The organism is Caulobacter segnis, assembly GCF_029543125.1.
Classification (GTDB): Bacteria; Pseudomonadota; Alphaproteobacteria; order Caulobacterales; family Caulobacteraceae; genus Caulobacter; species Caulobacter segnis_D.
Genome location: NZ_JARQWW010000004.1, coordinates 252501 through 307033, shown reverse-complemented (window position 1 = coordinate 307033; position 54533 = coordinate 252501). Strand labels below are relative to the sequence as shown.

The following is a 54533-nucleotide window of genomic DNA, read 5'->3' as shown; positions in this document are numbered from 1 at the left end:
TGGCTGTCGGGCCTGACCTGCACCGAGGACAACTTCACCACCAAGGCCGGCGCCTACGCCTTCGCGGCCAAGCATGGCCTGGCCATCGTCGCGCCGGACACCAGCCCCCGGGGCGAGGGCGTGGCCGACGATCCGGCCTATGACCTGGGCCAGGGGGCGGGGTTCTATGTGGACGCCACCCAGGCCCCATGGACGCCGCACTTCAGCATGTATTCCTACGTGACGAAGGACCTGCTGGCCGCCGTGGACGGCGCGTTCCCGCTGGACCCATCGCGGCGGGGCGTATTCGGGCATTCCATGGGCGGGCACGGCGCCCTGACCATCGCCTTGAAGAACCCGGACCTGTTCAAGTCCGTCTCGGCCTTCTCGCCAATCGTCTCGCCGCTGAACTGCCCCTGGGGCGACAAGGCGCTGACCGCCTATCTTGGCGCTGACCGCGCCGCCTGGCGGGCCCATGACGCCACCGCCCTGATCGAGGACGCGGGCTCGCCGTTCGACGACATCCTGGTGGACCAGGGTCTGGCTGACACCTTCCTGGAAAGCCAGCTGAAGCCCGAACTGCTGGAAGCGGCCGCGGCCAGGGCCGGGGCGAAGGTCACCGTCCGCCGCCAGGACGGTTACGACCACAGCTACTTTTTCATCTCGACCTTCGTGGGTGACCATGTTGCCTGGCACGCCGAACGCCTGCTTGGTTGACTCTCCACCGCCCCTCCGTCATACACCCCGCTTTCCCGCCGCCGGCCCGCCGGACGGCGTCGAGATGTTTATGACGGACTGATGCGAAGCCGCCGTTGCGATCGCGCCTTCAATAGTGAAGAGCGCCGGCCCGCGTCGAGTAGAAGAGACGACCATGTCCAAGCGCCATAGCGCCAAGTACAAAATCGACCGCCGTATGGGCGAAAACATCTGGGGCCGTCCGAAGTCCCCGGTGAACCAGCGCCAGTACGGCCCCGGCCAGCACGGCCAGCGTCGTAAGTCCAAGATCTCCGATTTCGGCCTGCAGCTGCGCGCCAAGCAAAAGCTGAAGGGCTACTACGGCAACCTGACTGAAAAGCAGTTCGCCCGCACCTACGAGGAAGCCGCCCGCCGCAAGGGCAATACCTCGGAAAACCTGATCGGCCTGCTGGAATCGCGCCTGGACGCCATCGTCTACCGCGCCAAGTTCGTGCCGACCGTGTTCGCCGCCCGTCAGTTCGTGAACCATGGCCACGTGCTGGTGAACGGCAAGCGTGTCAACATTGCCTCCTACCGCGTGAAGGCGGGCGACGTGATCTCGGTGCGTGAGCGTTCGCGCAACATGGCGCTGGTGCTGGAAGCTCTGCAATCGTCGGAGCGCGACACCCCGGACTACATCACGCTGGACGCCAAGGCGATGTCCGCCACGTTCGTCCGCGCCCCGGAACTGGCCGAAGTGCCGTATCCGGTGAAGATGGAGCCGAACCTCGTGGTCGAATTCTACGCTTCGTAAGAAGCCGACCTCGAACTTCGAATACGGCAAGGGGCTCCGGGCGACCGGGGCCCCTTTTCCATTTCGGGTTCACACACATTGCCGGTTGTTCATTGGACACAGCGGGCTTTGCGAACGACTCTCGCTACAGTCTCAGGGGATGGGCTGTTCGATGAACAAGAAACTCGCCGCCATGGCCGCCGTCCTGGCCGTCGCTCCGCTGGCCGCCGGCTGCGTGATGATCGACGCCAAGGACACCCCCCACGTCCGCGTCTCGGTGGACGCCTCGGACGGCGAGATGGAGCGCCTGATGGCCTTCGTCGTGACCAGGGACTCGGTGATGGCCCGCGTCAACTCCAACGGCTGCACCAAGAAGGAAGACTTCGCCACGGTGGTCAGCAAGAATGGCGGCCGCGCCACCGTCGGGTTCGCGCGCAAGAGCGAGGACCGCTGCCGCAACGTGGTGGCCTCCACCGCCGACCTGACCTGGACCTTCGCCGAGCTGGGCCTGGAGCCGGGCGGCGAGGTGCGGGTGATCAACCCCTTCGCGGGCCGCTAAGCCGGCTAGTTGAAGCCTTGGGGTTTGGCGCTGTACTCCCACCACCAGGGGAAGGTCTTCAGCTTCAGCATCTTCTCCGACAGCAGGGGATAGTGGATCGCCGCCTCGTTGGTGTTCCCGAAGCCAAGGAAGCAGCGCTTGGCCTTCTCGTCGCAGATCAGCATGTTGTCAGTGCCGTCGTCGTGGCCGCCCTTGAAGAAGACGCGCCCCTTGGGTCCGTCATAGACCACCACGCCCAGACCCGCCGCCAGGGCCAGGCCAGAGGTGCCCGCGGGCGCCGTCTCGTCCGACAGGGTCGGAAACTGGCTGCGTGAGGTGATGGCGATCTGGGGCTTCAGGATCTCCGCCCGGGCGTGGGGCGACAGGCCCTCGCCACGCATGAAGCCGGCCACGAAGCGCGCATAGTCGTTGGGCGTGGTGTCCATGGAACCCGCCGCCCGGGTCGAACCACGCTTGCGATGGGGGATCATCGTGCCGTCTCGGGTGTAGCCCTGGGCCAGGTTGTCGGCGAAATCGGCGCGCCAGGTCATGCTGGTGCGGGTCATGCCGAAGCGGTCGAAGACGCGCGTCTGCATCTCCTTGCCCACGTCCAGGCCCACGCCTTCCTCCAGCACGAACTGGGCGAGGTTGATCCCCTCTCCGGAGTAGCCGTAGCGGCTCCCGGGCTCCCAGTGGAAGCGCAGCTTCTCATCCGGCTCCACGAAGCGGAAGTTGGCGAAGCCCGTGGTGTGGCTGAGCAGGATGCGCAGGGTCAGCTTGCGCCAGCGCTCGTCGCCCTTCAGATCGGCGTACTTCTCATAGTCGGGCAGGGGCTTCTTCAGATACCGGTCGATCGGCCAGTCCAGCTGGACGACGTTCTCATCCACCAGCTGCATGACCGTGTAGGCGAAGGCGAACTTGGTCAGGGACGCGCCGTACACGACCGTGTCGGCGGTCAGGGGCAGGCTCTTCTCCTCATCCCGCTTCCCGGCGACCCGCATCCGCGTCTTGTCCTCGCGGACTTCGGCGATCGCCATGCCGCCCTTGACGGTCTGGGCTTGAGCGGTGGTGGAGGCGGCGGCCATCAGGCCGAGCGTGAAAAGAATCGTGCGCATGGCGCGAGGATGCTGGCGACCTCGCGGCCGGGCAAATTAAACTCCCGTAGGCAGGGAGGGCGTCCATGGACCGCCGCAGTCTGATCCTTCTGGGCGCCTTGGCCCTGGCCGGCTGCGCCACGACGCGGCGAAGGGCGCCGCGCGCCAAGATCAGCCCCACGGACATCATCTTCCAGGCCCTGGAGCCGCTGGCGGCGGCCAGCGGCGGGCCGGAGGGCCTGACGATCCGAATGGCGGCCGGCGCTTGCTCGTCGAAGACAGGCATCGTCTTCCAGGTGGAGATGATCAACGGTGCGGCCTACGTCGCCTTCGCCCGGCGCAGGGTGGGCGGCTGCCTGGGCGAGACGCCCGGCGTGGAAATTGTTTTCAGTCGTCAGGAGCTGGGCGTGCCGCCGCAAGCGACTCTTTTCCTGCTGAACCCGATCGACGGCGGCTGAAAGACGCGGCGCTAGAGCGTGAACCGTTCGACCATCCAGTCAGGCACACGTGCCGGCCGGCGGGTCTCGATGTTGACCAGGGCCCAGTCGGTGCGGCTCTGGGCGCACATCTCGCCGTCAGGGCCGTTGATGCGGACATAGCGCTCGAAGCGCGGACCCTTCAACTCACCGACCCACGTGAGGACCGTGGCGGTCTCGCCGGGCAGCAGCTCGCGGCGGTAGTCGATCTCGTGCCGGCGGGCCACCCAGGTCCAGGGCGCGCGCTCCTCGGCAGAGGTGTTGGCTTCCCAATGGGCGATGGCGATGTCCTGCGCCCAGCGCAGATAGACCACGTTGTTCACGTGGCCGTTGGCGTCGATGTCGTCATCGGCCGCCGTGATGGTGAGGGGAAAGGCGCCCGCGGGCGCCTCGAACGCCCGGCTCACGCCGCCAGAACGCCCTGTTCCGCCAGGAAGGGACGCAGTTCGCCCGTCTGGAACATCTCGCGGACGATGTCGGCGCCGCCGACGAACTCGCCCTTCACATAGAGCTGCGGAATGGTCGGCCAGTCGGTGAAGGTCTTGATGCCGTCGCGCAGCTCGTCGCTCTGCAGGACATCCACGCCGACGAAGTCGACGCCCAGGTGATCGAGGATCTGCACCACGACCGACGAGAAGCCGCAGCGCGGCTGTTCCGGAACGCCCTTCATGAACAGCACCACCTGGTTGTCAGCCACGGTCTTGGCGATGAAGGCGTGAACGGCGTTGTCGGCGACGTCGGTCATCGAAAAATATCCTTGAATTCCAAGCCCCTCAGCTAGGCGCCAAGGGGCTCCGGGTCAAGACGCTGCGGCGCTATTGCGCCGGCGCCGAGGTTTCCAGCGCCAGGGCGTGCAGCTCGCCGCCCAGCACATCGGCCAGCGCCTTGTTGACCAGCTGATGCTGCCGTACGCGAGGCAGGCCCTTGAACTGCTCCGAGACGATCTTGGCCTTGTAGTGGTCGCCGTCGCCGGCCAGGTCCGTGATCACGATCTCGGCGTCTGGAAAAGCGGCGCGCAGGCGGCCTTCAAGAACGTCGGCGGGCATGGGCATGAAAAGTCTCCTTAGTCCGCGATGGCGTCGTAGCCGGCGCCGGTGAACTGCAGCAGGCAAAAGCCGTGGCCGAACGGGTCGGCGAACAGGGCCAGCCGGCCGTAGGGGGTGTCTTCCGCCGCCTGCTCCACCTTGGCCCCCGCCGCCACGGCGCGGGCGCTGGCGGCGTCCACGTCCTCGACGATGAAGTCCAGGTGGACCGGCGACCAGTGGCGCTCATAGCGCCGACGCTCGTCCGCTGCGCCGACGCTGCCGGCGGCCTTCTTGAGCAGGTAGATGGGCGACGAGCCGCCGGTCATCTCCACCGCCATCTTCCCGAACCGCCGCGCGACCGTAAGGCCGAGCCCGTCGCGGTAGAAGGCCGTGGCGGCCTCCAGATCGGGGACGTCGATGTTGACCAGCAGCTGCAACCGTCAGGCGCCCATGTACCTGGGCATCCAGCCTTCGTGGGTGTCGCGCAGTTTCGGCAGCGGGATCGAGAACAGGCCTTCCGACGCGAAGTCGTAGCCGCCCGCCTTGCCGACGATGCTGGCGTGCAGGCCGGCGGCCTCGGCGCGGGCCAGGATGTCCTGCGGATCGGGCGTGGCGACCAGGTAGCGGGCCTGGTCCTCGCCGAACAGGAACGGGTGGGCATGGGCGGCCGAGGTGGCCTTCAGGGTCACGCCGACGTCGGAGGCCAGGGCCATCTCCGCCGCGCCGACGGCCAGGCCGCCGTCCGACAGGTCGTGGACGCAGGTGATCGCGCCTTCCTGGATCAGGCCGCGCACGAAGTCGCCCGTGCGGCGCTCCAGCGCCAGGTCGACCGGCGGCGGGGAGCCTTCCTCGCGGCCCAGGATTTCGCGCAGATACAGGCTGGCGCCCAGGTGGCCATGATTCTGGCCGATGACGATCAGGCTGTCGCCGTCGCCCAGGGCGGCGAAACCGGCGGCCAGGTCGTAGTTGGCCAGAAGGCCCACCGCGCCCACCGTCGGGGTCGGCGGAATGGCGACGCCGTTGGTCTCGTTATAGAGGCTGACATTGCCGCTCACGACCGGAAACTCCAGTTCGCGGCAGGCCTCGGCCATGCCTTCGATGGCGCGGACGATCTGGCCCATGATCTCGGGCCGTTCCGGGTTGCCGAAGTTCAGGTTGTCGGTGATGGCGATGGGGTCCGCCCCGACCGCGGTCAGGTTGCGCCAGGCTTCCGCCACCGCCTGCTTGCCGCCCTCGAACGGGTCGGCCTGCACATAGCGCGGCGTGCAGTCGGAGGTGACCGCCAAGCCCTTGTCGGTGCCGTGAACGCGCACGACGCCGGAGTCAGCGCCCGTGGCGCTGTCCTCGACCGTGTCGGCCATGACGTGGCGGTCGTATTGCTCCCAGAGCCAGCGCTTGGAGGCCACGTCCGGGCAGGACATGATCTTCAGAACCGCATCTTCCCAGTTGGTGGGCGCAGGGACGGTGGCCGGATCGATGTGTTCGCCGATCGCGGGCTGGACCCACGGGCGGTCATAGAGCGGCGCGTCGTCGAACAGCGGGGCCAGCGGCAGGTCGCACACCACCTCGCCGTGATGCCTCAGGATCATGCGGCCGGTGTCGGTGGTCACGCCGATGACGGCGGCGTCCAGGCCCCATTTCTCGAAGATGGCGTAGCCGTCGGCCTCACGGCCTGGCTTCAGGACCGCCAGCATGCGCTCCTGGCTTTCCGACAGCATCATCTCGTAGGCGCTCATGCCCTCTTCGCGCTGGGGCACGGCGTCCATGTTCAGCTCGATGCCCACGCCGCCCTTGCCGGCCATCTCGACCGACGAGGAGGTCAGGCCCGCGGCGCCCATGTCCTGAATGGCGGCGACCGCGCCGCTGGCCATCAGCTCAAGCGTGGCCTCGATCAGCAGCTTTTCGGCGAAGGGATCGCCGACCTGGACGGTCGGGCGCTTCTCTTCCGAATCCTCGGTGAACTCGGCCGAGGACATGGTCGCGCCGTGGATGCCGTCGCGGCCGGTCTTGGAGCCGAAATAGACCACCGGCAGGCCCGCCGCCGGGGCGGCCGAGTAGAAGATCTTGTCGGCGTCGGCCAGGCCCACGCACATGGCGTTGACCAGGATGTTGCCGTTGTAGCCGGGGTGGAAGTTGGTCTCGCCCGCCACGGTGGGCACGCCGACGCAGTTGCCATAGCCGCCGATGCCGGCGACCACGCCCTGCACCAGGCGCTTGGTCTTGGGATGCTCCGGGTCGCCGAAACGCAGTGCGTTCAGCAGGGCGATCGGACGCGCGCCCATGGTGAACACGTCGCGCATGATGCCGCCCACGCCCGTGGCCGCGCCCTGATAGGGTTCGATGTAGGACGGGTGGTTGTGGCTCTCCATCTTGAAGATCACAGCCTGACCATCGCCGATGTCCACGACGCCGGCGTTCTCGCCCGGGCCGCAGATCACCTTGGGCCCGGTGGTCGGGAACTTGCCCAGGTGCTTGCGCGAGGATTTGTAGGAGCAGTGCTCGCTCCACATCACCGAGAAGACGCCCAGCTCCACAAGGTTGGGCTCCCGGCCCAGACGCTTGAGGACGAGCTCGTACTCCTCGCGCTTGAGGCCGAATTCGAGGGCCGTATCGGCCATGGACTTTTGGGCGGTCGCGGTCATGGGCGCCTTCTATCGCGGGTCGGCGGTTTGCGCCATTCCGTAAGAAAGCCAGCTGCGCATTAGGAACAGGCCAGAGTCGGGTCCGTTAGCCTTATGCGCCCGTCGAGAGGGCGCTCATCAAAGGGAGACCCAAGATGCAGAACAACAACGAACAGAATCGTCGCCCCGACCAGCAGCAGAACGATCCGCAGCGGTCCAATCCCGGCCAGCAGAACCAGCAGGGCCGGGAGCGCGAGCGGCAGCAGGGGCAGCAGCCCGGACAGGGCCTGAACCAAGGCCTTGATACAGGCGCGATCCAGCCCGGCAAGACCAGCCAAGGCGACGACGCCAACCGCTGATGCGGTCTGAGATGTTCCAAAAGGAAAGGGCCGGAGCGGATGCTCCGGCCCTTTTCTTTGGATCGCGCTGATCCGCGATCAGACGCTGTTCATCACGCTTTGGAAGAGCAGCGCGCCATCCGCCGAGCCCAGCTCCGGCTCGAAGGCCCGGTCCGGGTGGGGCATGATGCCCAGCACATTGCCCTTGGGGTTCATGATAGCCGCGATGTCGCGGGCCGAACCATTGGGGTTGTCCTGGTACTTGAAGACCACCAGGCCCTCGCCCTCCAGGCGGTCCAGGGTCTCCTCGTCGGCGAAGTAGTTTCCTTCACCGTTGCCGATGGTCATGGTCGCATCGCGCTGGCCCTGGAAGGCGGCGGTGAAGCGCGTCTGGGCGTTGACGATGTCCAGGCCCACCGGCTTGCAGATGTACTTCAGCTTCTCATTGCGCAGCAGGGCGCCAGGCAGGAGGCCCGCCTCGGTCAGCATTTGGAAGCCGTTGCAGATGCCAACGACAGCCACGCCGCGGTCGGCGGCGGCGATCACTTCGCGCATCACCGGGCTCTGCACGGCCATGGCCCCGCAACGCAGATAATCCCCGTAGGAGAACCCGCCGGGCAGGACGATCAGGTCCAGATCGTCCGGCAGGGACGTATCCTTGTGCCAGACCATGTCCACCTGCGCGCCGGTGGAGCGTTCGACGGCGACCTTGCAGTCGCGATCACAGTTGGATCCGGGGAAGACGACAACGGCGGCTTTCATGGCGCGGGCGTTTAGCACCGTTCTTCGCGCCTGTCAGGACATCTAGACCGCTTTCAGTCCCCGCACCTCCGCCAGCACGGCGTCCACGTCCGCTGGCGTGTTCATGATGCTGGGCGTCAGGCGCACGTGCTGCACGGCGTAAGGGGCCGCCGAGGCGATCACGCGGCGCTGGCGCAGGGCGTGGACGGTCTCGTTCGCCGATTGCCCCGCGACGTCGAAAGACACGATGCCGGCCGACAATCCGGGCTGACGGGGCGTGATCAGGCGCACATGCGGCATGGCCGCCAGGCCCTCCTTCAGTTGGCTAGCCAGTTCGGTGGTCCGGTTGGCGACATTGGCCTTGCCGATCTTGTCGTGGAAATCGACGGCCGCGGGGATCGCCCAGATGTGTTCGAACGCCTTGAAGCCGCCGGGCGACATCAGGACGCCGTTGGTCTGGTCGGGCAGGGGGCCGTTGTTGATCCAGGCGCCCCAGGCGCTGCTGTCCACGAAGCTGGGGATGGTGGGACGCAGCGCCGCCCAACCCTTGTCGTTGGCGGCGATGACGCCGGTGCCGCGCGGACCGAACAGCCACTTGTGGCAGCCGGCCACGAAGATGTCGCAGCCCAGCGTGTTCATGTCGGCGTCCTGGTTGCCGAAGCCATGGACGCCATCGAGCACCAGGATGATCTGGTCAGGCTCCTGGCGGCCGGCGTTCACCGCCTTCAGGGCGTTGGAGATCGCCGCCACCGGGATTTTCAGACCGGTGCTGGAATGCACCCAGGTCAGGGCCAGGACCCGCGTGCGCGGGGTGATCGCCCCCATAAGCCGCCCGACCATCTGGGCTTCCGACACCGCGTTGATGTCGTCGTAGAGCGAGATGCGCTTGATCTGCGCCCCGTTGCGCACGGCGGCGTGGCGCAGGGACTCATGGGTGACGTAGTAGTCCTGGTGCGTGGTCAGAATCTCATCGCCGGGACGCAGCTTCAGGCCCGAATAGACAAGGGCCGCGCCCATGGTGGTGCTGTCGGTCAGGGCGATCTGCCTGCCTTCCACGCCCAGGTACCGGCCCGCCGCCGCGCGGCTGTAGCCCTGGAGGCGGCGGTTGTTGTCCTCAAGATAGGTGACCGGCCGCCAGTCCAGTTCACGGCGGAACTGATCGATCGCCGCACGCACCGGCTTGGGGTGCGTGGCGATCAGCATGGCGCTCATGTTGATCTGGTCGGGCGCGGTCTGGAACTGTCCGCGGACGGCCCCCCAGTCCGGCGTCGACGGGGCGGCCGCCGGAAGGGCTTGCGTGACCGCTTCCTGGGCCGCGGCCGCGCTCGCGGCCATGGCGACACCCGCCCCGAACAGAAAATCCCGACGCGCGACGCTCATCGCACCAGCCTCCCAAACGTCGGCCAGCCGCCGACGTGGCTGCAAACGCGCGTCAGCCGGCCGCGTTCACGGCCAAGCTTTCACGGTCGCGCGGTTGTGAGCGCTCAGGCGGCCCGTGGCTGGACAGCGCCGCGCGCCGCCCAGATGGCTCCCGTGACAAACGGAAGGATCAGCAGCACGAACAGCAGCGCGGTCGACAGAAGCCCTGGCACGGTGAGGTACTCGCCGAACTGGATGCTGTTGCTGGCGGGGTCGGTGATGGCGGTGCGCAGCCAGGGGCCGCCCAGGATGATCGCCAGCGCGCCGCAGACGGCCGAGACCACCCACAGCAGGGGACCGGAACGGCGGGTCACGGCGATATAGGCGGCGGCCACGCCGCCCAGCAGGACCGGGCCGGCCAGAAGGGTGACCGCCAACCCCTTTTCAGCGGTCAGATAGCCGAAGACGTAGCCCATGTAAGCGGGGTCGACGGCGCCCCGGAACGGCGCGGCGGAGTTCAGCGCCGCCGCCAGCAGGCAGGCGAAGGAGGCGATCAGGCCGACGGGCGACCAGCGGCGGCGAAACGCCAGAACCAGCCACCCGGCGAAGAGAGCCGCCGAGACGGCGAGCGCGAAAAGACCCCAGTTCATGTGGACCCCGTGACGTCATTGGATGAAGGGGTCAACTGCCGCGAAGAACGATGTTATGCAAATTAAGTTGCTGTAAGCGTTGTCGAAGCCGCCCGATACGTCAGGCGCAGCGATCAAGCACCGGCTCGACGCTGGTTTCCGCGTCCGGAGCGGGAAAAGGGCTCCAGAAGGTGAAGGCCTCGGCGGTCGGGCCCTTCTCGGCGATGAGCTCCAGCTTCGCCTTCGCTTCCTCGACGGTCGGGCGATGGCCGGCCGGGACCCACCACAAGGCCTGGAAGTTCTCCATGTGCTCGAACCATTCCGCCCGGCGGCGCATGATCTGCACGTGGCCGCTGCGATAGACGAACGCTCCCAGATGGGCGACGTCCTTCCAGACCGACATGTTGGGAATGATCAGGGGATCTTCGTAGGGGGACAGGTCAGTGGCGTTGTCGCCATAGCCCTTCAGCCGCCAGATGAAGCCGGGCGACGCCTCCGCCAGGGCGTTGATGCGGTCGAGGTTGTCGACGAAGTCCTTGATCAGCGGCGAGTCGAGCGGCGCCTTCAGGCGGCCGACATTGACCTGGGCCAGTTCGTACTTGGTCGTCATGGAATACCCCTCCGTCGTCGCCATCGAACATGGTGTGGCGAAACCGGGAAGGAAGAGCCGTTCGTCGCAAGCCCATATCGTTGAAAAGGGCGCGCGCAGGCGAGTGGGGCGGCCGCGAGGGCCGCCCAGGGCCCTTAGGCCAGTTCGATGCGGTAGCTTTCGATGACCGTGTTGGCGAGCAGCTTCTCGCACATGGACTTCACCTCGGCCTCGGCGTCGGCGCCGTCGGCCACGTCAAACTCGATGGTCTTGCCGACACGCACGTTCTTGACGTCCGCCCAGCCCAGGCCGTGCAGGGCGCCTTCGACGGCCTTGCCCTGAACGTCCAGGACGCCGGGCTTCAGGAAGACGTGGACCTTGGCTTTCATGAGTACGCTTTCGATCTTCGTTTAGTGGACGCCGCCCTGAATCACCGTGGGCATCTCTTTCATGATGCCGAGGCGACGGGCGACTTCGGTGTAGCTTTCGATGACATTGCCCAGATCGCGGCGGAAGCGATCCTTGTCCAGCTTTTCATTGGTGGCGGTGTCCCACAGGCGGCAGCTGTCGGGGCTGATCTCGTCGGCCAGGATCACCCGGCTGAAGTCGCCCTCATAGATGCGGCCGAACTCGATCTTGAAGTCCACGAGGGTGATGCCGACCGCGCCGAACATCCCCGACAGGTAGTCGTTCACCCGCAGGGCCATGGCCATCATGTCGTCGATCTCCTGGGTCGCGGCCCAGTTGAACGCCGTGATGTGCTCCTCGGCCACCATCGGATCGCCCAGCTTGTCGTCCTTCAGGTAGAATTCGATGATCGAGCGCGGCAGGGCGGTGCCTTCGGCCAGGCCCAGGCGCGTGGACAGGCTGCCGGCCGCCACGTTGCGGACCACCACCTCCAGCGGGATGATCTCGACTTCCTTGATCAGCTGCTCGCGCAGGTTCAGGCGGCGGATGAAGTGGTTTTGCACACCGATCGAGTTCAGGCGCGTCATCACATATTCGCTGATGCGGTTGTTGATGACGCCCTTGCCTTCGAGGATGGCCTTTTTCTGGGCGTTGAAGGCGGTGGCGTCGTCCTTGAAGTACTGGATCAGGGTGCCCGGCTCGGGACCCTCGTACAGAATCTTGGCCTTGCCTTCGTAGATCTTCTTGCGGCGGGTGGTCATTTTTTCCCCACGGGGGTTTTGCGGCGCTTTGAGGAAACAAAAAGCGCGCGCGGCGGGAATTGCTGCGCGCGCGGCTCCGACTCAAGGCCGCTCAGGTCGATTTTCGGCGCGGAAATTACCCGAATGACGCGTCCGGCGCAAACCGCGACGAAATGGGAGCAAGGGTTGCGATTGCTCCTCGCCCCGGCGCGGGCTATGGAGCCGCCTTAACAAGGCTTTACGGAATACCCATGACCACCTTTGACGACCGCGAGCAGGCTTTTGAGCGCAAGTTCGCCCTGGACGCCGAACAGGAGTTCAAGGCCAGTGCTCGCCGCAACCGCCTGCTGGGCGAGTGGGCCGCGGGTCTTATGGGCCTGGCCACCGTCGAGGAATACGCCAAGGCCGTGGTGAAGTCCGACTTCGAGCAGCCGGGCGACGAAGACGTCCTGCGCAAGGTTTTCGAGGACCTGAAGGGCGCGGGCCTGGCGGTTTCCGAAGGCGAGGTCCGCCAGAAGATGGACGAGCTGATGGCCGTGGCACGCGAGCAGATCCGCGGCGAGTAAAGCCCAGCGCACCCATGCGAATCGAAACGGCCGGCATCCAGCGCCGGCCGTTTTGCTGTCCGGTCCGTCTCGTTCAGGCCGACTTGAACGGCGGATCGTTGCGCAGCCAGCCCACGATCGAGTGGCGGGGCGCGCCGGCATAGGCCGCCACCGGCGCCACCGAATGGGCGCGCGGGACCTTGAAGATGCTGAGAACATTGAAGCCGGGCGTCAGGCCGCGCTCGATCTGGCCGTCCGCGTCGTGGAACAGCAACTGGCCGCCCCAGTCCGGCCGCCAGCGGCGCGTGAAGCCCAGGGTGTAGGCGGCGCGCCGCTCCCCCTGGCCCGTGTCGTCATGCAGGGAGAGGAAGTCGCCCTGGCGATAGAAGCTGGCCTGGGCGTCGGCCTTGGTGATGTCGCTGCGGCCGATGACGTTTTGGCCGAAATCGAGGAACTCGCGAGAATTCAGCCATTCGGTGACGTCATGGATGGGCAGGGTGGGCTCCTTGCCGTCCAGCAGCCCGCTGATCATCGGGTAGCACAGATAGACGTAGGCGAAGTTCTCGGTCGCCCGGCGCACCGTCTCCTGGACCTTGGCGGTCAGGGTCTCGCGCGGCATGCGGGCGAGGGTCGGCTGGTCCAGCACCTCCTCGGTCCCCTGAGCGTTGGACAGGGCCAGCCGCCAGGGCGTGCCCCGCTCCAGGATCTGCGCCACCGCCTCGGCGGTCTCCCGCGAGAGGATATCGGGAATCTGGACCACGCCCTCGCGGGCATAGGTCTCGGCGTAAGGCCGCCAGTCGATAGCCGGGTTGAGGCGAAAGGCGGCGGCCATGAGCCTATTGCTTCCCGAACACCCGGTCGAAGATCACGTCGACGTTCTTGGTGTGGTAGCCGTAGTCGAACAGCTCCTCGAGGACGCTGTCGGACAGGGCCTTCGAGACCACGGGATCGGCCTTGAGGAAGTCGATGAAGCGGCCTTCGCCGCGCCAGACCTTCATGGCGTTGCCCTGGACCGCCGCATAGGCGTCTTCGCGGCTGACGCCTTCCTGGGTCAGGGCCAGCATGACCCGCTGCGAGAAGACCAGGCCCCCGAGCTTGTCGAGGTTCCTGGCCATGTTGTCCGGATAGATGTTGAAGCGCTCGATCACCCCGGCCAGGCGGCGCAGGGCGAAGTCCAGGTGGATGGTGGCGTCCGGACCAATGCCGCGCTCGACGGACGAGTGGCTGATGTCGCGCTCATGCCAGAGGGCCACGTTCTCCATGGCCGGCGTTACCGCCGAGCGGACCAGGCGGGCCAGGCCCGTCAGGTTCTCGGTCAGGATCGGGTTGCGCTTGTGCGGCATGGCCGACGAGCCCTTCTGGCCCGGGTCGAACGGCTCTTCGGCCTCCAGCACCTCGGTGCGCTGCAGATGGCGGATTTCGGTGGCCAGGCGCTCGACCGACGAGGCGACCACGCCCAGGGCCGCGAAATAGGCGGCGTGGCGGTCACGGGGGATCACCTGGGTCGAGACCGGCTCGACGGCCAGGCCCATCTTGTCGGCCACGTGCTGCTCCACGCGCGGATCGACATTGGCGAAGGTGCCCACGGCGCCGGAGATCGCGCAGGTGGCGATCTCGAACTTGGCCATGGCCAGGCGTTCCTTGGCGCGCTGGAACTCGGCGTAGTAGCCGGCCAGCTTCAGGCCGAAGGTGATGGGCTCGGCGTGGATGCCGTGGCTGCGGCCCACGCAGACGGTCATCTTGTGCTCCATGGCCCGGCGCTTCAGCGCGGCCAGGACCAGGTCCACGTCTTCCAGCAGAAGGTCGGTGGCGCGCGAAAGCTGCACGGCGAAGCAGGTGTCCAGCACGTCCGAGCTGGTCATGCCCTGGTGCAGGAAGCGGGCTTCCGGACCGACCACTTCAGACACGTGGGTCAGGAAGGCGATCACGTCATGCTTGGTGGTGCGCTCGATCTCGTCGATGCGGTCGCTGTCCCACACGGCGTCCTTTCCGCCGGCCCAGATGGCCTCGGCGGCGGCCTTGGGGATGGTCCCCAGTTCGGCCATGGCGTCGGCCGCGTGGGCCTCGATTTCGAACCAGATCTGGTACTTCGTCTGGGGAGACCAGATGTCGGCGGCTTGCGGGCGGGAATAACGAGGGATCATGGCGTCCGCTTCGTCCGCGAGCGCCCGCGAGTCAACCCCGTCAGGCCGGGAAGTTCACCAGCGAGGGGTCATCCCGCAGCCAGCCGGTGACCGAGATGCGCGGCGCCTTGGCGTAGGGCGCCACATAGGCGACCGAGTGGGCCTTGGGCACCTTGAACAGCGTCAGCACGTTGAAGCCGGGCGCCAGGCCCCGCTCCACATCGCCAGCCGCGTCGTGGAACAGCAGCTGGCCGCCCCAGTCGGGCCGCCAGCGGCGGGTGAAGCCCAGGGTCATGGCCGCGCGGCGGGTGTCGTTGGTGTGGCTGTCGTCATGCACGGTCAGGAAGTCGCCGGGACCGTAGCGCGACGCCATGATCGAGCTGCTCTTCACCGTCGGCGCGCCGATCACCTTGCGGCCGAAATCCAGGAACTCCTCGCTGTTCATGAACTCGGTCAGGCGGGCGATGGGGTGGCCCGGGTCGCGCGGATACTCGTCCAGCAGCGAATAGGTCATGTGCAGGAAGGCGAAGCCCTCGGCTCCGCGCTGGGTCATCTGCCGCAGGTACTCGTTGATCTTCTGCTGGCCGACCTGCTCGTACTGCGCACGATCGATGATGTGGGTCTTGCCGTTCGGGTCGGTGACCATGATCGACCACTGGATCTTGGTCTCCAGGATCTGAGCGGCCTCCTCGGCCACGTCGGCGGGCAGGAAGTCGGCGATCTGGACATAACCGTCGCGCTCAAACGCTTCCGCATAGGGCGCGGGGTCGAGGTCTGCGCGCATGCGCGGCTTCAGATCGGCCATGGTGGGCTCCCCAAACTCAAGGGCGCCCACTTCAGCCGTGGGCGCCCCCGAGTCAAGTTCACGCCTCGCCGCGCGCGGCCTTCAGGTCCTTCGACAGGCCGATGGCGCCAAGTCCGTAGTGCAGCGCCGCCCAGGCGTAGAGCAGGACAGTGGTGACCTGGCCATGCTGGGTGCCCTTGGCGACAGAGGCCTTGCAGGCCGCGTCCAGGGCGGCTGCCGCACCCTCCGCCGCCTTGCCGCCGGGGCACAGGGTCTTGAAGTCGCCCAGGTTCAACGCGGCGAACTGCTGGGTGCTGAACAGGTCGATGATCCAGCCGGTGAACACCGGCCCGCCGCCCAGGGCGATCAGGTTCAGCACGAAGAACAGCAGGGCCGTGGCGGTCGCCCGCATGCGCGGCTCCACCAGGTTGTGCATCACGCCGAAGGTCGGTGCGAGGTAGGTGTAATGGAAGACGCCCGGCACGATCAGGATCATCGCCGCGGTGGTCCAAGCCGCCGCCGAATAGCCGGCCACATAGAGCGGGGTGGAGATCGCAAGCCCGATGGCGGGCACGAGCGCGTACCACATGCCGCTGCGCTTGCCCGCCCAGTCGGTCAGGAAGCCGCCCAGCAAGGTGCCGATCCCCGCCGACACGCCGCCGATGGCGCCGAAGATCAGGCCGGCCTGGGCGAAGCTGAGGCCGAAGTTGCGCAGGAAATAGGGGACCGCGAAGGCGCCCGCGCCATAGGCCGCGAAGGACGCGATGGTCACCCCGATGGTCATGTTGATGAACGACCACTTGGTGAAAAGTCGCTTGGCCACCATGCCGATGGACGGCGGCGGCGTCGCATCCACCGCCACATCCTCGGGCGACGCTGGCTCTACCGTTTGTTCGGACCATCCGCGCGGCGGCTCCTTGATCGCCAGCTTGACGATGAGGGCCAGAAGCACGCCGGGCAGGCCGACGATGACGAAGGCCAGGCGCCAGGACAGGTTCTCGGCGATCCAGCCGCCGGCCATGGCCCCGAACATGGTCCCCAGCGGGATGCCGAAGGAATAGATCGCCAGCGCCGAGGAGCGCTTCTGGGCGGGATAATAGTCGCTGATCAGCGAATGGGCGGGCGGCGAGCAGCCGGCCTCGCCGACCCCGACCCCAACCCGGAACAGCAGCAACTGCAGGAAATTCTGCGCCATGCCGCAAAGGGCGGTGAAGCCCGACCATATCACCAGGCAGACGCTGATGATCGTCACCCGGTTCTTCCGCTCTGCCAGACGGGCGATCGGAATGCCAAGCGTGGTGTAGAGGATGGCGAAGGCGAACCCCTGCAGCAGGCCCAGCTGCGTGTCGGACAGGTTCAGGTCCGTCTTGATGGCCTGCCCGATGGTGCCGATGATCGTCCGGTCGATGAAGTTGACCGTGTAGACCAGCAGCAGCAGCGCCAGGACCGTCCCGCGATAACCGCTTGAATACTGCGGGCGGCCCCGCGTCGTCGCCTCGTTCGCCAAGCCCGTCACTCCCTTGATGATTTTTGGTTCTAGCCGACCATCTCTTCGCGGATGGTCTTGCGCGCCTGCCAGAACAGCACGAAGGCGATCAGGCCGAACAGGGTCGAGATGATCAGCGCCCAGCGCACGCCCTCGGCCTCGCCCATGCCGAAGGGGCCCGCCAGCACGTCGCTGAGGATGCCCACCGCCACGGGACCGAGGCCCAGGCCCACCAGGTTGATGATGAACAGCAGCACCGCCGAGGCCGTGGCACGCATGTGCGGCTCCACGATGCTCTGGGCGGTGGCGTAGACGGGGCCATACCACAAGGTGCCCAGCACGGCCGGCACCGCCAGGATGACGATGGCGGCGGCGGCGCTGTCGACCAGCACCCCGAAGATATAGACCGGAATGGTGATCAGGCTGGCGATGGCCGGCACCACCACATAAGCGCGCAGGTCCCTGGCCCCCAGCTTGTCCGCCAGCACCCCGCCGAACCAGGCGCCGAAGACGCCGGCGGTGCCGGCGATCAGGCCCAGGGCCAGGCCAAGAAAGCCCGCCGACTTCAGGCCAAACCCGGCCGCCAGCTCGGCGATCTCCTGGGTGTGGTTGCGGAAGAAGAACGAGGCGGTGAAAGGCGCGTGGCCATAGCCAACGAACGCCTTGATCGAGGCGGCGAAGGCCACCAGCCAGAAGGTCTTCTTGCCCATCAGCACGGCGAGCGCCGCCTTGGTGCTGATCTGCGCCGCCGCCCGGGCGGCGATGTCGGCGGTCAGCTTCTTGCGCGGCTCCACCAGGGTGAAGGCCGCCACCAGCGCCATCAGCACGCCGGGCGCGCCGGCGACCAGGAAGGCGGCCCGCCAGCCGTAGTGGTCGGCGACCAGACCGCCCATGGCCATGCCCAACAGGGCGCCGAGCGGCGTGCCGATGGAATAGAAGGCGATGGCCGAGGCTCGCTTCTCCTTGGGCACATAGTCGGTGATCAGCGAGTGGGCGGGCGGCGAGCAGCCGGCTTCGCCGATGCCGACGCCGATGCGGGCCAGGACCAGTTGCCAGAAATTCTGCGCCGCGCCGCACGCCATGGTGAAGAGGCTCCAGGCCCCGACGGAGGACGCGATGATCAGCGGACGGTTGGCCTTCTCGGCATACCGGGCGATCGGAATGCCCAGGATCGTATAGAAGATGGCGAAGGCCAGGCCGGTCATCATGCCCAGCTGCCAGTCGGCCAGGCCAAGATCGCGCTTGATAGGCTCCGCCAGGATGTTGATCACCTGCCGGTCCAGGAAATTTAAGGTGTAGATGACCAGGAGAAGGCTGAGGGCGTAGCGACGATAACCCGCCGAAACGGCGCCGAGCGGCGACGGGACGGCCTGGTTCGAGGCGGGGGCAGGGGCCCCGACGACGGAGTCCGCCATTCCATACTCCTCCCTTTAAAACGCTTGTTCTAATCGTTGTGCGCACCCTAGCCCCAAGCCGAGCGGATGCGCCACCCCCTTTGCGGCAAGGCGTGGCGATGAGACCCTCAAGTTAGGTCAAGGTTGTCGTGTTCTGATCGTGCTGAGGCTGACGAATTTCAGCGCACGGCTGTAACCTTTGGCGCGGATGGCCCGTAACTAGGTCGAAGCGGAGATCGAAATGCTGATCCGGAACGGCCGTGGCCTCACCGAAAATGACGTCACCCCTCACGAGATTTATCTGCGCCGGCGCGAGTTCATGGCCGCCGGGCTCGCTGCGGGCCTGGGCCTCGCTGGCGGGGCCGCTGCCGCCCCCCTCGCGTTCAGGCCATCAAAGTGGTCCACGGACGAGAAACGGACGAAGCTCGAGGACATCACCGGCTACAACAACTTCTACGAGTTCGGCGTCGACAAGGACGATCCGGCCAAGAACGCCGGCCGCCTGAAGACCAGTCCCTGGACGATCCAGATCGAGGGCGAATGCGCCAAGCCGGGCCGCTATACCCTCGAAGACATCCTCAAGACGGCCCCGCTGGAGGAGCGCATCTATCGCCTGCGCTGCGTCGAGGGCTGGTCCATGGTCATCCCGTGGATCGGCTTTCCGCTCGCCGCCCTGATCGGCCGGGTGCAGCCGACCTCGAAGGCCAAGTTCGTTTCGTTCGAGACGCTGATGCGGCCGGACCAGATGATCGGTCAGCGCAGCCCCTATCTCGATTGGCCATACCGCGAGGGCCTGCGCATCGACGAGGCGGTCAATCCGCTGACCATCATGGCGGTCGGCCTTTACGGCCAGACCCTGCCGAACCAGAACGGCGCGCCGATCCGCCTGGTCGTTCCCTGGAAATACGGGTTCAAGAGCATCAAGTCGGTGGTGAAGATCCGCCTGCAGGAAACCCAGCCCAAGACCACCTGGCAGATGCTGAACGCCCGCGAGTACGGCTTCTATTCCAACGTCAATCCGGCGGTGGACCACCCGCGCTGGTCACAGGCCAATGAGCGGCGCATCGGGGAATTTCGGCGTCGCGAGACCTTGCTGTTCAACGGTTACGGCGATCAGGTCGCCTCGATGTACCGCGGCATGGACCTTCGGAAGTTCTATTGATGGACCGAAAGACCCGCGACCGGATCGTCTATTGGGCGGTCTGGCTGGCCTGCTTCGCGCCCTTTGTCTGGCTGGCGGCCCAGGCCGCTCTAGGCGAACTGGGCGCCAATCCGATCGAGCGACTGATCCGGCAGCTCGGCGTCTGGGGGCTGCGCCTGCTGATCGTCGGCCTGGCGATCACGCCGGCGGCGCGCATCTTCCGACAGCCGCGCCTGATCCGCTTTCGCCGGACCATCGGCCTGTTCGCCTTCGCCTATGTGTCGGCGCATCTGCTGACCTATGTGGGCGTCGACCAGTATTTCGATCTGGCGGCGGTCTGGCGCGACATCCTCAAGCGGCCGTTCATCACCCTGGGGATGCTGGGCTTCGTGCTGCTGATCCCGCTGGCGGTCACGTCCACAAACGGCATGATCCGGCGGCTCGGCCCGCAGGCGTGGCGTCGGCTGCACTGGCTGATCTACGCCATCGTGCCGCTGGGCGTGGTCCACTACTACCTGCTGGTGAAGGCCGACCACCGGCCGCCGCTGGTCTACGGCGCGATCGTCCTGGCCCTGCTGGGCTGGCGCGTCGTGGAGCGCCTCAGGAGCCTTCGTCCGTCCTAGCCACGGTCTGCGGCTTGGCGGCGGGCTTGGGATCATTGGCCTTGTCGGTCCAGCCCGGCGGCGTGCCCAGGCGCTCGCCGATGAAGCCGGCCAGGCCGGGCTTCTCGCCGAACACAGCGCACTGCGGATCATCGCCCTTGCGCTCTTCCCAGGTCCGCTTCGGCGCGGACTTGAAGGGGTCGGAATGGCGGACGACCATACGGCCCATGTCGCGGCCGAAGGCCTCCGACAGCTCATAGGCGTCGCCGATCTTCGACAGGCGAGGGTTGGTGGTGAAGGCGTCGGCGCCGCGCGCCCACATCATCGCCGCCACCTGACGGCCCGAGGCGTCCTTCACTTCCGACTCCCCGGCCAATGAGCCCATGCCCACGGGCAGGCGGGGGGTGAACGGAATGGGTGACAGGGCAGAGGCGGCCATGGAGGCGCCGGCCAGACCCCCCTCGGTCTTCTCCAGGTGCGTGATCGTCGTGTTGACGGTCAGGTCCGCCCGCGCGCCGTCCGGCACGATGTCATAGCGCTCGGCCACCCGGTCGCACAGGGTGCGGTTCAGAGCGGCGGACACCAGGGCCTTTTGCTCCTCGGTCAGCTCGGCGGCCACTTCGGGGGAAAAGGACGCGGGTGCGATGCGGGCGGTTTTGGCCTGGGCCAGGGCGGCGGCGTCATAGCGGATGCGCGCCTTGGTGCGCGGGCCCTCGGCCTCGGCCAGGCCGTCGTAGGAGGCGAGATTGCCGCCGGGCTTCAGGGGCGCGCTGGCGCAGGCGGCCACGCTGAACAGCAAGGCCGTGACGGCGGCGGATCGAAGAAGAATAGCGGAGCAGCGCATGGGAACAGCCCTTGTTTCGCCAGCTAAACATCAGCCGCGATAGGATGTTCCGCAGGTTCAGTGTCTTTCTGAAGACAGCGGTATCTTTCTAGATCAGTCCCAGGGCCTTGAAGCTGGCCACGCCCTCACGACCAACCACCAGATGGTCGTGGACCGAGATGCGCAAGGACCGTCCCGCATCGATGATCTGTCGGGTCATGTCAATGTCCTGCCCCGAGGGTGTCGGATCGCCGGATGGATGGTTGTGAACCAGGATCAGGGCGCTGGCCGACAGCTCCAGCGCCCGGCGCATGACCTCGCGCGGATAGACGGGCGCGTGGTCGACCGTGCCCTGGTTCATCCGCTCGTCGGCGATCAGCTGGTTCTTCTTGTCCAGGAACAGCACGCGGAACTGTTCGCGCGCCTCGTTGGCCAGGGCGATGCGCACATAGCCGAGCAGGGCGCTCCAGGAGGAGATGACGGGCCGCTTGGCGATGCTCTCGCGGCCGATGCGCAGGGCGGATTCGTGGACAAGCTTCAGATCCAGGGCCGCGCTGGCGCCGATGCCCGCCACCGTCTTCAGCTCATCGATGGAGGCGCCGAGCACGCCGCCGAGAGAGCCGAACCGCGCCAGCAGCGCCTTGGCCTTGGGCTTCACGTCCCCGCGCGGGAAGGTGCGGAAGAGGTGAAGCTCCAGAAGTTCGTAGTCAGGCAGGCCGGCGAAGCCGCCCAGACGCACACGCTCCCGCAAGCGTTCGCGATGACCCTGGTTCAGGTCCGCAAAGCCGCCGTTCCTGGCGCTCTCCGAAACGTCGTCCACGCCCGCTCCCGCTTTCGCGTATCACGGGTATGATAAACTTTCCCGATGGGTTGGAAAGCGCTTCGCGCGCCTGTGTCTTACTCGCCCTGGATCGGCGGCTGGAACAGGCCGGCGGGGGAGGCGGTGAAGATCTCGATCCCCGTCTCGGTCACGCCGATCGAGTGCTCGCACTGGGCCGACAGAGACTTGTCGCGGGTGACCGCGGTCCAGCCGTCCGACAGCACCTTCACGTGCGGCTTGCCCAGGTTCACCATCGGCTCGACGGTGAAGAACATGCCCGGCTTCAGCTCCGGACCCGTGCCCGGACGGCCCACGTGCAGCACGTTCGGCTCGTCGTGGAATACGCGGCCCAGGCCGTGGCCGCAGAAGTCCTGCACCATCGAACAGCGCTGCGCCTCGGCGTAGGTCTGGATCGCGTGGCCGACGTCGCCCAGGGTCGCGCCCGGCTTGATCACGGCCAGGCCGCGGGCCAGGGCTTCATAGGTGATCTCCACCAGACGGCGCGCGCGGGTCGGCACCTTGCCGACGCCGTACATGCGCGAGTGGTCGCCGTGCCAGCCGTCGACGATGACGGTCACGTCGATATTGGCGATGTCGCCTTCACGCAGGGTCCAGTCGCCGGGGATGCCGTGGCAGACCACGTGGTTGCGCGAGATGCACACCGTGTGGCTGTAGCCCTTGTAAAACAGGCAGGCGGGCAGGGCGCCGTGGTCCAGGATGAACTCGCGAGCCAGGGTGTCGAGATGCTCGCTGGAGACGCCCGGCTGCACGTGCGGCACGAGCATGTCGAGGCACTCGGCGGCCAGACGGCCGGCCTTGCGCATGCCTTCGAAATCCTCGGGCTTGTGGATCTTGATGGTCCCGTCGCGGACTTCGGTCTCGAGGATCTCTTCGCCAGACGCCATGCTTCTCAAACTCCAGGCCGCCGCGCCGTCAGGGCGTTTCGCGCCACGGGATATGGCGTGAGGGGCGGCTCTCTTCAGGGCTTATGTCGTAATCTACCACAAAAGTTCAACGTCCGCCGCCTCAGACGGCTGCGGCGCGTGGTCCGAACAGGATGATCGCGGCGCCGGCCAGGCAAAGGCCCGCCCCGGCCATGTCCCAGATGTCGGGCCGGGTCTTCTCCACCAGCCACAGCCACAGCAGCGACGCGCAGATATAGACGCCGCCATAGGCCGCGTAGGCCCGCCCCGCCGCGCTGCTCTCCACCAGGGTCAGCAGCCAGGCGAACAACGCCAGCGACGCGAGCCCCGGCAGCACCCACAGCGCCGACTTGCCGGTCCTCAGCCAGGCCCAGAAGGCGAAACAGCCCGCGATCTCCGCCAGGGCCGCGCCCGCAGAGACGAGAAAGGTCATCGGCCCAGCCACTCCAGCGGACGGCGAAGCGTGATCGCCTCCTGTGAGATGTCGCAGGCGTAGATCAGGACCTCAACCCCGGTCTGGGTGACCTCGGCCAGGGCGGCGGAGAAGGCGGGGTCCAGGTCCTCGCAGGTCCTGAACCGCTCGCAGTCGGTGCGCTGAACCACCCACAGCACCACGGCCCGGTCGCCCAGAGCCGTCCGACCGGCCAGGTCGCGCAGGTGCTTGGTGGATCGGGCCGCCACGCAATCGGGAAACTCCGCCAGCCCCGGCTCGCGCATGAGGTGGCAGTTCTTCACCTCCAGCCAGCAGGGCGGCCGATCGGGATGCTCCAGCAGGAAGTCCACGCGGCTGGCCTCGCTGTAGCGCACCTCGGGCCTGATGGTGGCGTAGCCGGACAGCTCGGGGATGGCGTCGGCGGCCAGCGCCTCCGCCACCAGGCGGTTGGGCAGCAGGGTGTTGATCCCCACCAGTCCGCCGTCGACCTCCAGAAGCTGCAGCGTCCAGGGCAGCTTTCGCTTCGGGTTCGGATCATAGGAGATCCACGCGCCCAGCCCCTCGTCCTTCAGGCCCAGCATGGCGCCGGGGTTGGGACAGTGGGCGGTGATCGCCGTGCCGTCGTCGAGAACCACATCGGCGAAGAAGCGCTTGTAGCGTTGGACAAGGCGGCCGTGCGCCATCGGTTGCGGCAGGAGCATGCGGGGTCTAAGTCCGGGGAAACGAGCGCGACATTTAGGGAAGACGGGCGATGACCACCAGCGCTGAACGGGTGACCGCGGCGGTCCTGATCATCGGCGACGAAATCCTGTCGGGCCGGACCCAGGATGTGAACCTCAACGCCATCGCCAAATACCTGGCCACCTATGGCGTCGATCTGTGCGAGGCGCGGGTCGTCTCGGACGTGGAGCAGGACATCGTCGACGCCGTGAACGCCCTGCGCACGCGCTACGACTATGTGATCACCACCGGCGGCATCGGCCCGACCCATGACGACATCACCGCCGACAGCGTCGGCAAGGCGTTCGGTCTGCCTGTGCATGAGCACCCCGAGATCATGGCCATGCTGGAGGCGCGCTGGGGCGAGGTGAACGCCGCCCGCCGCCGCATGGCCCATGTGCCTGAAGGCGGAACCCTGGTGAAAAACCCGGTCCAGGGACCGCCCGGCTTCCAGATCGGCAATGTCTTCGTCCTGGCCGGGGTGCCGGCGATCATGCGCGGCATGCTGGACGATGTGGGCCCGCGCCTGCGCACCGGGGCGGTGGTGATCTCCCGCACCGTGCGGGTCGATGGTTCGGGCGAAGGCCTGATCGCCGCGCCGCTGGAGGCGGTGGCCAAGGCGCATCCCGACCTGTCCATGGGCAGCTATCCGTTCTTCACGCCGCCGGACGGCTATGGCGCCAATCTGGTGGTGCGCGGCCGCGACGCCGCGCAGGTCGATCAGGCGGTCGATGAGCTGATCGAGGCTCTCAAGGCCGCCGGCGCCGCGAAAGTTTGGGCCGTGGAGGCCTGATCACAAAAGCGGAACCGCCAGCGTGATTCGAGGATTTCCTTAGGTAACCCGTTCTGGGGAGGAAGAAGGAGGTCCCCGATGACCCGCCCGTTTGACGACAAGACCGAAGACCGTTCGTTCGAGCCGCGCAAGCCGCTGTTCGGGGGCGACCGCAGCCATGCCGAGAAGCTCTGCGCCAAGACCAACAAGGATAAGCCGCTGAGCGACACCCTGTTCGGCGACAACGACGCCGGCGGCCGCGCCGGCCAGGGCGGCATGGGCGGTCCGGCCTGCTGAGGCCAGCCTAAAAACAATACTGGAAGGCCGGGCTTTCGCCCGGCCTTTCTGTTTTGCGGAACAGGCGCTCTCGAAAGCGGTTTGCCCTTCATACCAAAAGGGAGCGCCAGATGAGCCGGTCCGTCATCGCCTACGCCAACGGCGTCGAAGTCTGGGCGGTCAGCCTGCCGGGCGTCGAGGGCGAGCGCTTCGTTGTCAAGGACGCCCAGCGCACGCCCGTGGACTGGGCGTTCGCCACCCAGGCCGAAGCCATGGTCAAGTTCGACGAGCGCGTGCGTCTCACCCAGCCCGGAGGGGCCGGGACCGCCTAGGGCCGGGGCCGCGCGCCACGCGCATTTCACATCCCGAGCAAGGTCAGTTCATTCCGCTTGAAGGCTCTGGCGGAATGCCTCGTCGCGCAACCGGTATAAAGGGCGTTTCAAAATTGGTTGACCAATTGGTGTGAGTTTTCATCGGGCAAAGGTATGGAAATGGGTTGACAGAAGTGCCTTGCCAATCCAGCGTCCCCGCAACAAAAAGACATGCGGGAGGCGATGTTGCTGAGGATGCGGACCGATGGGGCTCAAGACGGCTCCAGCAGACGTTTGACGACGGTGCTCATGGCGGGGACGGCCATGATGCTGGCGAGCCCCGCGCTGGCTCAGACGCCCGACGCCGGCGTCGACGAGATCGAAGAAGTCGTCGTCACCGGCATCCGGGCTTCGCTGCAAAGCGCCCTCGTGCAAAAGCGCGAGGCCGACAACCTTGTCGAAGTCATCCAGGCCGAGGACATCGGCAAGCTGCCGGACCAGAACCTCGCCGAGGTGCTGGAGAACGTCACCGGCATCCAGATCACCCGCGAGGCGGGCGTCGGCCGCGGCGTCCAGATCCGCGGGACCGACGCCAATCGCGTCGAGATCAACGGCGTCTCCACCGTGGGCTCGGGTTCGGGCCGTTCGGGCATCAGCTTCGACGACCTCGCCGCCTCGATGATCAGCTCCGTGCAGGTCATCAAGGTGCCGGAAGCCAAGACGATCGAAGGCTCGGTCGGCGGCACCATCAACCTGCGCACCATCCGTCCGCTCGATCTGTCCGAGCCGCTGATCGCCTTCAGGGCGCAGGCCGAGAACAGCGACCTGTCGAAGACCACGACGCCGCGCTACTCGGGCACGGTCGGCAAGCGCTGGGACACCGATCTGGGCCAGTTCGGCCTGGTCGGCAGCTTCAGCTACGCCGAACAGGACGTGGTCGCCTTCCGTCCGCGCGTCGACCGCGACGCCGTGGTCACCCCGACGTCTGGTCGGACGAGCGCTCAAGCCTTCCCGTTCCTACGGATCCAGTTCTTCAACCAGGACCTGGACAACTTCGAATACGAGACGAAGAACTTCTCGGGTTCGGCGGAATGGAAGCCGACCGACAACCTAAAGCTCTATTTCGATGCGACCTTGAACGATCAAAAGCGCGCCGAGCAGAGCTCCACGGTCCAGATTTCCACCGTCTCCGACAACGGCGTCGTCGACCGGACCACCAACACCGCGTTCGAGACCGTCAATCTGGGCAAGGTCCAGGGGCCGAACGGCGTCGTCGATCTCGGTTCGGTCCAGGCTGCTCTGGCCGGCGTCATCCTGCCCAACACGACCGGCAACCTCGCGCCCTATCTGCGTACGACCAGCGACACCGGTTCGCGCCTGACGGAAAGCCGCGTGTTCTCCTTCGGCGGCGAATGGAAGGGCGACCGCCTGAAGGTCGAGGCCCAGGCGGCTCTGTCGACCTCCGACTCCGTCCTGCCCAGCTTCAACACCACGCTGGAGTTCGTGAACCCCATGTCGCCGCGCCCGGTGGCCGGCGTCTCCCTGGCCAACGGCGTGCCGATCGAGTTCGACCTGCGCGGCGACACCTTGCAGTTCGGCATCGCCCAGAACCAGGCCACGACCCCCACCTCGGCTCACCTGCTCGATCCGGCCAACTACCGCCTGCAGCAGGTGGCCCAGGGGCGCAGCATCCGTGAGAACGAGGAAAAGGCGCTTCGCCTCGACGTCTCCTACGACACGGTCGGCTCCTTGCCCTTCATCACGTCCTTCGATGCGGGCCTTCGCTGGAATGAGACCAGCGCGCTCAATGACAACGTGACGGGCACGACGAACTTCACCAACGTCACCTCGTCGTTCTTCCGTCCGAGCGGCGACCGGTTCGCCAACCTGATGATCGCCGGGCCGAGCAACTTCAACGGCGCCGACGACCGTCGTCTGTACTTCAAGGACTTCATGATCATCGACGGCGCGAAGGCCTTCGGCGATCCCACGGGCACCCTGGCCGCGATCAACGCGGCGATCACGGCCAGCAACGCCGCCAACGGCGCCAGCATTCCCCTGATCGGCGAGCCGACCTCGCAGGCCAGCGCCTTCTTCGAGATCACCGAGAAGACCAGCACCGCCTACTTCCAGGCCAACTTCGACACCGAGGTCGTCGGCATGCCCGTGCGGGGCAACGCGGGCGTGCGCTATGTCACCACGGACCTCAAGTCGGTGGGCAACACCGTCGCCACGGGCGGGACTTCGGCGCGCTCGGAGAACGAGACCTCCTACAAGTTCTGGCTGCCGCGCTTCAACGTGGTCGCTGAACCGCGCGAGGACGTCATCATCCGCGGCGGTATCGCGCGTGACATCCGCCGTCCGGACTTCAACACCCTGTCGTCCTCGGTGACCTTCGCGACCAGCGAGAACACGGCGGTCAACCGCGGCAACCCGAACCTGGAGCCGGAGACGGTCCTGTCGTTCGATCTGTCGGCGGAATACTACTTCGCGCCGTCGAGCTTGATCAGCCTCGGTGTGTTCCACAAGATCCGCGACAACCTGTTCGCCAGCGTCACCGAGAGCCCGCCGGACAACGCCGTCGGCGGCGTGGTGAACCGCAGCCGCGACCAGGCCTGCCCGGGCGGCGGCATCTACAATCCGATCGCGGTCATCAACGTGAACCACCCGGCCCGGGGCCAGACCGGCATCTGCGTGCCGCTGACCTCGACCTTCAACGTGGACGGCGAGACGACCCAGACGGGCATCGAGGCGGCCTTCCAGTATGACCTGTCCCAATGGGAGGACCGGTTGGGCCGGTTCGGCTGGTTCTCCGGCTTCGGCGTGATCGGCAACTTCACGTACCAGAAGACCGGCGGAAACGTGGATAGCTACCGGACCATCGGCCTGACCCGTAACACCACCCGTGACCTGGGCTTCAACCCGCTGCCGCAGGACCGCGTCGAGCTGGAGAACCTGTCGAAGTACGCCTACAACGCCACCCTGTTCTACGAGCGCGGCGGCCTCAGCGCCCGGATGCGCTACACGTGGCGGTCGGACTTCATCAACACCGAAGCTTTCACCTCGGCCTTCGATGTGCCGCGCGTGAGCGACGATCGCGGGCAGCTCAACGCCAGCGTCAACTACGACATCACGCCTTGGGCCACGATCGGCCTTGAGGGGATCAACCTCACCCGTGAGGACGCCAACGAGTACTGCATCAATGACGATGCGCTGCTTTGCTACAATGGCCTGACCGACCGTCGGATCGTTGGCGGGATCAGCGTCCGCTTCTGACCTGAACTGCCCTGCGCAAACCTGGGGACGCCCGCTGACGCCGGCGTCCCCTTTTTGCGTTCAGTAGCCTTGAGTTGAAGCGGCCGCCGGCCGCTCAGGCCTGGGCTGAGAGCGTCGCCATGAAGCGGTCGCGGTCGTGCTGCATCCGACGACGAACCTCGGCCAGGGCTTCGGCCTCCTCGGCGGCCATCATGGCCTCGAACAGGCGATGGAAGTGGTCGCGCATGGCGGCCCGGGAGGCCTGAGGATCGCGGTTGCGAAGCGCCGACAGGATCGCGGCGTGCTCGTTCGTCCTGGAATCCCAGTCATGGTGGCAGACGCTCTGATAGACCTGCTTCACCTTCGGCAGCTCGTTGCGCATCCGCCAGATCAACTTGATGCAGTACTCCACGACCGGATTGCCGGCGATGCGGGCGATGGCCTCGTGAAACTTCTGGTCGGCGACGCTGGCCTCCGCGTCGGTGGCCGAGGGGTCGGACATCTGGCAGATCAGGGCATCCAGCTCGGCCAGGGCGTCGTCGTCGATGTTGGCGGCCGCCAGGGCGGCGGCCTCCGCCTCGAACACCGCGCGCGCCGCGGTCAGGTCAAAGGCGGTGACGTCGGGCAGGCGGCCGGCCGCGTGCGCGTCGCGCGACAGAACGTAGACGCCCGAGCCGGTCTTGATGGAGATCCAGCCCAGCGCCTCCAGGGCGATTTCCGCCTCGCGGATGGTCACCCGGCTGACATTGAAGCGTTCGGCGAGCTCACGTTCGCCCGGCAGGCGGCCGCCGACGGGAAATTCCCCCGCCTCTATCGCATCGCGGATTTGTTTGGCGACCGACTGGTAAAGGCGCTGTTCTGACATCGGCGACTCGTAGACCTCTTTGGCTGATCAATACACCCTTACGGACCACTCCGGGCAAGCCTCCGCCAAGCTGGGATGCAACGGCTGGTAGCGGCGGACTGAAACCCAACCGCCCAACGCGCGCCATGCCGTGCTTGTCGATATGGGCGCTCTGGTTCCGACCCGCGGTCGATGGCGACATGCTCACAGCCGAGAGCCAAGTCCCGCCCCGCACCCCGTGTCAACCAAATATGCCGCAAAGTGGTATGGATATTTGTCAGGCAAACTGGATGTACTGGTATGCAAATCCGGTTGACGGGTTGCGCCCGACTTCATAGCGTCAGGATCCAGAGATCGCGAAGATCCGCCGCGGGAGGAACGATGTCGACGCAGGGTCTGAGAGCGCCTCTCATCGCAATGATCGTCGCAGCGGCCGGCGTCGCGCCAGCCTTCGCTGAATCAGCCCTGGTGCGTACGCCTGCAGAGTTCACGTCCGCCCTGGCCCGTGTTCAGCCCGGCGACACCCTGACCCTGGCCGATGGCGAGTGGCGCGACTTCCAGGCCGTCTTCACCGGCGTCGGCGCCGCAGGCCGCCCCATCACCCTGACAGCCCAGACGCCGGGGAAGGTGATTCTCACGGGGCGTTCGAATCTGAGCATGGCCGGCGAGCACCTCGTGGTGTCGAACCTGGTGTTCCGTGACGGCTTCTCGCCGACAGGCGAGGTGCTGTCCTTCCGCAAGTCCCGCACCGAGCGCGCCAACCACAGCCGCGTCACCGGCGTGGTGATCGACGGCTTCTCCAAGCCGGACCGCGCCGAGTCCGACAACTGGGTGGCGCTGTACGGTCATCACAACCGCTTCGACCACAACCAGCTCACCGGCAAGACCAACGCCGGCACGACCCTGGTGGTGATCCGCGATCCCGAGCAGGGGCTCGAGAACCGCCACGCCATCGATCACAACTATTTCGGCCGGCGCGCCGTCCTGGGCTCCAACGGCGGTGAGACGATCCGGGTCGGCACCAGCCACGCCTCCGCCTCCAGCTCGTTCACCACGGTCGAGAACAACTGGTTCGAACAGTGCAGCGGCGAGGTCGAGATCGTCTCGAACAAATCGGGCGGCAACGTCTATCGCGGCAACGTCTTCTTCGAATCCCAGGGCGCCCTGGTGCTGCGGCACGGCGACGACAACCTGGTCGAGAACAACGTCTTCATCGGCAACGGCCTGCCCAACACCGGCGGCGTGCGGGTGATCAACCGGCGCAACACGATCCGGAACAACTACATGGAAGGCCTGGCCGGATCGAACTTCGGCAGCGCCCTGACCATCATGTACGGCGTGCCCAACTCGCCCCTGCATCGCTATGTCCAGGTGGACGGCGCGGTGATCGAGAACAACAGCTTCATTGATGTACGCGAGATGTCCTTCGGCGCCGGCATGGATGCCGAGCGTTCCGCCGCCCCTGTGAACAGCCGCTTCGTCGGCAACCTCATCGTCAACCGTGACGGCCGCGACCCGGTCCGCGCGCAAGGCGACATGAGCGGCGTCACCTTCCTGCGCAACATCCAGTCGCCCAAAGCGACACAGTCCGGCGTTCTGGGCCGAAAGGTCACGCTGGCGCGCGGCCCGGGCGAGCTGCTTCTTCCCAAGGGGCTCAAAGGCTTCGGCGTCGGCGCCGATATGACCTTCGTCGGCCGTGAGCAGACGGGGGTGAGCTGGTATCCCAAGAAAAAGGCCGTCGTCGCTCTCGACAGCGGCGCGGTTCACGCGGCGGCGCCAGGCGAGGACACGCTGACACGCGCGATCGCCCAGGCGGCTGCTGGCGACCGCATCATGCTTCAGCCCGGCGTCTACATCGTCAACCAGATCGTCAGCCTGAACCGCGCCGTGACTGTCCAGGGGCCCGTAAAGGGCCGCGCCGAGATACAGTTCTCCCGTCCCAGCCTGTTCGAGATCGGCGGCGGGGCGGCTCTGCGCCTGTCGCGCGTGACCATCTCCGGCGCCTTGGCCCCCGATGTGGCCGGCGCGGCCGTGTTGCGGGCAGGGCAGGGCGCGGCCGGCTATCAGCTGATCGTCGAGGACAGCGCGTTCGAGGACCTGACGGTCAACCGCAGCTTCAACGTCTTCGCCGCCGGGCCGGGCAGCCTGGCCGACCGCATCCGCCTGGAGCGTGTGACGGTCGACAAGGCCACCGGCTCGGTCATCGCGGCCCATACTGAAACCGCCGACCTTGGCGCCTATAACGCCGAGGTGGTGGAGGTGATCGACAGCACCTTCCGTGATGTGACCGGGCCAGTGCTCGATCTTTATCGTGGCGGCACGGACGAAAGCACTTTTGGTCCGCGCCTGATCCTGACCGGTTCGACCTTCGAGCGCAGCGGCCGCGCCGACGACGGCGCCTTCAAGCTCTACGGCGTCCAGCGCGCGCAGATCCGCGGCAACCGCTTCGTCGACAGCGGCGCGCCGAACTTCTTCCGGCGCGTGGGCGACCCGGTCTTCATCTGGAGCGGCAACCGTCTCGAAGGCACGCCAGACCTGATCACCAATGTGAAGCCGCTGGAGGTCGCGCCCTGAACCGTCCCCTCCTCATCGCCGCCGTCGCGGCCCTGTCCGTCGGAGCACCGGCGGCCGCCCTTGCGCACAGCGCCAATCCCCCCGTGGCCGTGCTGGCCAGTGAGGCCGCCCCTGTCCTTGTTTCGGCCGACCAGTGGCGCGCCATGGCCCAGGCGGGCGAGCGCTACCCGATGTTCGCCGCCGAGCGCGAGCGGGTCGAGCGCGAGCTTCGCGCGGCCATGGCCGCCGGGATCAAGGTTCCTCAGCCGCGCGACCTGGGCGGCGGCCTGACCCACGAACAGCACAAGGCCAACTACAAGGCCATCGCCGGGGCGGGCGCCCTCTACCGTCTGACCGGCGACCGCGCCTACGCCGACTTCGCCCGGGATCTGCTGCTGGAGTACGCCCGACTCTATCCGACCCTGTCGAACCACCCGGCGGGCAAGTCGTCGGTGAAGGGGCGGCTGTTCTGGCAGGCGCTGAACGACTCCGTCTGGCTGGTCTACTCGGCCCAGGGCTATGACGCCATCCGCGACACCCTGACCGCCGACCAGCGCCGCAGGATCGACGACGACGTCTTCCGCCGCATGGCTCGCTTCCTGTCGGAAGAAAACGCCGGGTACTTCGACCGGATCCACAACCATGCGACCTGGGCCACGGCCGGGGTCGGCATGACCGGCTATGTGCTGCGCGACCGGACTTTGGTGGAGCGCGCCCTGAACGGGACGGCGCGTGACGGGAAGGCCGGCTTCCTGCGCCAGGTGGACGAGCTGTTCTCGCCCGACGGCTACTATGCCGAGGGGCCGTACTATCAGCGCTACGCCCTGGCGCCGTTCATCATCTTCGCGCGGGCGATCCAGCAGAACGAACCGGCGCGCGGCATCTTCAAGCGGCGCGACGGCGTCCTGCTGAAGGCCGTCGATGCGGTGATCCAATCGTCCTACGGGGGCAAGCTGTTTCCGATCAACGACGCCATGCCCGACAAGGGGCTGGACACCGAGGAGATCGTCACCGGCGTCGCCATCGCCTACGCCCAAACCCGCGACGCGGGCCTGTTGTCGATCGCCGGGCAGCAGGGACGCACGATCCTTTCGCCTGACGGCCTGGCGGTGGCGCGGGGCGTCGCGGAGGGAATGGCCAAGCCCTTCGACTTCCGGTCGATGGAGCTGCGTGACGGGCCGAACGGGGACCTGGGCGATCTGGTGTTCCTGCGACGCGGCGGCGCCGACGGCCAGGCGCTGGTGATGAAGAACACCCAGCAGGGGCAGGGGCACGGCCACTTCGACCGCCTCAACTGGCTGTTCTACGACGACGGCCATGCCGTGGTGCGCGACTACGGCGCCGCCCGGTTCCTCAATGTCGAGGCCAAGGGCGGCGGCGGTTACCTGGACGAGAATGACAGCTGGGCCATGCAGACGGTGGCCCACAACACCCTGGTCGTAGGCGAGAAAAGCCAGTTCGGCGCCGACTGGCGCGTGGGCGAGGCGCATCCGACCAAGCCCCTGTTCTTCAAGGCGGGGAAGGGGCTGCAGATCGCCTCGGCCCGCATGGACAAGGCCTATGAGGGTGTCGTCCTGACCCGCACCCTTGCCATGGTCGAGCACCCCGATCTTGCCTACCCGGTGGTGGTCGACCTGTTCCGCGCCGACGCGAGGTCGCCGACGACCTACGACCTGCCGCTGCACTTCAACGGCCACATCATCACGGTTTTCGACGCGGAGCATTCCGTCCGTGAGCGCCCCGTGCTGGGCAAGGATTCCGGTTATCAGCATCTGTGGGTCGACGCGGTCGCGGCGCCTTCGAGCCAGAGCCGCGGCCTCACCTGGCTGCTGGGCAAGCGATTCTACACCTACCGTTTCGCGGCGTCGGCTCCGACCAGCGCCCTGCTGGTCGAGAGCGGCGCCAACGATCCAAAGTTCAACCTGCGGCGCGAGCCGGCCCTGATCCAGCGGATGCAGGGGCAGGCGGGAGCCAGCTTCTTCTCGGTGCTGGAGCCGCACGGCGCCTATGACCCCACCGCCGAGACCGTGTCTGGAGCGACCAGCCAGATCCGTGACATCGCCCGCGCGCGCGGCGAGGGCGCCGAGGTCATCGTGCTGACCCTGGCCTCAGGCAAGCGGCTCGCGCTCGGCGTGGCCGACGTTGCCTCCAAGACCGCCGCTCACGCCGTGCGGATCGACGGCCAGGTCTACGAGTGGACCGGGCCTTACGCCCGGTTCGACCACTAAGGAGACGATGATGAAGTCCGGCATGAGGTGGGTCATCATCGGCCTGATCGGCGTGGCCACGGTGGTCAACTACATCGACCGCAACGCCTTGGCGGTGATGTGGCCTGAGATCGCATCCGAGGTCGGGGCCACCAAGGAGGACTACGCCCTCCTGGTCACCATCTTCATGCTGTTCTACGCCCTGGGTCAGTTCGTTTTCGGAAAGCTGTTCGACGCCATCGGCGTGCGGCTGGGCTTCGCCCTGTCCATCGGCGTCTGGTCGATCTCCATCGCGCTGCACGCCCTGGCCAGTTCGGTGGCCTCGTTCAGCATCTTCCGCGCCATGCTGGGCATCAGCGAGGCGGGCGCGTGGCCCGGCGCCGTGAAGGCCAACGCCGAATGGTTTCCGGCCAAGGAGCGGGCCCTGGCCCAAGGCATCTTCAACGCCGGCGCCTCGGTCGGGGCCATCATCTCCGCGCCTTTGATCGCCCTGATTTTCCTGTGGATCGGCTGGAAGGGGACCTTCCTGCTGGTGGGCGCCCTGGGTTTCATCTGGCTGCTGCCGTGGCTGGTGATCTATCGCGCGGGCCCGGACCGCCATCCGTGGGTCAGCGCCGCCGAGCGCGCGCTGATCCTGGACAAGCCCCAGGCTCATGCTTCCGACGAAGCGCTGGCGCCGGTCTATGTGCCCACCATGCGCCAACTGCTGTCGCACCGGCAGAGCTGGGGCGTGATCCTGTCGCGCTTCTTCCTCGACCCCATCTGGTGGCTGTTCGTCTCCTGGCTGCCGATCTATCTGGCCGAGACCTTCAATTTCGACATCAAGCAGATCGGCATCTTCGCCTGGGTCCCCTATGTCGGGGCCATGATCGGCAGCATGTTCGGCGGCTGGCTGTCCGGCTGGCTGATCAAGTCCGGCCGTTCGCCCGGCATGGCGCGCAAGCTCACCGTCACCCTGGGCGGCCTGATCATGACGCCCTGTCTGGTGGCGGCGCCCAACATGACCGATCCGACTATGGCGGTCCTGGTCATCGCCGGCGTGCTGTTCGGTTTCCAGATCGCCATTGGCAACATCCAGACGATCCCCGGCGACCTGTTCGACGGCCGTTCGGTCGGCTCCCTGGCCGGCATCGGCGGCATGGCGGCGGTGGCCGGCACCCTGATCACCACCTGGCTGGTGCCTGTGATGACGAAGGTCTCCTACGGCCCGATCTTCATCCTGGTCGCCGCCCTGGTTCCGCTTTCCATCCTCTCCCTGTGGTTCGTCACCGGTCGCATCGCGCCGGTCCAGGCGGCCACCCCTATTGCTCTGAAGGACTCCTAATGCGCCTCAAGGACAAGGTCGCCATCGTCACCGGCGGTGGCCGCGACATCGGCCGCGACGTCTCCCGCGTTCTCGCCCGCGAAGGGGCGAAGGTCGTGATCAACTTCGCCAATGACGAGGCCAGCGCGGCGCAAACGCTGGAAAGCGTCCGCGCGGCGGGTGGCGAAGCCATCGTGCATCGCGCCGACGTGACCACGGCCGCGGGTGTCGACTCCCTGGTGGCGGCGGCCAAGGCCGCCTACGGCAAGGAGGTCCACATCCTGGTCAACCTGGCCGGCGGCATGGTCGAGCGGCGTCCCCTGGCGGACATCGACGAGGCCTTCTTCGACAAGGTCATGACCCTGAACCTGAAGTCCGCCTACCTGATGACGAGGGCGGTGGCGCCGCTGATGCCGGAGGGCTCCTCCATAATCAACTTCTCGTCCCAGGCCGGCCGTGACGGCGGCGGGCCGGGCGCCTCGATCTATGCGACCTCCAAGGGCGCGGTGATGACCTTCACCCGCTCCATGGCCAAGGAGCTGGGGCCAAGAGGCGTGCGCGTGAACAGCCTGTGCCCGGGCATGATCGCCACCAGCTTCCACGACATTTTCACCAAGCCGGAAGTGCGCACCGCCGTGGCCGGCAACACGCCGCTGCGCCGCCAGGGCCGCCCGGAGGAGGTCGCCGAGACCGTGGCCTACCTGGCCTCGGACGCGGCCGCCTTCGTCACCGGCGTGAACCTGGACATCAACGGCGGGATGTTCTTCTCGTGACGCGCGGCGGGCGGATCACGATCGCGCTTGCCCTGGCGCTGGCCGGCCCGCCCGCCTCCGCCCAGAAGGCTGCCCTAAAGACGGCGGAGTGGCGTCCAGCCTGGACGGCTTCGGCGGCTCCGGCGCGGTTCGACGGCACGCCCGACGCGCCGCTGGGTTATCTGGACCAGACCGTCCGCCAGGACATCCGCATGGGTGTCGCGGCCAAGGCGGTGCGCCTGCGCATCAGCAACGAGGTCGGCCAGGCGCCGCTGGCGCTGGACTTCCTGACCGCCGCCGGCCCTGACGGGCGCGTGCTTCCGGTCACCTTCAGCGGCGCGCGCGACATCGTCGTTCCCGCGGGCGTTGCGCTGGTCAGCGATCCCCTGCCGATCACCCTGAAGCGCTCCGATTTTCTGACGGTCAGCCTGCATGCGCCGGGGCCCACGCGCGGCGTCGTGCGGCGCACGGCCGTCCGCCTGGGAGCCGGCAACGCAGCTGTGTCGTCCGATGCGCGGCTGGAACGTCGCCAGAGCTTCGTTTCCGCCGTCTACGCCCTCACCGAAAGGCCGCCCGCGGTTGTCGTCGCCTTGGGCGATTCCATCACCGAGGGCGCGACCTCGACCCTGGGCGCGGAGGCCGACTGGCCCTCCGTCCTTGGCCGCCGCCTCGAAGCCGCCTGTCCTGGAGCCTTCGTGGTCGTGAACGCCGGGATCAGCGGCAATCAGGTGGTGCGCGACGGGCGCAGCCCGAACGTCCGCGCGCGCCTCGACCGCGACGTGCTCTCCCTGCCGGGCGTCACCCATGTGATCCTGATCGAGGGCATCAACGACATCCGCCATGACGGCGATCCCGCCAATGTGGGCCGCACGCCCGAGGAGGTGATCGCCGCCTATCGGCAGGTCATCGGCCGTCTGCATCTGCGGGGGATCAAGGTCATCGGCGGCACCCTGACGGCGTTCGCGGACTCTGAACGTTTCGACGAGCGTTCCGAAAGCGCGCGGCAGACCGTCAACGCCTTTATTCGCGACAGCGGGGAGTTCGACGCCGTGGTCGACTTCGACAAGGCGACACGTGATCCGGCCCGGCCGGAGGCGCTGCTCAAGGCCTTCGGGCGCGCTGACCGCCTGCATCCCAACGACCAGGGCTATGAAGCCATGGCCAAGGCCATCGACCTGTCAGTCTTTGGAGCCAGGTGCGCGAAGTGAAGCGGGGGGCTCAGCGTTCCTGACGCCGACCAGGCGCCAAGCGACCAGAGCCTCTCGAAGGATTTCCCCCGGATGCGGCAGGGGCGAGACAAAGTCGTTGTCAGACGTGGCCATCACCATTTCCCTTCAGCCGTCGGCTTAAGCCGCGCGCTAGTGGCGGTCTCCAAACCAGACGTCCTCGGGGCCTTCGGAACCCAAGACAAAGACGTCCGAAACTGGTCGCTGACGCTTGGCGATCATTTGCCGTCCAAGTCGCCGCTGAGAGCATGCGGCCGGTTTCCCGGCGGATGCCGCCCAGACGTCCCGACCGGGAGGTCTGGTAGGGACGGTGGGACTCGAACCCACACAGCCAGAGGCCAACGGATTTTAAGTCCGGTGCGTCTACCATTCCGCCACGTCCCCGCCGTCCTGCGCTTAAGGCAGCCAGGGGTAAGGCGCAAAAGAAAAAGCCACCGCGGTCCCGCGCGGCGGCTTTCCCTTTGTCGGTGAGGCCGGACCCTAGAAGGTGGCCTTCAGGGTCGCGGTGAACGACTCCTCGTAATAGGTGCCGAATTCGTGACGGCTGGTGTCGGCGTAGCGCACGTCGATCGAAAGGTTGTCGGTCAGGGCGTAGCTGCCGCCGAGGTTCCAGGTCGTGTAGTCGCCGTTGCCCTTGTAATCGAGGCGGCCAAGCGCGCCGGACAAGGACAGCTTGTCCATCACCGGATAGGCGGCGTTCACTTCGTAATAGGCGGTCTCCTTCACCCCCGCGCCGAAGTAGTCAGGCGAGACATAGATGGCGGTGCCCACGGAGCCCGCGCCGGCCGGCACGGAGGCGGCGGCCTTGAATTCCCAGTAGTTGTAGTCAGCGCCCGTGGGCTGATCGATATAGGTGTAATAGATCGCCCCGAAATCGGCCGAGATCGGGCCGAAGGTCGGGCGCACGCCGAAGTAGTAGTCGATTTCAGCGTCGGTGGAGTCGAGGTAGTCGAGGCTGGAGGCCCAGACGCCCGCATAGAACTTGCCGGCGGTGACGTCGGCGCCGCCGAAGACGACCGGGTCGCCGTCGCTCTGGGTCACGCCTCGGAAGATGTAGTCGGAGGCGAGGCCGAGGTTGAACGAAAAGCTCGGACCGCTGTCCTGGGCGGCGGCGGCGCCGGCCATGAGCAACGAGGCAGCCGCGGCGCTAAGCGCTAGCTTCAAGGTCTTCAATTTGTATCCCCTTTTTTGTCTCCGACGCCGGGCCCCTCCCGACGTCGGAGGTAGGTGCTGAGTGGCCCTAGAGCGCAGCTTCAGTGACACATTCGTGGGGAAGCAATGTTCGGCGGACCCCGGGCGCGCGCTCCCATCCGCCTGTCGCATAGTTAAGCGAAGCGGTGGCTGACTGCTTAAAAATTGAGCTTGTGCGTGCGCGGTGCGTGGGCGCCCTTCGGCTATCGCATTGAAAGCGAAGCGAAACCCAGGTGCGTGCCGGCATCGACTAAAAGTGTCTCACCTGTGACATGCCGCGAGGCGGGTGAGGCCAGGAACACCGCCGCTCCGGCGATGTCCTCGGCGGTGGAGGCGGCTTTCAGCGGGGTGGAGGCGATGACGCCCTGGCGCATTCGGGCGATGCGCTCCTCCTCCATCGCCTTGCCGAACCAGGGGGTGTCGATGAAGCCGGGGCAGATGGCGTTGACCCGGATCTTCGGCGCAAGCGCCCGGGCCAGCGACAGGGTCATGGTGTTCATCGCCCCCTTGGAGGCGGCGTAGGGCAGGGACGAGCCGATGCCCGTGACGCCCGCGATTGAGGCGGTGTTGACCACGGCGCCGGGCTGCGGCGCGGCCTCCAGCAGGGACCGGGCGGCGCGGACCATCTGATAGGCCCCCACCACATTGACCTTGTAGAGGTGCAGGAAGTCGTCGGCCGAGACAGCGTCCAGGTCCGCGTGGTCCGGCGCGAAGACCGTGGTCCCGGCGTTGTTGAACAGGGCGTCGATGCGTCCGGTGGAGGCGGCGGCCTCGGCGATCCGGCGGCAGTCGGCGTCTTCGGCCACGTCGCCCTGGATCAGGACGGCCCGCGCGCCCCGCGCCTCGACCAGCCCCACGGTCTGGGCGGCTTCGGCTTCGCTGCGGGCGTAGTTGACGACCACGGTTCCCGCGCCCCGGCTGGCGACCTCCACCGCGATCGCGCGGCCCAGGCCCGTCGAAGCCCCGGTCACAACCACTGTCCAGCCGTCGAAATCCCGTCCCGCCATGTCGTCCTCCGCTTGTTTTGCGCAAGCCTAGCGGCGGCGGCAGGCCTTGTCTTGAGGCGCGGCGGTGTTAAGTGGCGCGGATGGACGAGACGCACCTGACCCAGCTTGGCCGCGACGTGGCCTATCCCAAGGACCCCTCCGAGGCGGTTCTCGAACGCGTGCCGAACCCGCAGAGCGACGTGCTCTATCTGGCGCGCTTCGTGGCGCCGGAGTTCACCTCCCTGTGCCCGGTCACCGGGCAGCCGGATTTCGCGCACCTGGTCATCGACTACGCGCCGGGCGACTGGCTGATCGAGTCGAAGTCGCTGAAGCTCTATCTCGGCTCGTTCCGCAACCACGGCGCTTTCCACGAGGACTGCACCGTCGCCATCGGCCGCAAGATCGTCGAGATCGCCGCCCCGCGCTGGCTGCGCATCGGCGGCTACTGGTACCCGCGCGGCGGCATTCCCATCGACGTCTTCTGGCAGACCGGCGAGGCGCCCAAGGGTCTCTGGGTCCCCGAGCAGGGCGTCCCCGCCTACCGCGGACGCTAGACCGACCACTCCGTGGTGAGCGCGGCCACGTCCGGACGCACGCGCTCCAGGGGAGCCTCGGCCGACGTGCCCAGGTAGAGGAAGCCGGCGACTTTCTCGCCATCCGTCAGGCGCAGCAGCGCCAGCGCCTCCTCGTCAAAAGCGTACCAGTCGGTGATCCAGTTGGCGCCGAAGCCCATGGCCGAGGCCGCCAGAAGCATCTGTGCGCAGACCGCGCCGGCGCTCATCACCTGTTCCCATTCCGGGATCTTGCCAGCCTTGGGGCTCGAGACGACCACGACCGCCAGGGGCGGGGTCTTCAGCTTGGCGAGCGCCGCCGTCTTCTTGATCGTGTCGTCACGGCTTTGGGCCAGAGCCTCAAGCTTGCCCGCATAGGCGGCCTTCGCCTCGCCGCGCAGCAGGATGAAGCGCCAGGGGGCCAGCTTGCCGTGGTCGGGCACGCGGGCGCTTAAAGTGAGTATGTCGGCCAGTTGACCGGCGTCCGGGGCCGGTTCAGTCAGGCTCACCGCCGATGCCGAGCGTCGCCGCGCCAGGAAATCCAGAACGGCGGGCGAAGCTTTGATCGGCAGGGGTTCGCCGAATTCTGGGGCGGGCGGGATGGAATGTCGCAAGACGGCCTCGGGCAAAAACGGTTAAGCGCGATGCATGACCTATGGCCGCGCTGTCGCGCAAACAAGGCGCAGTTGAGAACATGTCGCAAAAACCCGCCTGGCTTCGCGCTCACGGCAAACCCTGGGTGAGCAACAGCGAGAAGGTGGTCTACGAAAACCCCTGGCTGGCGGTGCGCGAGCACGACGCGACGTCTCCCACCGGCCGCTCGGCGCGCTATGGCGTGGTGAGTTTCAAGACCATAGCCACCGCCGTGGTCCCCCTGCATGAGGACGGCACCGTCACCCTGGTGGGGCAAAACCGTTTCGCCCATCGTGACTATTCCTGGGAGATTCCCGAGGGCGGCGCGCCTCGGGGCGAGGATCCGCTGGCCGGCGCCAAGCGCGAACTGCGTGAGGAGACGGGCCTGATCGCCAAGGACTGGACGCTGATCCTCAACACCCAGCTTTCCAACTCCGTCACCGACGAGGTCGCCTTCGGCTATCTCGCCACCGGTCTGACCGCTGGCAGGGCCGCCCCGGACGAGACGGAGGATCTGGCCATCGCCCGGGTCCCGTTCCGTCAGGCTCTGGACGCCGCCGTGGCGGGGCACATGCCCGACATGCTCACACTGGCGATGCTCCTGCGGGTCCACCATATGGCCGTGCAGGGAGAGCTGCCGCACGGCCTGGCGCGACTTGTGCTAGGCTAGGCGGCGAGAGGGAGAGCCATGGCCAAACATCTGGAAGTCGTCGAGCCCGCCGCCGCGCCGCCCGTTTGGGCCGCCCTGCGCGCCGAGGCGCAGCGCGCCGCCCAGGCCGAGCCGGCCCTGGCCTCGCTGCTGAACGCGGTGATCCTCTCGCACGCCGATCTCGGAGCGGCCCTGTCCTACCAGATCGCCCGCAAGGTCGGTGACCAGGAGCTGCGGGCCATGAGCGCCCGTGAAGTGGCCGAAGAGGCCTTTCGCACCGACCCGTCCCTGATCGCCGCCGCCGAGGCGGACCTGAAGGCGGTGTTCGAGCGCGATCCCGCCTGCAAGGGCTACGTCCAGCCGTTCCTGTTCTTCAAGGGCTTCCTTGCCCTGCAGACCCACCGGGTCAGCCACTGGCTGTGGAGCCAGGGGCGCGAGACCATGGCCTGGTACATGCAAAGCCGGGTCAGCGAGCTCTTCCAGATCGACATCAACCCCGCCGCCCGCATCGGCGCCGGCGTTTTCATGGACCATGGCACCGGCATCGTCATCGGCGAGACGGCGGTGGTCGGCGACGACGTCTCCATGCTGCACGGGGTGACCCTGGGCGGCACCGGGGCCGAGCGCGGCGACCGTCACCCCAAGATCGGCAAGGGCGTCCTGCTGGGCGCGGGGGCCAAGGTGCTGGGCAACATCACCATCGGCGACTACGCCAAGATCGCTTCCGGCTCGGTGGTGCTCAAACCCGTGCCGGCGCACTGCACCGCCGCCGGAGTTCCGGCCCGCCTGGTCAACTGCCCCTCCTGCGAGGAGCCGGCCAGGACCATGGACCACACCCTGGCCGACGCGGTTTACGACTACTCGATCTAGCCGCCACAGCTTTGAGCGACGGCGTGGGCCTCGGTCCGCGCCTCGCTCGGCCGGGTGCTCAATCCATAGATCACCGCCCCCCAGATGAGGGCGACCGCTAGAACCTCGTTCAGGGTCAGGCGACGGCTTGTCTTTGCTGTCTGGTTCATCGGCCAGTCTGATGCCGCCGTTGCCGTCCGCGCACAAACGACTTATCAGCAGCCATCTGTGAGGTTTTCGCACAATGGCCCGCCGACCGCTCCCGCCCCTCAACGCCCTGCGCGCCTTCGAGGCGTTTGGACGTCACGGCCGGATGACCACGGCGGCCGACGAGCTGTTCGTGACCCATGGCGCGGTCAGCCGTCAGGTCCGCAGCCTTGAGGATCAGTTGGGCGTGCGTCTCACAGAAGGCCCCAAGAATCGCCTGCGCCTCACCGAGCCGGGCCTGAAGCTGGCCCAAGCGCTCACCCAGGCCTTCGATCTGGTGGAGCAGGGCCTGCCCAAGCGGCCTGACGTGGTCGAAGGCCTGCGGGTCACGGTGCAGCCGACCTTCGCCATGAAGTGGCTGATCCCGCGCCTGCCGGACTTCGTCGATGCACACCCGAACGTGCCCGTGAGCCTCCACGAGACCAACGGTCCGGTGGATTTCGCGGACACCGATCTCGCGATCCGGCTGGGCGCGGCCGGCACGGGCATTCCGGCGGGCGCCGAGGCGACGCCGTTCATGCAGCACTATCAGGGGCCGGTCATGGCGCCGGGCCTGCTGAAGGAGGCCGCGTCGGTGGAGGCGGTGGCCGCCTTGCCGCGCCTGCACACCAAGACCTTCCTGCCGGCGTGGTCCGAATGGGAGCTGCGCACGGGAATCACCCTGCCGCGACCGCCCGTGGATCGGGAGTTCGATCACTACTTCTACATGCTGGAGGCCGCCGCCGCCGGCCTCGGCGTCGCCATGGGGCCGTGGGGCTTCGTGCAGCGCGATCTGGCCATCGGCCGGCTGGTCGCTCCGCTGGGATTTGTCGACGGCGAAGCGCAGATCACCGCCATCACGCCGCGCGGCGGCCTGACCCGTCCCGTGCGTTTGTTTCGCGACTGGCTGGTGGCTCAAGGAGCCGCGACGCCCGCTCCGCCCACAGGTGATGTGCTTTAGCGGGTTGCGGCTTCGGCTCAGGCCGTTAGGTTCGCGCCCAAGCGCCACGGCGCAGAGCAACCAAGGAGCCACCCCCGTGGACGACAAGGACATCGCCCGGATCGAAGCGCACATGAAGCGCACTTTCGGCAACCCGCACATCGCGCTGAAGGCCCGTCCCAAGCAAAAGGACAGCGCCGAGGTCGAACTGAAGGGCGAGTTCATCGGCGTCATCTACGAAGATGAGGACGAAGACGGCTCCTTCACCTTCCAGATGGCGATCCTGGCCGAAGACCTCGACTAGGCCGGCTTCAAGACAGGCCGCCGGATCGAAAGCGATGCGGCGGCCGCGATCATGCCGGCGGCGCCGGCCATGACGAAGGCCTCAAGATAGCGCCCCTGGGCCGCGCGCAGCACGCCCGCTCCGATGGCGGCCGTCGCCGCCCCGATCTGATGACCGGCCGCGATCCAGCCGAACACGATCGGCCCGTCACGATCCCCGAACGCCTCATTGGCCAGCCGCAAGGTCGGCGGCACCGTCGCGATCCAGTCCAGCCCGTAGAAGATCGCGAAGACGCTCAGCGACACGATCGAGAAGTCCGAAAAGGGCAGGTAGATCAGGCTGAGCCCGCGCAGGGCGTAATAGGCGAACAGCAGCTTGCGCGGGTCGTACCGGTCCGTGGCCCAGCCCGACAGGGTCGTGCCCACCAGATCGAACAGGCCCATCAGCGCCATCAGGCCCGCAGCCTGCACCGGTGCCATGCCCCGGTCGGCGCATAGGGCGATCATGTGAGTGCCCACCAGGCCGTTGGTGGTCAGGCCGCAGATGAAGAAACCCACGAACAGCAGCCAGAAGGTCCGGGTCCTGGACGCCCGGAACAGGGCGTCGAAGGCGTAGCCCAGGGCCTTGCCGGCGGGAATCGCCTCGGGCTCCATGTAGTCTTCACCCGCGCCATAGGGCTTCAGCCCCACACTTGACGGGCGGTCAGGCACAAGCAGCGCCGCCAGGGGCACGAGCAGGGCCATAACCGCCGCGATGCCGATCACGACCGGACGCCAGCCGCCTTGCTGGGTCACCCACGCCATCAGCGGCAGGAAGAGCAGGGTGCCCGTCGCCGTGCTGGCGGTCAGCAGGCCGGTCATCAGACCGCGCCTGGTGACGAACCAGCGGTTCACCACGGTGGCGCCCAGCACCATGGCCACCGCCCCGCTGCCCAGGCCGCTGATCACGCCCCAGGTCGCCACATAGTGCCAGGGCTCGGTCATGAAGGCGGAGGCGCCGGTGGACAGGGCCATGATCGAAAGGGCGATGACCACCACGCGCCTGAGGCCGAAGCTCGACATCAGCGCCGCAGCGAACGGCCCGGTCATGCCGTAGAGGAAAATTCCGATCCCGGCGGCCAGGGAGATCGTGCCCCGGTTCCAGCCGAACGCGTCCTCCAGCGGCTTCATCAGCACCCCGGGCGCCGAGCGCAGGGCGGCGGCCGACAGCAGCGACAGGAAGATCACGCCAGCGACGACGAAGGCGTAGTTCTGGCCAAGGGCCCTGGGAAGGCGTAGGGTCATGTAACCGATCGGTACGTTGCTTTCGAGCATAAGCGTACCGATCGGTTACATTGTCAAGTGAAGCTGATGTCCGACACCGTCCAGATCCCCTCTAAGCCCGAAGACGCCGCGCCGCGCCGCGCCGGCGACAAGGTCCTCGACGCCGCCGAATCCCTTTTCTACGCCCAAGGCATCCGCGCCGTTGGGGTGGAGGAGATCGTCAATGTGGCGGGGGTGGGAAAGCCCAGCCTCTATCGCGCCTTCGGCTCCAAGGACGAACTGACCGCCGCGGTGCTGCAGCGTCAGGAGGGCGGGTTCTGGAGCCGTCTGGACGCGGCGGTCGCCGCGCATCCCGATGATCCGCGCGCCGCGATCACCGCCTATTTCCATGGCGCCGCCGAGCGATCGAAGCAGCCCGACTATCGCGGCTGCGCCCATTCCAACGCGGCGGTGGAGTACCCGCAGGCAAGTCTGGTGCGGGCGGAGGCCCTTGGCTTCAAGCGCCGCCAGCGCGAGCGGCTCACCACCATGGCGCGCGCCATGGGGGCGGCTGATCCGCAAGCCCTGGCGGACGAGCTGTTGCTCTTGCTGGAAGGCGTCTATGTGACCCGTCAGGTCCACGGGCCCGACGGCCCGGCGCAACGGGCCGGGGAGGCCGCCGAGGCGCTCATCGCGAGACATCTGGGAGCGTAATTGACAATCCTCCCCCTAGGGAGGTGTCCTGAAAGGACGGAGGGGGCCTGCTGAGTCAGCAAGCCCCCTCCACCGCTTCGCGGTTCCCCTCCCCCAGCGGGGGGATCTAAGGCCTCAGGTCAGGACGCCGAGCATCTCGGCCACCAGCGGGTGGCGGACGATGTCGCGCTCGGCCAGGCGGACGACAGCGATGTTGTCCACCGGGTCGAACTTCTCGGCCACTTCCGCCAGGCCCGAGACCCCGGGCAGCAGGTCCGACTGGTGCGGATCGCCGGTGACCACCATGGTCGAGTGCCAGCCCAGGCGGGTCAGCAGCATCTTCAGCTGCACGTAGGTGCAGTTCTGGGCCTCGTCGATGACCACGAAGGCGTTGTTCAGCGTGCGGCCGCGCATGTAGCCCACCGGGGCGATCTCGATGGCGCCTTCGGCCATCAGGGCCCGGACCCGCTTCATGGACAGGCGGTCCGACAGGGCGTCGTAGAGCGGCCGCAGATAGGGGGCCAGCTTGTCCTCCATGTCGCCGGGCAGGAAGCCGATGGATTCGCCGGCCTCCACCGCCGGGCGCGACAGGACGATGCGGCCGACCTTGCCGGCCTCCAGGGCCTCGACCGCCTTGGCGATGGCCAGGTAGGTCTTGCCGGTGCCCGCCGGGCCAAGCGCCATGACCAGGTTCTTGCTGTCGATCGCCTCTATCAGCTGCGCCTGGCCGACGGACTTTGGTTTTATTGTTTTTACGTACCCCTGCTCTCGATCATCCCCACGCCCGCCCTGATTGACCGGCGACCAGCCGCCGCGATCCACCGGCAAGCGGCGAACCTTCCCGTCGTCCTCGAACTGCGCAGAATCGAAAGCGCCTTCGCGCACCATCCGCTTCAGAGCACGCTTGGTCATCAAAGCCTCCGTTGGGGCATGAAAAAAGGACGCGTCCGCATGGATGCGCCCTTGGGGTGGTCAGTGGGGAGGGATGAGACAGAGGGGCGAGCAGGGCCCGGCGGTCCGTAGACGCTTCCGACAGAAGGCGGTTCCAAACCCCGCCAGGGACCCATACGCGACACCCGAAACTCCGTCTCAAGGAGACCACGGACGGACAGTCGCCCGTGGCGGGATCAGAGAAGTTTTCCACCTCTCGAATCGCCTCACTAGAATGAGGGTAACGTGGTTTCCGATCCATTAAGCAAGCGCGACGCTTAAATTAAGAAGGCGTGTCATATGAGTGTCTACAAGCTGGGCGCCGTCGCTCCGACCCTTCCGCCCGCAGGCGAATACTGGATCGCCCCCAATGCAAGCGTGATGGGCAACGTCGTCCTCAAGAAAAACGCCAGCATCTGGTTCGGCGCCATCCTGCGTGGTGACAATGATCCCATAACGATCGGCGAGAACAGCAACATCCAGGACGGTTCTGTACTCCATACCGATCTTGGCGTTCCGCTGACCATCGGGGCCAACTGCACCATCGGCCATATGGTCATGCTTCATGGATGCACCATCGGCGACAACAGCCTGATCGGCATCGGGGCCATTGTCCTCAACGGCGCGAGGATCGGCCGCAATTGTCTCATCGGCGCCGGGGCCCTGATTCCGGAGGGCAAGGAGATTGCCGACAACTCCTTGGTGATGGGCGCCCCGGGCAAGGTGATCCGCGAGGTCAGCGAGCACCAGAGCCAGATCCTCACCGGGTCGGCCCTTCACTACGTGGAGAACTGGAAGCGCTACGCCCGCGAGATGACCCCGGTCTGAGCCGACCCGATGTGAGCGGACGGCACAGCGGTGTGAGGGAACATCGTTTTCCATGTCGCGCGACGCGGGCCATACGACCGCGCACCTTTTCAACAGGAGCGCCCCATGTCCCTGACCCTCGTCCTCGGCAACAAGAACTACTCGTCCTGGTCCATGCGCGCCTGGCTGCTGCTGAAGACCGTCGGCGCGGCTTTCGACGAGGTGATGATCCCGATCTATTCCGACGGCGCCCGCGATCAGGTCCGCGCCCTCGGCGGCCAGACCGGCATGGTGCCGATGCTGAAGGACGGCGATTTGGCCGTCTGGGACACCCTGGCCATCTTTGAGTATGTGGCCGAGCGCTTCGGCGGTGTCTGGCCGACCGACCCCGCCGACCGCGCCCGGGCCCGCAGCTACGCGGCCGAGGTGCACGCCGGCTTCAACGACCTGCGCGCCGCCATGCCCTGCAACACCCGCGCCCGAAACCGCAGGGCGGTGATCACTCACGCGGTCGAGGCTGACATTCAACGCGTGCTGGAGATCTGGGAGACCGCCGGCCGCCGCGACGCGCCGTGGCTGTTCGGCGACTTCGGCGCCGCCGACATGATGTTCGCCCCCATCGCCACGCGCTTCCAGAGCTTCGGCTACGAACTGACCGGCCGCCCGCTGGCTTATCAGCAGGCGCTGCTGAGCCATCCGCTGATGCTCGAATGGCTCGCGGCGGGCGAGGCCGAGACCGACGTGATAGAGGCGTCGGAGATTGGTCGCGGCTAGAGGCGCGGGCGCACAATCCACGCTTCCGCAACGGCGCCCTTGCCACCGCACCGCACACGCCCTCAATCTTCAACCTAACAACGATAAGTTAGGGAGGCGGCGGTCATGGCCGGACGCTACGACTACATCATCATCGGGGCGGGCTCCGCCGGCTGCGTGCTGGCCGCGCGTCTGACGGAAGATCCCGACACCAGGGTCCTGCTGCTGGAGGCGGGCGGCAAGGACAGCTCGCTTCTGGTGAAGATGCCCGCCGGCGTGGGCGAGTTGATAAAGGCCAAGGGCGACTACAACTGGGGCTTCTGGACCGAGCCGGAGCCGCATCTGAACGACCGCCGCCTGTGGTGGCCGCGCGGCAAGGGCCTGGGCGGTTCGTCCTCGATCAACGGAATGATCTACATCCGCGGCCATGCGCGCGATTACGACCAGTGGCGTCAGATGGGCCTGGCGGGCTGGTCCTATTCGGAGGTGCTGCCCTACTTCAAGAAGTCGGAGTGCTTCGAAAACGGCGGCTGCGACTATCACGGCGGGGAGGGGCCGCTGAAGGTCTCGCGCGGCAAGTCGCCCAATCCGATCTATTCCAGCGTCATCGAGGCGGGCCGCCAGGCGGGCCATCCGGTGACCAGCGACTTCAACGGCCATCAGCAGGAGGGCTGGGGCCCTTACGACCTGACCATCCATGACGGCCAGCGGTGGAGCGCCTCGGCCGGCTATCTGCGCCCGGCCCTGAAGCGCCCGAACCTGACCATCGAGACCGCCGCGCGCACCACGAAGATCCGCGTCGAGAACGGCCGCGCGGTCGGCGTAGACTATGTCCAGGGAAAGAACGCGGAAGCCAGGACCGCCTATGCCGACGCCGAGGTGCTGCTTTGCGCCGGGGCGGTGCAGTCGCCGCAGATTCTCCAGCTGTCGGGAATCGGCGATCCGGCCGAAATGGCGAGGCACGGGATCGCCACGGTCCATGAGTCGAAGGGCGTCGGCGCCAACCTCCAGGACCATCTGGATGTCTGCCTCAGCTGGGACGTCACCCAGCCAATCACCGCCTACTCTTATAACAAGGGGCTGAAGAAGCTGGCGACCGGCCTGAACTACATGCTGTTCGGCCAGGGCTTCGGGCGGCAGAACTTCCTGGAATCGGGCGCCTTCCTCAAATCGCGCCCCGAGCTTGATCGCCCTGACCTGCAAATCCATGTGGTCCTCGCCATCATGCAGGATCACGGCAAGGTGCAGGTGGAGAAGGACGGCTTCACCCAGCACGTCTGTCAGCTTCGCCCCGAAAGCCGCGGCCGCATCGGCCTGACCTCCGCCGACCCGCTGGCCGACCCGGCCATATTCGCCAACTATCTCGCCACCGAGGAAGACCGCCGGGCCATGCGCGAGGGGGTGAAGATCGCCCGCGACGTGGCCGCCCAGGCCGCCCTCGATCCCTATCGCGGCGCCGAACACGCGCCGGGCGCGGATGTGAAGAGCGACGCGGATATCGACGACTGGATCCGCCGCAGCGCGGAGACGATCTATCATCCAGTCGGCACCTGCCGCATGGGCGTGGCCGGCGACGCCATGGCGGTGGTCGACGATCAGCTGCGCGTGCAGGGAATCGCCGGGCTTCGCGTCATCGACGCCTCGGTCATGCCGAATCTGGTCGGGGGCAACACCAACGCCCCCACGATCATGATCGCGGAGAAGGCCGCCGATCTGCTGCGCGGCCGCCCGATGCTGGCTCCGCTCGATGTCCCGGTGTTCGGCGACGAACGGATGGCCGCCGCCTGACGTTATGAGTCGAATCCCCCTGTACGGAGTCTCCTGATGCGCAAACGTCCCCTCGGCCGTTCAGGCCTGTCCATTGCGCCGCTGATGTTCGGCGGCAACGTGTTCGGCTGGACGGCGGACGAGGCGACGTCTTTCGCCTTGCTGGACGCCTTCGTGGATGGGGGATTCGACGCCATCGACACCGCCGACGTCTATTCGGCCTGGGTTCCCGGCCATGTGGGCGGCGAGTCGGAGATGATCATCGGCAAGTGGCTGAAGAATCGCGGCCGCCGCGACGACGTGATCATCGCCACCAAGGTCGCCAAGTGGCCCAAACACCCCGGCCTGTCCGCCGCCAACATCATCGCGGCGGCGGAAGGATCGCTTCAGCGGCTCCAGACCGACGTCATCGACCTCTACCAATCGCATGAGGATGATGAGGCCACGCCCATCGACGAGACGCTGGAGGCCTATGACCGCCTGATCAAGGCGGGAAAGGTGCGGGCGATCGGCGCATCCAACTTCACCGCCCCGCGCCTGACCGAGTCGCTGAAGGTGGCCGGCGACAAGGGACTGCCGCGCTACGAGACCCTTCAGCCTGGCTACAATCTCTATGACCGTTCGGAATTCGAGTCAGGGCTGGAGGTCGCGGCCCTGGAAAACCAGATCGGCGTCATCTGCTACTACGGCCTGGCCAGCGGCTTTCTGACCGGCAAGTACCGGGCGGAAGAGGACCTGGGCAAGAGCCCGCGCGGACGTGGTGTGAAGAAGTACCTCGATGCGCGAGGCCTGCGGATTCTGGACGCCCTGGATTCGGTTTCGGCCGAGCTGGGCGCGACTCAGGCCCAGGTGGCCCTGGCCTGGCTGATGGCCCGCCCGTCGATCACCGCTCCGATCGCCAGCGCGACCAGCGTCGGGCAATTGAATGACCTGATGGGCGCGGCGCGGCTCTCCCTCTCCGCCGAACAGGTTCTGCGGCTGGATACGGCGAGCGCGCTCTAGGCGATCCGCCGCCCGTCCAGCGTCGCCAGGCGCAGGGCGGGCGAGGCCGCCACCGCCGGATCGGCCCAGTGGATCGAGTGCATGACCATGGCCTCGACCACTTCATCGTTGTTCCGCTGCAGCGGCGCCGTCGGCTGATAGAGGCCGAGATACCGGTCGACCTCGCCGTCAGGCCCAGCCATGGGCGCCAGCAGCACCTCCATGCTGGCGGCCGGCATGCCTTCGGCGGTCAGTTCCGTGGTGATGACCACGGGCTCGGCCACGCGGCGGATCGATTCCAACGCGGCCTGGATCTTGGGACGATCGGCCACCGACCACAGGCGCAGGCCATTCTTGCCGTTCAGCCCGCCGCCGTGGACAGAATTGAGAAATCCCCCGGCCAGCCGGAAGGGATAGAGTCCAGGACCATGGCGTCCGAGGATGAACACCTGCGGCAGCAGCTTGGCGAAGTTCGCCGGATCGATGTCGCGGCGGGACGGCGCGGTCGAATCGACCCGCGCGGTGGTCCAGCAATCGATCAGCTTCTGCGTGCCGGGATGAAACATCGCATGGCTCCTGCGCGGCCTTCCGCGACCGCACAGGGCTTGCTTGCGAATCCCGGGCCAGGGGTGACCTGTCCCATTCCGGCACAAAAGCGGCTATTTCTCCGGAACGATCACCAGCTTCCAGGCGCGGTCGTCGCCCAGGAAGCTCTGCGCCGCCTTCTGCACGTCCTGCGGCGACACGCGCTCGACGCCCGCCTGGACCGAACGGGTTGCATCGAGCCGTCGCGGATCGGTCTGGGCGCCGGAAAGCTGGCCGACCCAGTACTCGTTGGTCACCCGCGCCTTCTCCAGGCCTTCCAGCCGGGGCTTCTTGGCCCGGGCGAGCTCATCATCGCTCGGCGGCTTGGCGCGCAGGTCGGCGGCGATTTCGGACACTGTCTTGAACACTGAATCCAGAGTGGCCGGCGGCGCCTCGACACTGACGGCCACATAGCCAAAGTCGGTCCACACGAACGAAGCGGTCGAACCGGCGGATGGCGAGTAGGTCGCGCCCTGCTTCTCCCGCAGCTCGTCCTGCAGGCGCAGGCGGAAGACATCGGCCAGGATGGTGATGTTCCGCGCCTGTTGCGGGTTGGCGAAGAAGTCGTCCGTCTGCCAGGCGATATAGGCCATCCCCTGGTCCTCGCGGCCCTTGTGCGTCAGGCGCACCGGCGTCGCCGTCGGCTTGGGGAAGGCGGTGACGCGCGCCTCGGGCCCCGGCGTCCCGGTCTCCATCCGGGCGGGCAGGGCGCCGAAGGTCTCGGCCACCGCCTGGGTCGCCTTCTCCACGGTGATGTCGCCGACGATGATCACCTCGATCTGCCCGGTGGAGAGCGGCGCCAGCTGGGTCTTCAGGTCCTCGATCTTCGCCGCCGCCATCTCCTGTCGGCTTGGGAAGGTGAAGCGCCGGTCGCCGCTGCGCAGCAGGCCGGAGAGATCACGGGCCAGCACGCCGTTGTCGGTGGCTTCGTACTGGTCGTGCAGGGTCTGGCCGAAGGTCTTGATCCGCTGGAAAGCCTCCGGCCGCCAGCCGGGCTCGGTGGCGTAGGCGGCCAGGACCTGCAGTTCGGTGGACAGATCAGCCGTCCGCGTGCCGCCGCTCAGGGTGAAGGCGTCCTCCTCGGTGCCCAGTTGCGCGCCCCAGACCTTGTCGGCCAGCACACGCTCCATGTCCTGGGCGTTGATCTTGGCCAGGCCGCCCTCGGCGAAGGACGAGCCGGCCCAACCGGCGCTCTGCCGGTCGGACGGCAGGCCCAGATAGCCGTCGCCGATCCGCACCTTCACCAGCACCTGGTCGTCGCGGAACTTCGTCGGCTTCACCGTCAGGCGCACGCCGTTGGTGAAACGGATGAAAGTCGCGTCCAGATCGGTGACATCCTTCTGTTCGGCCACCGTCCCAGGCGTGCCGAAACTCAGATAGGGCCACTCGATGGAGGCGTTGGCGGCCTGGGGCGTCACCTCGACCTTGCGGGCCGAGGCCAGTTCATCGGCCAGAGCCTTGTCGCCGCCCTGCACGGGCGAGCCGGTGGACAGGATCGCCACCGGACCGGAGCCCTCGAACGCCTTCTTCATGGCGTCCGACACGGTTTCGGCCTTCAGGTCCTTCACCGCCGTGTTGAACCACGCCAGGTCCTGGGCGGGACTGGTCACCACTTCATGGTCGTCCAGGCTGCCCACGATGATGTTGGCCAGGACCGGCGTACGCTGGGTCGCCGCGCCGGCGACCCGCGCCTCCAGTCCGGTGCGGATCTCGGCGATCTCCCGGTCCAGCTCGTCCTGGCGCACGCCGTACCTGGCGATGCGCCGCTGCTCCAGGTCAATGGCCGCCAGGGCCTGACGCCATCCCGTGGGCTCGGCCGTGGCGCTGATGGTCGTGGCCCTGGCAGCATGGAACTGGTCGAACGCGAACGCGCCGGCGGCGATGAACTGCGGGTCCGACCCGCGGCTGAGCGCGCTGAAGCGGCGGTTCAGGACCGCGAAGCCCAGGCGTTCGATCAGGTCGCGCTTGCGAACGGCGCTGGTGTCCGGCGCCAGGTCCGGCGGGCTCAGCCACGAAACCTGCAAGGAGGTCGCCGCGCCGGGCTGGACGATCACCTTGGTGTCGACGCCGCGCTTGGCGACAGCGCCAAGGTCCGGATCCGCGCCGGCGGGCCCCACGCCCTGCCAGTCCGAGAAGCGGGCCTTGATCTTCGCCTCCATGGCGTCGACGTCGAAGTCGCCGACCACCACGAGCACCGCCCGTTCTGGGCGATAGAAGCGCTGGTAATAGTCCACCAGCTGCTCGCGGGGCGCGGTCTTGATCACATCGACCTTGCCGATCGGCAGGCGCTCCGGCGGGCGCTGTCCCTTCAGCAGGAAGGCGGTGCCTTCCTTGAAGACGCGATAGGCGGGCGTGTCGCGGTCGCGCTCCTCCGACAGGATGACCCCGCGCTCGCGATCCACCGCCTCACCCGAGATGGTCAGTTCGCTGGCCACGTCGCGCATCAGGTCGAGGCTGACCTTCACCGTCTCATCGTCGGTCTTGGGCAGGTCGAGCTTGTAGATCGTCTCGTTCCAGGAGGTGGACGCATTGGTGTCCGCTCCAAAGGCCAGGCCGTGGCGCTCCAGGATCTTGATCATCTCGCCTTCGGGCACGGTCTTGGAGCCGTTGAAGGCCATGTGCTCCAGGAAGTGAGCGAGGCCCTGCTGAGCTTCGGTCTCCATCAGCGAGCCCGCGTCGAAGCGCAGGCGGATCGAGGCCTGGCCCGGCGGGGTGGCGTTGCGCCGGATCGCGTAGCGCATGCCGTTGGGCAGGGAGCCGAAGCGGATCGACGGGTCGGCCGCGATGTCGGAGGCCGCCTGCGGCCACTGGCCGGGCCTGGGCGCCGCCTGAACCGCCGCGGCCTTGTCGCCGCCAAGGAAGGGAAGGGCCGATGCGCCGCCGACAGCGGAGATCGAAAGGGCGAGGACGGAGGCCGTGATCAGGAGCGGCCGGGACGTGCGCAGCATAAGTCGCCTGGGCATTTGTAGGGGCGCGCACCTTCGCTGTCGGATGCGGCGCAAGCAAGGCGTCGTTTGGGCTTCGATTTGCGTGGCCTACCCGCGCGTGATCGCCCATATGAAGCGTGATGTACGAGATTAACGATCCCGCGCCTCCGCCGCGCGAGCCCGCGTTCAACGCTCCATGGCCGGCCTTGATGCTGACCGTGGCGATCCTCGGCAGCTATCCGTTGCAGAGCCGCCTGCTCGATGATGCGGGGGTCTACGCTCT

Annotated in this window: 59 protein-coding genes and 1 tRNA gene (2 of these 60 cut by a window edge); 28 read left to right on the top strand and 32 right to left on the bottom strand. The window is 67.0% G+C overall.

All coding sequences use genetic code 11. From position 1 onward, the window contains the following. The 3 genes from fghA to P7B02_RS14165 all read left to right on the top strand — a co-directional run. A protein-coding gene (fghA, locus tag P7B02_RS14175) for an S-formylglutathione hydrolase (RefSeq protein ID WP_277786990.1) crosses the window boundary here: on the top strand, positions 1–696 show its 3' portion. Its footprint begins 138 nt before the window's first position; 696 of the gene's 834 nt are visible here — the last part of the coding sequence; the start codon falls outside the window, past its left edge; it ends in the stop codon at positions 694–696. A gap of 154 nt (positions 697–850) precedes the next feature. Beyond that, entirely contained in the window at positions 851–1468 is a 618-nt protein-coding gene (gene rpsD / locus P7B02_RS14170) for a 30S ribosomal protein S4 (RefSeq protein WP_277786989.1), read from the top strand. A gap of 151 nt (positions 1469–1619) precedes the next feature. Then, on the top strand, positions 1620–2006 hold the full coding sequence (locus P7B02_RS14165; protein ID WP_277786988.1) for a hypothetical protein: 387 nt from the start codon (positions 1620–1622) through the stop codon (positions 2004–2006). Between the two features lie 5 nt (positions 2007–2011). Here P7B02_RS14165 and P7B02_RS14160 read toward each other — a convergent pair whose 3' ends face one another. Then, positions 2012–3100, bottom strand: coding sequence for a serine hydrolase domain-containing protein (locus P7B02_RS14160; protein WP_277786987.1), 1089 nt, complete (start codon positions 3098–3100; stop codon positions 2012–2014). Between the two features lie 65 nt (positions 3101–3165). Here P7B02_RS14160 and P7B02_RS14155 point away from each other — a divergent pair, with 65 nt between their 5' ends. Next, positions 3166–3537, top strand: a complete 372-nt coding sequence (locus P7B02_RS14155; protein WP_277786986.1) for a hypothetical protein — start codon at positions 3166–3168, stop codon at positions 3535–3537. Between the two features lie 11 nt (positions 3538–3548). Here the strand turns inward: P7B02_RS14155 and P7B02_RS14150 are convergent, their stop codons facing one another. The 5 genes from P7B02_RS14150 to purL all read right to left on the bottom strand — a co-directional run bounded on the left by P7B02_RS14150 (position 3549) and on the right by purL (position 7222). Then, positions 3549–3962 carry an acyl-CoA thioesterase gene (locus tag P7B02_RS14150; protein WP_277786985.1) on the bottom strand — a complete coding sequence of 138 codons (414 nt, stop codon included), beginning with the start codon at positions 3960–3962 and terminating at the stop codon, positions 3549–3551. Beyond that, entirely contained in the window at positions 3959–4300 is a 342-nt protein-coding gene (gene grxD, locus P7B02_RS14145; protein WP_277786984.1) for a Grx4 family monothiol glutaredoxin, read from the bottom strand. Before grxD ends, P7B02_RS14150 begins: the two co-directional genes overlap by 4 nt. Positions 4301–4370: 70 nt before the next feature. Further along, positions 4371–4607 carry a BolA family transcriptional regulator gene (locus tag P7B02_RS14140; RefSeq protein WP_277786983.1) on the bottom strand — a complete coding sequence of 79 codons (237 nt, stop codon included), beginning with the start codon at positions 4605–4607 and terminating at the stop codon, positions 4371–4373. Positions 4608–4618: 11 nt separating this feature from the next. Continuing rightward, on the bottom strand, positions 4619–5017 hold the full coding sequence (locus tag P7B02_RS14135) for a VOC family protein (RefSeq protein WP_277786982.1): 399 nt from the start codon (positions 5015–5017) through the stop codon (positions 4619–4621). A 3-nt stretch (positions 5018–5020) separates the two neighbouring features. Next, positions 5021–7222 (bottom strand): phosphoribosylformylglycinamidine synthase subunit PurL, encoded by a 2202-nt coding sequence (gene purL / locus P7B02_RS14130; protein ID WP_277786981.1) that lies wholly within the window; start codon positions 7220–7222, stop codon positions 5021–5023. 134 nt (positions 7223–7356) lie between these two features. Between purL and P7B02_RS14125 the strand changes: the two genes are divergently transcribed. Next, a complete protein-coding gene (locus P7B02_RS14125) occupies positions 7357–7560 on the top strand; it encodes a hypothetical protein (protein ID WP_277786980.1) in 204 nt (67 codons plus the stop codon). A 78-nt stretch (positions 7561–7638) separates the two neighbouring features. Here P7B02_RS14125 and purQ read toward each other — a convergent pair whose 3' ends face one another. From purQ to purC, 6 genes are all read right to left on the bottom strand, one after another. Beyond that, a complete protein-coding gene (gene purQ / locus P7B02_RS14120; protein WP_277786979.1) occupies positions 7639–8301 on the bottom strand; it encodes a phosphoribosylformylglycinamidine synthase subunit PurQ in 663 nt (220 codons plus the stop codon). A gap of 42 nt (positions 8302–8343) precedes the next feature. Then, positions 8344–9660: an aminotransferase class V-fold PLP-dependent enzyme gene (locus P7B02_RS14115; protein WP_277786978.1), complete on the bottom strand. Its 1317-nt coding sequence runs from the start codon at positions 9658–9660 to the stop codon at positions 8344–8346. 104 nt (positions 9661–9764) lie between these two features. Next, positions 9765–10289 (bottom strand): hypothetical protein, encoded by a 525-nt coding sequence (locus tag P7B02_RS14110; RefSeq protein ID WP_277786977.1) that lies wholly within the window; start codon positions 10287–10289, stop codon positions 9765–9767. 100 nt (positions 10290–10389) lie between these two features. Next, positions 10390–10878, bottom strand: a complete 489-nt coding sequence (locus P7B02_RS14105; protein WP_277786976.1) for a DUF3291 domain-containing protein — start codon at positions 10876–10878, stop codon at positions 10390–10392. A gap of 134 nt (positions 10879–11012) precedes the next feature. Further along, entirely contained in the window at positions 11013–11246 is a 234-nt protein-coding gene (gene purS, locus P7B02_RS14100; protein ID WP_277786975.1) for a phosphoribosylformylglycinamidine synthase subunit PurS, read from the bottom strand. A gap of 21 nt (positions 11247–11267) precedes the next feature. After that, positions 11268–12026 (bottom strand): phosphoribosylaminoimidazolesuccinocarboxamide synthase, encoded by a 759-nt coding sequence (purC, locus tag P7B02_RS14095; RefSeq protein WP_277786974.1) that lies wholly within the window; start codon positions 12024–12026, stop codon positions 11268–11270. Between the two features lie 230 nt (positions 12027–12256). Between purC and P7B02_RS14090 the strand changes: the two genes are divergently transcribed. After that, on the top strand, positions 12257–12571 hold the full coding sequence (locus P7B02_RS14090) for a DUF1476 domain-containing protein (protein ID WP_277786973.1): 315 nt from the start codon (positions 12257–12259) through the stop codon (positions 12569–12571). A 73-nt stretch (positions 12572–12644) separates the two neighbouring features. Here the strand turns inward: P7B02_RS14090 and P7B02_RS14085 are convergent, their stop codons facing one another. From P7B02_RS14085 to P7B02_RS14065, 5 genes are read right to left on the bottom strand one after another with little or no spacing between them, the layout of a single operon-like run. Beyond that, complete coding sequence (locus tag P7B02_RS14085; RefSeq protein WP_277786972.1) at positions 12645–13382, bottom strand: 2OG-Fe(II) oxygenase; 738 nt, start codon at positions 13380–13382, stop codon at positions 12645–12647. A gap of 4 nt (positions 13383–13386) precedes the next feature. Further along, positions 13387–14694, bottom strand: coding sequence for an adenylosuccinate lyase (gene purB / locus P7B02_RS14080; protein WP_277786971.1), 1308 nt, complete (start codon positions 14692–14694; stop codon positions 13387–13389). Between the two features lie 40 nt (positions 14695–14734). Further along, positions 14735–15478 carry a 2OG-Fe(II) oxygenase gene (locus tag P7B02_RS14075; protein ID WP_277786970.1) on the bottom strand — a complete coding sequence of 248 codons (744 nt, stop codon included), beginning with the start codon at positions 15476–15478 and terminating at the stop codon, positions 14735–14737. A 58-nt stretch (positions 15479–15536) separates the two neighbouring features. Beyond that, on the bottom strand, positions 15537–16964 hold the full coding sequence (locus P7B02_RS14070; RefSeq protein WP_277786969.1) for a spinster family MFS transporter: 1428 nt from the start codon (positions 16962–16964) through the stop codon (positions 15537–15539). A gap of 29 nt (positions 16965–16993) precedes the next feature. After that, positions 16994–18358 (bottom strand): spinster family MFS transporter, encoded by a 1365-nt coding sequence (locus P7B02_RS14065; protein WP_277786968.1) that lies wholly within the window; start codon positions 18356–18358, stop codon positions 16994–16996. A 220-nt stretch (positions 18359–18578) separates the two neighbouring features. On the opposite strand from P7B02_RS14065, the gene msrP reads away from it, so the two are divergent. Together msrP and msrQ are read left to right on the top strand one after the other, a co-directional pair. After that, positions 18579–19499, top strand: a complete 921-nt coding sequence (msrP, locus tag P7B02_RS14060; protein ID WP_277786967.1) for a protein-methionine-sulfoxide reductase catalytic subunit MsrP — start codon at positions 18579–18581, stop codon at positions 19497–19499. Continuing rightward, positions 19499–20101: a protein-methionine-sulfoxide reductase heme-binding subunit MsrQ gene (gene msrQ, locus P7B02_RS14055; RefSeq protein WP_277786966.1), complete on the top strand. Its 603-nt coding sequence runs from the start codon at positions 19499–19501 to the stop codon at positions 20099–20101. The genes msrP and msrQ overlap by 1 nt, the downstream gene beginning before the upstream one ends. Here the strand turns inward: msrQ and P7B02_RS14050 are convergent. The 5 genes from P7B02_RS14050 to sfsA all read right to left on the bottom strand — a co-directional run bounded on the left by P7B02_RS14050 (position 20079) and on the right by sfsA (position 23780). Beyond that, positions 20079–20924, bottom strand: a complete 846-nt coding sequence (locus P7B02_RS14050) for a DUF3313 domain-containing protein (protein ID WP_277786965.1) — start codon at positions 20922–20924, stop codon at positions 20079–20081. The two genes, msrQ and P7B02_RS14050, sit on opposite strands and share 23 nt — an antisense overlap. Before the next feature lie 88 nt (positions 20925–21012). After that, positions 21013–21723 (bottom strand): RadC family protein, encoded by a 711-nt coding sequence (radC, locus tag P7B02_RS14045; RefSeq protein ID WP_277786964.1) that lies wholly within the window; start codon positions 21721–21723, stop codon positions 21013–21015. 77 nt (positions 21724–21800) lie between these two features. Continuing rightward, positions 21801–22628, bottom strand: coding sequence for a type I methionyl aminopeptidase (gene map / locus P7B02_RS14040; RefSeq protein ID WP_277786963.1), 828 nt, complete (start codon positions 22626–22628; stop codon positions 21801–21803). 121 nt (positions 22629–22749) lie between these two features. Next, complete coding sequence (locus P7B02_RS14035; protein WP_277786962.1) at positions 22750–23079, bottom strand: YnfA family protein; 330 nt, start codon at positions 23077–23079, stop codon at positions 22750–22752. Then, positions 23076–23780 carry a DNA/RNA nuclease SfsA gene (gene sfsA, locus P7B02_RS14030; RefSeq protein WP_277786961.1) on the bottom strand — a complete coding sequence of 235 codons (705 nt, stop codon included), beginning with the start codon at positions 23778–23780 and terminating at the stop codon, positions 23076–23078. The genes P7B02_RS14035 and sfsA overlap by 4 nt, the downstream gene beginning before the upstream one ends. 50 nt (positions 23781–23830) lie before the next feature. Between sfsA and P7B02_RS14025 the strand changes: the two genes are divergently transcribed. From P7B02_RS14025 to P7B02_RS14010, 4 genes are all read left to right on the top strand, one after another. Beyond that, positions 23831–24592 carry a competence/damage-inducible protein A gene (locus P7B02_RS14025; RefSeq protein WP_277786960.1) on the top strand — a complete coding sequence of 254 codons (762 nt, stop codon included), beginning with the start codon at positions 23831–23833 and terminating at the stop codon, positions 24590–24592. Between the two features lie 78 nt (positions 24593–24670). Further along, positions 24671–24868 (top strand): hypothetical protein, encoded by a 198-nt coding sequence (locus tag P7B02_RS14020; RefSeq protein ID WP_277786959.1) that lies wholly within the window; start codon positions 24671–24673, stop codon positions 24866–24868. Positions 24869–24978: 110 nt separating this feature from the next. Then, positions 24979–25179: a hypothetical protein gene (locus tag P7B02_RS14015; RefSeq protein ID WP_277786958.1), complete on the top strand. Its 201-nt coding sequence runs from the start codon at positions 24979–24981 to the stop codon at positions 25177–25179. Between the two features lie 234 nt (positions 25180–25413). Continuing rightward, entirely contained in the window at positions 25414–28434 is a 3021-nt protein-coding gene (locus P7B02_RS14010; protein ID WP_277786957.1) for a TonB-dependent receptor, read from the top strand. Positions 28435–28528: 94 nt separating this feature from the next. On the opposite strand, the gene P7B02_RS14005 is transcribed toward P7B02_RS14010, so the two are convergent. Continuing rightward, positions 28529–29278 (bottom strand): FadR/GntR family transcriptional regulator, encoded by a 750-nt coding sequence (locus P7B02_RS14005; RefSeq protein ID WP_277786956.1) that lies wholly within the window; start codon positions 29276–29278, stop codon positions 28529–28531. A gap of 396 nt (positions 29279–29674) precedes the next feature. Between P7B02_RS14005 and P7B02_RS14000 the strand changes: the two genes are divergently transcribed. The 5 genes from P7B02_RS14000 to P7B02_RS13980 all read left to right on the top strand — a co-directional run bounded on the left by P7B02_RS14000 (position 29675) and on the right by P7B02_RS13980 (position 37280). Then, positions 29675–31831 carry a polysaccharide lyase 6 family protein gene (locus P7B02_RS14000; RefSeq protein WP_277786955.1) on the top strand — a complete coding sequence of 719 codons (2157 nt, stop codon included), beginning with the start codon at positions 29675–29677 and terminating at the stop codon, positions 31829–31831. Between the two features lie 83 nt (positions 31832–31914). Further along, positions 31915–34038: a heparinase II/III domain-containing protein gene (locus tag P7B02_RS13995; RefSeq protein ID WP_277786954.1), complete on the top strand. Its 2124-nt coding sequence runs from the start codon at positions 31915–31917 to the stop codon at positions 34036–34038. Positions 34039–34060: 22 nt separating this feature from the next. After that, positions 34061–35341: an MFS transporter gene (locus P7B02_RS13990; protein ID WP_277786953.1), complete on the top strand. Its 1281-nt coding sequence runs from the start codon at positions 34061–34063 to the stop codon at positions 35339–35341. After that, complete coding sequence (locus P7B02_RS13985; protein WP_277786952.1) at positions 35341–36093, top strand: SDR family NAD(P)-dependent oxidoreductase; 753 nt, start codon at positions 35341–35343, stop codon at positions 36091–36093. The genes P7B02_RS13990 and P7B02_RS13985 overlap by 1 nt, the downstream gene beginning before the upstream one ends. After that, positions 36090–37280, top strand: a complete 1191-nt coding sequence (locus P7B02_RS13980) for an SGNH/GDSL hydrolase family protein (protein WP_277786951.1) — start codon at positions 36090–36092, stop codon at positions 37278–37280. Before P7B02_RS13985 ends, P7B02_RS13980 begins: the two co-directional genes overlap by 4 nt. Before the next feature lie 317 nt (positions 37281–37597). Here P7B02_RS13980 and P7B02_RS13975 read toward each other — a convergent pair. From P7B02_RS13975 to P7B02_RS13965, 3 genes are all read right to left on the bottom strand, one after another. After that, positions 37598–37682 (bottom strand) — tRNA-Leu (locus P7B02_RS13975). Between the two features lie 96 nt (positions 37683–37778). After that, entirely contained in the window at positions 37779–38462 is a 684-nt protein-coding gene (locus P7B02_RS13970; protein ID WP_277786950.1) for a TorF family putative porin, read from the bottom strand. 230 nt (positions 38463–38692) lie between these two features. Further along, the gene (locus P7B02_RS13965; RefSeq protein ID WP_277786949.1) at positions 38693–39496 is read right to left on the bottom strand and encodes an SDR family NAD(P)-dependent oxidoreductase; all 804 of its coding nucleotides are present in this window, start codon (positions 39494–39496) and stop codon (positions 38693–38695) included. A gap of 80 nt (positions 39497–39576) precedes the next feature. On the opposite strand from P7B02_RS13965, the gene queF reads away from it, so the two are divergent. Then, on the top strand, positions 39577–40029 hold the full coding sequence (queF, locus tag P7B02_RS13960) for a preQ(1) synthase (RefSeq protein ID WP_277786948.1): 453 nt from the start codon (positions 39577–39579) through the stop codon (positions 40027–40029). Here the strand turns inward: queF and P7B02_RS13955 are convergent. Then, on the bottom strand, positions 40026–40640 hold the full coding sequence (locus P7B02_RS13955) for a nitroreductase family protein (RefSeq protein WP_277786947.1): 615 nt from the start codon (positions 40638–40640) through the stop codon (positions 40026–40028). The two genes, queF and P7B02_RS13955, sit on opposite strands and share 4 nt — an antisense overlap. Before the next feature lie 80 nt (positions 40641–40720). Between P7B02_RS13955 and P7B02_RS13950 the strand changes: the two genes are divergently transcribed. Continuing rightward, the gene (locus P7B02_RS13950) at positions 40721–41329 is read left to right on the top strand and encodes an NUDIX domain-containing protein (protein ID WP_277786946.1); all 609 of its coding nucleotides are present in this window, start codon (positions 40721–40723) and stop codon (positions 41327–41329) included. Positions 41330–41347: 18 nt separating this feature from the next. After that, the gene (gene cysE / locus P7B02_RS13945) at positions 41348–42178 is read left to right on the top strand and encodes a serine O-acetyltransferase (RefSeq protein WP_277786945.1); all 831 of its coding nucleotides are present in this window, start codon (positions 41348–41350) and stop codon (positions 42176–42178) included. On the opposite strand, the gene P7B02_RS13940 is transcribed toward cysE, so the two are convergent. Beyond that, positions 42175–42327, bottom strand: coding sequence for a hypothetical protein (locus P7B02_RS13940; RefSeq protein ID WP_277786944.1), 153 nt, complete (start codon positions 42325–42327; stop codon positions 42175–42177). The genes cysE and P7B02_RS13940 overlap by 4 nt on opposite strands. Positions 42328–42401: 74 nt before the next feature. Between P7B02_RS13940 and P7B02_RS13935 the strand changes: the two genes are divergently transcribed. After that, entirely contained in the window at positions 42402–43304 is a 903-nt protein-coding gene (locus tag P7B02_RS13935) for a LysR substrate-binding domain-containing protein (RefSeq protein WP_277786943.1), read from the top strand. Between the two features lie 76 nt (positions 43305–43380). Further along, positions 43381–43587 (top strand): DUF3126 family protein, encoded by a 207-nt coding sequence (locus P7B02_RS13930; RefSeq protein WP_277786942.1) that lies wholly within the window; start codon positions 43381–43383, stop codon positions 43585–43587. Here the strand turns inward: P7B02_RS13930 and P7B02_RS13925 are convergent. Continuing rightward, positions 43584–44849: an MFS transporter gene (locus P7B02_RS13925; RefSeq protein WP_277786941.1), complete on the bottom strand. Its 1266-nt coding sequence runs from the start codon at positions 44847–44849 to the stop codon at positions 43584–43586. The two genes, P7B02_RS13930 and P7B02_RS13925, sit on opposite strands and share 4 nt — an antisense overlap. A 66-nt stretch (positions 44850–44915) precedes the next feature. Here P7B02_RS13925 and P7B02_RS13920 point away from each other — a divergent pair, with 66 nt between their 5' ends. Next, complete coding sequence (locus P7B02_RS13920; protein ID WP_277786940.1) at positions 44916–45521, top strand: TetR/AcrR family transcriptional regulator; 606 nt, start codon at positions 44916–44918, stop codon at positions 45519–45521. Positions 45522–45635: 114 nt separating this feature from the next. Here P7B02_RS13920 and P7B02_RS13915 read toward each other — a convergent pair whose 3' ends face one another. Continuing rightward, a complete protein-coding gene (locus P7B02_RS13915) occupies positions 45636–46412 on the bottom strand; it encodes a PhoH family protein (RefSeq protein WP_277786939.1) in 777 nt (258 codons plus the stop codon). A 318-nt stretch (positions 46413–46730) separates the two neighbouring features. On the opposite strand from P7B02_RS13915, the gene P7B02_RS13910 reads away from it, so the two are divergent. From P7B02_RS13910 to P7B02_RS13895, 4 genes are all read left to right on the top strand, one after another. Beyond that, on the top strand, positions 46731–47258 hold the full coding sequence (locus P7B02_RS13910; protein ID WP_277786938.1) for a gamma carbonic anhydrase family protein: 528 nt from the start codon (positions 46731–46733) through the stop codon (positions 47256–47258). Positions 47259–47363: 105 nt separating this feature from the next. Next, positions 47364–48011, top strand: a complete 648-nt coding sequence (locus P7B02_RS13905; RefSeq protein ID WP_277786937.1) for a glutathione S-transferase family protein — start codon at positions 47364–47366, stop codon at positions 48009–48011. Between the two features lie 105 nt (positions 48012–48116). Next, on the top strand, positions 48117–49778 hold the full coding sequence (locus P7B02_RS13900; RefSeq protein ID WP_277786936.1) for a choline dehydrogenase: 1662 nt from the start codon (positions 48117–48119) through the stop codon (positions 49776–49778). Positions 49779–49814: 36 nt separating this feature from the next. Then, entirely contained in the window at positions 49815–50759 is a 945-nt protein-coding gene (locus P7B02_RS13895; RefSeq protein ID WP_277786935.1) for an aldo/keto reductase, read from the top strand. Here the strand turns inward: P7B02_RS13895 and P7B02_RS13890 are convergent. Both P7B02_RS13890 and P7B02_RS13885 read right to left on the bottom strand, forming a co-directional pair. After that, on the bottom strand, positions 50756–51304 hold the full coding sequence (locus tag P7B02_RS13890; RefSeq protein ID WP_277786934.1) for a PAS domain-containing protein: 549 nt from the start codon (positions 51302–51304) through the stop codon (positions 50756–50758). The genes P7B02_RS13895 and P7B02_RS13890 overlap by 4 nt on opposite strands. 93 nt (positions 51305–51397) lie before the next feature. Beyond that, entirely contained in the window at positions 51398–54271 is a 2874-nt protein-coding gene (locus tag P7B02_RS13885; protein WP_277786933.1) for a M16 family metallopeptidase, read from the bottom strand. Between the two features lie 119 nt (positions 54272–54390). Here P7B02_RS13885 and P7B02_RS13880 point away from each other — a divergent pair, with 119 nt between their 5' ends. Continuing rightward, positions 54391–54533, top strand: the 5' portion of a protein-coding gene (locus P7B02_RS13880) for a rhomboid family intramembrane serine protease (protein ID WP_277786932.1). Its footprint extends 514 nt past the window's final position; only the first 143 of its 657 coding nucleotides appear in the window; the start codon lies at positions 54391–54393; its stop codon lies beyond the right edge, outside the window.

Bases quoted from the DNA above. Each gene is read 5' to 3' on its own strand.
- rpsD (WP_277786989.1), top strand. From the start codon at position 851: ATGTCCAAGCGCCATAGCGCCAAGTACAAAATCGACCGCCGTATGGGC.
- P7B02_RS14165 (WP_277786988.1), top strand. From the start codon at position 1,620: ATGAACAAGAAACTCGCCGCCATGGCCGCCGTCCTGGCCGTCGCTCCG.
- P7B02_RS14160 (WP_277786987.1), bottom strand. From the start codon at position 3,100: ATGCGCACGATTCTTTTCACGCTCGGCCTGATGGCCGCCGCCTCCACC.
- P7B02_RS14155 (WP_277786986.1), top strand. From the start codon at position 3,166: ATGGACCGCCGCAGTCTGATCCTTCTGGGCGCCTTGGCCCTGGCCGGC.
- grxD (WP_277786984.1), bottom strand. From the start codon at position 4,300: ATGACCGACGTCGCCGACAACGCCGTTCACGCCTTCATCGCCAAGACC.
- P7B02_RS14140 (WP_277786983.1), bottom strand. From the start codon at position 4,607: ATGCCCATGCCCGCCGACGTTCTTGAAGGCCGCCTGCGCGCCGCTTTT.
- purL (WP_277786981.1), bottom strand. From the start codon at position 7,222: ATGACCGCGACCGCCCAAAAGTCCATGGCCGATACGGCCCTCGAATTC.
- P7B02_RS14125 (WP_277786980.1), top strand. From the start codon at position 7,357: ATGCAGAACAACAACGAACAGAATCGTCGCCCCGACCAGCAGCAGAAC.
- purQ (WP_277786979.1), bottom strand. From the start codon at position 8,301: ATGAAAGCCGCCGTTGTCGTCTTCCCCGGATCCAACTGTGATCGCGAC.
- P7B02_RS14115 (WP_277786978.1), bottom strand. From the start codon at position 9,660: ATGAGCGTCGCGCGTCGGGATTTTCTGTTCGGGGCGGGTGTCGCCATG.
- P7B02_RS14110 (WP_277786977.1), bottom strand. From the start codon at position 10,289: ATGAACTGGGGTCTTTTCGCGCTCGCCGTCTCGGCGGCTCTCTTCGCC.
- P7B02_RS14105 (WP_277786976.1), bottom strand. From the start codon at position 10,878: ATGACGACCAAGTACGAACTGGCCCAGGTCAATGTCGGCCGCCTGAAG.
- purS (WP_277786975.1), bottom strand. From the start codon at position 11,246: ATGAAAGCCAAGGTCCACGTCTTCCTGAAGCCCGGCGTCCTGGACGTT.
- purC (WP_277786974.1), bottom strand. From the start codon at position 12,026: ATGACCACCCGCCGCAAGAAGATCTACGAAGGCAAGGCCAAGATTCTG.
- P7B02_RS14090 (WP_277786973.1), top strand. From the start codon at position 12,257: ATGACCACCTTTGACGACCGCGAGCAGGCTTTTGAGCGCAAGTTCGCC.
- P7B02_RS14085 (WP_277786972.1), bottom strand. From the start codon at position 13,382: ATGGCCGCCGCCTTTCGCCTCAACCCGGCTATCGACTGGCGGCCTTAC.
- purB (WP_277786971.1), bottom strand. From the start codon at position 14,694: ATGATCCCTCGTTATTCCCGCCCGCAAGCCGCCGACATCTGGTCTCCC.
- P7B02_RS14075 (WP_277786970.1), bottom strand. From the start codon at position 15,478: ATGGCCGATCTGAAGCCGCGCATGCGCGCAGACCTCGACCCCGCGCCC.
- P7B02_RS14065 (WP_277786968.1), bottom strand. From the start codon at position 18,358: ATGGCGGACTCCGTCGTCGGGGCCCCTGCCCCCGCCTCGAACCAGGCC.
- msrP (WP_277786967.1), top strand. From the start codon at position 18,579: ATGCTGATCCGGAACGGCCGTGGCCTCACCGAAAATGACGTCACCCCT.
- msrQ (WP_277786966.1), top strand. From the start codon at position 19,499: ATGGACCGAAAGACCCGCGACCGGATCGTCTATTGGGCGGTCTGGCTG.
- P7B02_RS14050 (WP_277786965.1), bottom strand. From the start codon at position 20,924: ATGCGCTGCTCCGCTATTCTTCTTCGATCCGCCGCCGTCACGGCCTTG.
- map (WP_277786963.1), bottom strand. From the start codon at position 22,628: ATGGCGTCTGGCGAAGAGATCCTCGAGACCGAAGTCCGCGACGGGACC.
- P7B02_RS14035 (WP_277786962.1), bottom strand. From the start codon at position 23,079: ATGACCTTTCTCGTCTCTGCGGGCGCGGCCCTGGCGGAGATCGCGGGC.
- sfsA (WP_277786961.1), bottom strand. From the start codon at position 23,780: ATGCTCCTGCCGCAACCGATGGCGCACGGCCGCCTTGTCCAACGCTAC.
- P7B02_RS14025 (WP_277786960.1), top strand. From the start codon at position 23,831: ATGACCACCAGCGCTGAACGGGTGACCGCGGCGGTCCTGATCATCGGC.
- P7B02_RS14020 (WP_277786959.1), top strand. From the start codon at position 24,671: ATGACCCGCCCGTTTGACGACAAGACCGAAGACCGTTCGTTCGAGCCG.
- P7B02_RS14015 (WP_277786958.1), top strand. From the start codon at position 24,979: ATGAGCCGGTCCGTCATCGCCTACGCCAACGGCGTCGAAGTCTGGGCG.
- P7B02_RS14010 (WP_277786957.1), top strand. From the start codon at position 25,414: ATGCGGACCGATGGGGCTCAAGACGGCTCCAGCAGACGTTTGACGACG.
- P7B02_RS14005 (WP_277786956.1), bottom strand. From the start codon at position 29,278: ATGTCAGAACAGCGCCTTTACCAGTCGGTCGCCAAACAAATCCGCGAT.
- P7B02_RS14000 (WP_277786955.1), top strand. From the start codon at position 29,675: ATGATCGTCGCAGCGGCCGGCGTCGCGCCAGCCTTCGCTGAATCAGCC.
- P7B02_RS13990 (WP_277786953.1), top strand. From the start codon at position 34,061: ATGAGGTGGGTCATCATCGGCCTGATCGGCGTGGCCACGGTGGTCAAC.
- P7B02_RS13985 (WP_277786952.1), top strand. From the start codon at position 35,341: ATGCGCCTCAAGGACAAGGTCGCCATCGTCACCGGCGGTGGCCGCGAC.
- P7B02_RS13965 (WP_277786949.1), bottom strand. From the start codon at position 39,496: ATGGCGGGACGGGATTTCGACGGCTGGACAGTGGTTGTGACCGGGGCT.
- queF (WP_277786948.1), top strand. From the start codon at position 39,577: ATGGACGAGACGCACCTGACCCAGCTTGGCCGCGACGTGGCCTATCCC.
- P7B02_RS13950 (WP_277786946.1), top strand. From the start codon at position 40,721: ATGTCGCAAAAACCCGCCTGGCTTCGCGCTCACGGCAAACCCTGGGTG.
- cysE (WP_277786945.1), top strand. From the start codon at position 41,348: ATGGCCAAACATCTGGAAGTCGTCGAGCCCGCCGCCGCGCCGCCCGTT.
- P7B02_RS13940 (WP_277786944.1), bottom strand. From the start codon at position 42,327: ATGAACCAGACAGCAAAGACAAGCCGTCGCCTGACCCTGAACGAGGTT.
- P7B02_RS13935 (WP_277786943.1), top strand. From the start codon at position 42,402: ATGGCCCGCCGACCGCTCCCGCCCCTCAACGCCCTGCGCGCCTTCGAG.
- P7B02_RS13925 (WP_277786941.1), bottom strand. From the start codon at position 44,849: ATGACCCTACGCCTTCCCAGGGCCCTTGGCCAGAACTACGCCTTCGTC.
- P7B02_RS13920 (WP_277786940.1), top strand. From the start codon at position 44,916: ATGTCCGACACCGTCCAGATCCCCTCTAAGCCCGAAGACGCCGCGCCG.
- P7B02_RS13915 (WP_277786939.1), bottom strand. From the start codon at position 46,412: ATGACCAAGCGTGCTCTGAAGCGGATGGTGCGCGAAGGCGCTTTCGAT.
- P7B02_RS13910 (WP_277786938.1), top strand. From the start codon at position 46,731: ATGAGTGTCTACAAGCTGGGCGCCGTCGCTCCGACCCTTCCGCCCGCA.
- P7B02_RS13905 (WP_277786937.1), top strand. From the start codon at position 47,364: ATGTCCCTGACCCTCGTCCTCGGCAACAAGAACTACTCGTCCTGGTCC.
- P7B02_RS13900 (WP_277786936.1), top strand. From the start codon at position 48,117: ATGGCCGGACGCTACGACTACATCATCATCGGGGCGGGCTCCGCCGGC.
- P7B02_RS13895 (WP_277786935.1), top strand. From the start codon at position 49,815: ATGCGCAAACGTCCCCTCGGCCGTTCAGGCCTGTCCATTGCGCCGCTG.
- P7B02_RS13890 (WP_277786934.1), bottom strand. From the start codon at position 51,304: ATGTTTCATCCCGGCACGCAGAAGCTGATCGATTGCTGGACCACCGCG.
- P7B02_RS13885 (WP_277786933.1), bottom strand. From the start codon at position 54,271: ATGCTGCGCACGTCCCGGCCGCTCCTGATCACGGCCTCCGTCCTCGCC.